At 62.2% G+C, this 57,671-nt stretch carries 45 protein-coding genes (1 of these 45 running past the window's edge); 16 read left to right on the top strand and 29 right to left on the bottom strand.

All coding sequences use genetic code 11. The annotated features are described in order from the left end of the window. The 6 genes in view from treY to ACIQ2A_RS07735 are tightly spaced (at most 11 nt apart) and all read right to left on the bottom strand, a layout consistent with a single transcriptional unit that may run on beyond the window. A protein-coding gene (gene treY / locus ACIQ2A_RS07760) for a malto-oligosyltrehalose synthase (protein ID WP_398477546.1) crosses the window boundary here: on the bottom strand, positions 1–2,129 show its 5' portion. The gene continues 634 nt to the left of window position 1, outside the view; the window shows 2,129 of its 2,763 coding nt (coding positions 1–2,129); the start codon lies at positions 2,127–2,129; the stop codon falls past the left edge of the window. 1 nt (position 2,130) lies between these two features. Beyond that, positions 2,131–3,882: a malto-oligosyltrehalose trehalohydrolase gene (gene treZ / locus ACIQ2A_RS07755; RefSeq protein ID WP_398477544.1), complete on the bottom strand. Its 1,752-nt coding sequence runs from the start codon at positions 3,880–3,882 to the stop codon at positions 2,131–2,133. Further along, on the bottom strand, positions 3,879–5,957 hold the full coding sequence (gene glgX, locus ACIQ2A_RS07750; RefSeq protein ID WP_398477541.1) for a glycogen debranching protein GlgX: 2,079 nt from the start codon (positions 5,955–5,957) through the stop codon (positions 3,879–3,881). The genes treZ and glgX overlap by 4 nt, the downstream gene beginning before the upstream one ends. Positions 5,958–5,960: 3 nt before the next feature. Continuing rightward, entirely contained in the window at positions 5,961–8,102 is a 2,142-nt protein-coding gene (gene glgB, locus ACIQ2A_RS07745; RefSeq protein ID WP_398477539.1) for a 1,4-alpha-glucan branching protein GlgB, read from the bottom strand. After that, on the bottom strand, positions 8,099–11,407 hold the full coding sequence (gene treS / locus ACIQ2A_RS07740; RefSeq protein WP_398477537.1) for a maltose alpha-D-glucosyltransferase: 3,309 nt from the start codon (positions 11,405–11,407) through the stop codon (positions 8,099–8,101). Before treS ends, glgB begins: the two co-directional genes overlap by 4 nt. 11 nt (positions 11,408–11,418) lie before the next feature. Then, positions 11,419–13,335, bottom strand: coding sequence for an alpha-1,4-glucan--maltose-1-phosphate maltosyltransferase (locus ACIQ2A_RS07735; protein WP_398477583.1), 1,917 nt, complete (start codon positions 13,333–13,335; stop codon positions 11,419–11,421). Between the two features lie 247 nt (positions 13,336–13,582). Between ACIQ2A_RS07735 and malQ the strand changes: the two genes are divergently transcribed. Beyond that, entirely contained in the window at positions 13,583–15,529 is a 1,947-nt protein-coding gene (gene malQ, locus ACIQ2A_RS07730; RefSeq protein WP_398477535.1) for a 4-alpha-glucanotransferase, read from the top strand. Positions 15,530–15,552: 23 nt separating this feature from the next. After that, complete coding sequence (locus ACIQ2A_RS07725; RefSeq protein ID WP_398477533.1) at positions 15,553–17,352, top strand: glycoside hydrolase family 15 protein; 1,800 nt, start codon at positions 15,553–15,555, stop codon at positions 17,350–17,352. A 237-nt stretch (positions 17,353–17,589) separates the two neighbouring features. Here the strand turns inward: ACIQ2A_RS07725 and ACIQ2A_RS07720 are convergent, their stop codons facing one another. The 16 genes from ACIQ2A_RS07720 to pqqA all read right to left on the bottom strand — a co-directional run bounded on the left by ACIQ2A_RS07720 (position 17,590) and on the right by pqqA (position 33,857). Continuing rightward, entirely contained in the window at positions 17,590–18,402 is an 813-nt protein-coding gene (locus ACIQ2A_RS07720; protein WP_398477531.1) for an HAD family hydrolase, read from the bottom strand. A gap of 11 nt (positions 18,403–18,413) precedes the next feature. Then, positions 18,414–18,893, bottom strand: coding sequence for a gluconokinase (locus ACIQ2A_RS07715; protein ID WP_398477581.1), 480 nt, complete (start codon positions 18,891–18,893; stop codon positions 18,414–18,416). Between the two features lie 25 nt (positions 18,894–18,918). After that, positions 18,919–19,656: a 6-phosphogluconolactonase gene (gene pgl / locus ACIQ2A_RS07710; RefSeq protein WP_398477529.1), complete on the bottom strand. Its 738-nt coding sequence runs from the start codon at positions 19,654–19,656 to the stop codon at positions 18,919–18,921. Next, complete coding sequence (gene zwf, locus ACIQ2A_RS07705; protein WP_398477579.1) at positions 19,656–21,167, bottom strand: glucose-6-phosphate dehydrogenase; 1,512 nt, start codon at positions 21,165–21,167, stop codon at positions 19,656–19,658. The genes pgl and zwf overlap by 1 nt, the downstream gene beginning before the upstream one ends. A gap of 18 nt (positions 21,168–21,185) precedes the next feature. Then, positions 21,186–22,205, bottom strand: a complete 1,020-nt coding sequence (gene gnd / locus ACIQ2A_RS07700) for a phosphogluconate dehydrogenase (NAD(+)-dependent, decarboxylating) (protein WP_398477526.1) — start codon at positions 22,203–22,205, stop codon at positions 21,186–21,188. Between the two features lie 237 nt (positions 22,206–22,442). Further along, positions 22,443–25,295: a bifunctional transaldolase/phosoglucose isomerase gene (locus ACIQ2A_RS07695; RefSeq protein WP_398477524.1), complete on the bottom strand. Its 2,853-nt coding sequence runs from the start codon at positions 25,293–25,295 to the stop codon at positions 22,443–22,445. Positions 25,296–25,469: 174 nt separating this feature from the next. Further along, the gene (locus ACIQ2A_RS07690; protein WP_398477522.1) at positions 25,470–25,916 is read right to left on the bottom strand and encodes a hypothetical protein; all 447 of its coding nucleotides are present in this window, start codon (positions 25,914–25,916) and stop codon (positions 25,470–25,472) included. Positions 25,917–25,938: 22 nt separating this feature from the next. After that, positions 25,939–26,574, bottom strand: a complete 636-nt coding sequence (locus ACIQ2A_RS07685; protein WP_398477520.1) for a hypothetical protein — start codon at positions 26,572–26,574, stop codon at positions 25,939–25,941. A 92-nt stretch (positions 26,575–26,666) separates the two neighbouring features. After that, complete coding sequence (locus ACIQ2A_RS07680) at positions 26,667–28,649, bottom strand: cache domain-containing protein (RefSeq protein WP_398477518.1); 1,983 nt, start codon at positions 28,647–28,649, stop codon at positions 26,667–26,669. Positions 28,650–28,812: 163 nt separating this feature from the next. Continuing rightward, positions 28,813–29,481, bottom strand: coding sequence for a hypothetical protein (locus ACIQ2A_RS07675; RefSeq protein ID WP_398477516.1), 669 nt, complete (start codon positions 29,479–29,481; stop codon positions 28,813–28,815). 9 nt (positions 29,482–29,490) lie between these two features. After that, positions 29,491–30,468 (bottom strand): prolyl aminopeptidase, encoded by a 978-nt coding sequence (gene pip / locus ACIQ2A_RS07670; protein WP_398477514.1) that lies wholly within the window; start codon positions 30,466–30,468, stop codon positions 29,491–29,493. Beyond that, positions 30,458–31,660 (bottom strand): pyrroloquinoline quinone biosynthesis protein PqqE, encoded by a 1,203-nt coding sequence (gene pqqE / locus ACIQ2A_RS07665; RefSeq protein ID WP_398477512.1) that lies wholly within the window; start codon positions 31,658–31,660, stop codon positions 30,458–30,460. The genes pip and pqqE overlap by 11 nt, the downstream gene beginning before the upstream one ends. Continuing rightward, positions 31,657–31,977 carry a pyrroloquinoline quinone biosynthesis peptide chaperone PqqD gene (gene pqqD / locus ACIQ2A_RS07660; protein WP_398477510.1) on the bottom strand — a complete coding sequence of 107 codons (321 nt, stop codon included), beginning with the start codon at positions 31,975–31,977 and terminating at the stop codon, positions 31,657–31,659. The genes pqqE and pqqD overlap by 4 nt, the downstream gene beginning before the upstream one ends. 9 nt (positions 31,978–31,986) lie before the next feature. Beyond that, on the bottom strand, positions 31,987–32,748 hold the full coding sequence (pqqC, locus tag ACIQ2A_RS07655; protein WP_398477508.1) for a pyrroloquinoline-quinone synthase PqqC: 762 nt from the start codon (positions 32,746–32,748) through the stop codon (positions 31,987–31,989). Next, the gene (gene pqqB / locus ACIQ2A_RS07650; protein ID WP_398477506.1) at positions 32,745–33,674 is read right to left on the bottom strand and encodes a pyrroloquinoline quinone biosynthesis protein PqqB; all 930 of its coding nucleotides are present in this window, start codon (positions 33,672–33,674) and stop codon (positions 32,745–32,747) included. The genes pqqC and pqqB overlap by 4 nt, the downstream gene beginning before the upstream one ends. 102 nt (positions 33,675–33,776) lie before the next feature. Then, the gene (pqqA, locus tag ACIQ2A_RS07645; protein ID WP_089267584.1) at positions 33,777–33,857 is read right to left on the bottom strand and encodes a pyrroloquinoline quinone precursor peptide PqqA; all 81 of its coding nucleotides are present in this window, start codon (positions 33,855–33,857) and stop codon (positions 33,777–33,779) included. A 262-nt stretch (positions 33,858–34,119) separates the two neighbouring features. Between pqqA and ACIQ2A_RS07640 the strand changes: the two genes are divergently transcribed. The 9 genes from ACIQ2A_RS07640 to ACIQ2A_RS07600 all read left to right on the top strand — a co-directional run bounded on the left by ACIQ2A_RS07640 (position 34,120) and on the right by ACIQ2A_RS07600 (position 42,066). Continuing rightward, positions 34,120–34,374, top strand: coding sequence for a DUF6894 family protein (locus ACIQ2A_RS07640; RefSeq protein ID WP_398477504.1), 255 nt, complete (start codon positions 34,120–34,122; stop codon positions 34,372–34,374). 140 nt (positions 34,375–34,514) lie between these two features. Then, positions 34,515–35,834, top strand: a complete 1,320-nt coding sequence (locus tag ACIQ2A_RS07635) for a PQQ-dependent sugar dehydrogenase (protein ID WP_398477502.1) — start codon at positions 34,515–34,517, stop codon at positions 35,832–35,834. Between the two features lie 222 nt (positions 35,835–36,056). Continuing rightward, the gene (locus ACIQ2A_RS07630; RefSeq protein WP_398477500.1) at positions 36,057–36,623 is read left to right on the top strand and encodes a c-type cytochrome; all 567 of its coding nucleotides are present in this window, start codon (positions 36,057–36,059) and stop codon (positions 36,621–36,623) included. 700 nt (positions 36,624–37,323) lie between these two features. Continuing rightward, positions 37,324–38,727, top strand: a complete 1,404-nt coding sequence (locus ACIQ2A_RS07625) for an amidase family protein (RefSeq protein WP_398477498.1) — start codon at positions 37,324–37,326, stop codon at positions 38,725–38,727. A gap of 6 nt (positions 38,728–38,733) precedes the next feature. Then, positions 38,734–39,210: a glutathione peroxidase gene (locus ACIQ2A_RS07620; RefSeq protein WP_398477496.1), complete on the top strand. Its 477-nt coding sequence runs from the start codon at positions 38,734–38,736 to the stop codon at positions 39,208–39,210. Then, the gene (locus ACIQ2A_RS07615) at positions 39,207–39,455 is read left to right on the top strand and encodes a DUF3297 family protein (RefSeq protein WP_398477493.1); all 249 of its coding nucleotides are present in this window, start codon (positions 39,207–39,209) and stop codon (positions 39,453–39,455) included. Before ACIQ2A_RS07620 ends, ACIQ2A_RS07615 begins: the two co-directional genes overlap by 4 nt. A 220-nt stretch (positions 39,456–39,675) precedes the next feature. Continuing rightward, positions 39,676–40,512, top strand: coding sequence for an ABC transporter ATP-binding protein (locus ACIQ2A_RS07610; RefSeq protein WP_398477491.1), 837 nt, complete (start codon positions 39,676–39,678; stop codon positions 40,510–40,512). Continuing rightward, positions 40,512–41,294: an ABC transporter permease gene (locus ACIQ2A_RS07605; RefSeq protein ID WP_398477489.1), complete on the top strand. Its 783-nt coding sequence runs from the start codon at positions 40,512–40,514 to the stop codon at positions 41,292–41,294. The genes ACIQ2A_RS07610 and ACIQ2A_RS07605 overlap by 1 nt, the downstream gene beginning before the upstream one ends. Before the next feature lie 10 nt (positions 41,295–41,304). Further along, on the top strand, positions 41,305–42,066 hold the full coding sequence (locus ACIQ2A_RS07600; protein ID WP_398477487.1) for an ABC transporter permease: 762 nt from the start codon (positions 41,305–41,307) through the stop codon (positions 42,064–42,066). 124 nt (positions 42,067–42,190) lie between these two features. On the opposite strand, the gene ACIQ2A_RS07595 is transcribed toward ACIQ2A_RS07600, so the two are convergent. From ACIQ2A_RS07595 to ACIQ2A_RS07575, 5 genes are all read right to left on the bottom strand, one after another. After that, a complete protein-coding gene (locus ACIQ2A_RS07595; RefSeq protein ID WP_398477485.1) occupies positions 42,191–43,174 on the bottom strand; it encodes a 3-hydroxybutyryl-CoA dehydrogenase in 984 nt (327 codons plus the stop codon). Further along, complete coding sequence (locus ACIQ2A_RS07590) at positions 43,171–44,265, bottom strand: NAD/NADP octopine/nopaline dehydrogenase family protein (RefSeq protein ID WP_398477483.1); 1,095 nt, start codon at positions 44,263–44,265, stop codon at positions 43,171–43,173. Before ACIQ2A_RS07590 ends, ACIQ2A_RS07595 begins: the two co-directional genes overlap by 4 nt. Positions 44,266–44,432: 167 nt before the next feature. Next, the gene (locus tag ACIQ2A_RS07585; RefSeq protein WP_398477480.1) at positions 44,433–45,953 is read right to left on the bottom strand and encodes a class I adenylate-forming enzyme family protein; all 1,521 of its coding nucleotides are present in this window, start codon (positions 45,951–45,953) and stop codon (positions 44,433–44,435) included. A 109-nt stretch (positions 45,954–46,062) separates the two neighbouring features. After that, positions 46,063–47,340, bottom strand: a complete 1,278-nt coding sequence (locus tag ACIQ2A_RS07580) for an acyl-CoA dehydrogenase family protein (RefSeq protein WP_398477478.1) — start codon at positions 47,338–47,340, stop codon at positions 46,063–46,065. Beyond that, positions 47,337–48,164 (bottom strand): alpha/beta fold hydrolase, encoded by an 828-nt coding sequence (locus tag ACIQ2A_RS07575; RefSeq protein WP_398477476.1) that lies wholly within the window; start codon positions 48,162–48,164, stop codon positions 47,337–47,339. Before ACIQ2A_RS07575 ends, ACIQ2A_RS07580 begins: the two co-directional genes overlap by 4 nt. Positions 48,165–48,432: 268 nt before the next feature. On the opposite strand from ACIQ2A_RS07575, the gene ACIQ2A_RS07570 reads away from it, so the two are divergent. Continuing rightward, entirely contained in the window at positions 48,433–49,608 is a 1,176-nt protein-coding gene (locus ACIQ2A_RS07570; RefSeq protein WP_398477474.1) for an acyl-CoA dehydrogenase family protein, read from the top strand. Positions 49,609–49,749: 141 nt separating this feature from the next. Here ACIQ2A_RS07570 and ACIQ2A_RS07565 read toward each other — a convergent pair whose 3' ends face one another. Beyond that, entirely contained in the window at positions 49,750–51,282 is a 1,533-nt protein-coding gene (locus ACIQ2A_RS07565; RefSeq protein WP_398477472.1) for a flavin-containing monooxygenase, read from the bottom strand. A gap of 191 nt (positions 51,283–51,473) precedes the next feature. Further along, complete coding sequence (locus tag ACIQ2A_RS07560) at positions 51,474–51,923, bottom strand: cupin domain-containing protein (RefSeq protein ID WP_398477470.1); 450 nt, start codon at positions 51,921–51,923, stop codon at positions 51,474–51,476. 259 nt (positions 51,924–52,182) lie between these two features. Between ACIQ2A_RS07560 and ACIQ2A_RS07555 the strand changes: the two genes are divergently transcribed. From ACIQ2A_RS07555 to ACIQ2A_RS07540, 4 genes are all read left to right on the top strand, one after another. Beyond that, on the top strand, positions 52,183–53,184 hold the full coding sequence (locus tag ACIQ2A_RS07555; RefSeq protein ID WP_398477468.1) for an AraC family transcriptional regulator: 1,002 nt from the start codon (positions 52,183–52,185) through the stop codon (positions 53,182–53,184). A 183-nt stretch (positions 53,185–53,367) separates the two neighbouring features. Then, positions 53,368–54,126 (top strand): SDR family NAD(P)-dependent oxidoreductase, encoded by a 759-nt coding sequence (locus ACIQ2A_RS07550; RefSeq protein ID WP_398477466.1) that lies wholly within the window; start codon positions 53,368–53,370, stop codon positions 54,124–54,126. Positions 54,127–54,161: 35 nt separating this feature from the next. Further along, positions 54,162–55,013, top strand: coding sequence for an enoyl-CoA hydratase family protein (locus ACIQ2A_RS07545; protein WP_398477464.1), 852 nt, complete (start codon positions 54,162–54,164; stop codon positions 55,011–55,013). A gap of 225 nt (positions 55,014–55,238) precedes the next feature. Continuing rightward, complete coding sequence (locus tag ACIQ2A_RS07540; protein ID WP_398477461.1) at positions 55,239–57,590, top strand: bifunctional salicylyl-CoA 5-hydroxylase/oxidoreductase; 2,352 nt, start codon at positions 55,239–55,241, stop codon at positions 57,588–57,590. Positions 57,591–57,671 lie beyond the last annotated feature (81 nt).

The following is a 57,671-nucleotide window of genomic DNA, read 5'->3' as shown; positions in this document are numbered from 1 at the left end:
CGGGCAAGAAACTCTTTCAGGCCATTTTCATAAGCTTCATGCGGATTGAGCCAGCTGGTCTCTTCCTTGCCCTCGCGCGCAGCCTTCAATGCATAAGCCTGCATCCGTTCGAGGAACGTCTCGTCGCGGGTATCGAGCTCCCATGCGCCGACAAGTGCCTGATACAGCATATATTCGAATGATGCGGAGGGAGAACGCATGTCACCCTCGGTGATCACATGCGGCGCGTTCAGCATCTTCCAGCGGCTCACTGCCGTCGCCCATTCGCCTGGCAGCTCCGCCAAAGCGAGCAGGCGCGTGCGGGCGTCCTCGCCACGTTTGGTGTCATGCGTGGCCGTGGACGTCATCCCATGGCGATATTCGCTGGCACGCTGGATCATCAAGTCGTGAAAGCGTTTGACAGGCATCGCCTCGGCAGCGGGTTCGCCGCCGACTTCGTTGAGCGCGAGCAGCTTGTGATAGCGATAGAAGGCGGTGTCCTCGAGCGACTTCGCCATGGTCGGGCCGGTGAATTGCTGCACCTTGAAGGCGAAGCGACGCACGCGTGGCTTGCTGTGGGCCGGGCGGCCTGGCTTGAGCAGATCAAGGGTCAGCGCGTCGCGCAGAAAGTCGAACAATCCCTCATCGGTGCCGAACCATTCGGCGCGCGCCTTTTCGATGGTCTCCGAGATCAGCTGGCGGTCGAGCGCGGACGGGCCGGCGGCGGTGAGATAGGTGCGATAGACAGGGAAATGCAGCACATAGAGCTCGAAAGCCTGGCGCAGCGTATCGGCGGAGAAATCGCGGGTGGAATAATGGCCATTGGCGATGCGCGCGAGCAGGCGCGTCAGCACGGTGAATTCGGACAGCAATAGCGTGTCGAGGACGCGGCGTTTGGCGTCTTTTAACAGCGGCGCGAACTTTGGCGAGGTGTTGCTGACCTGCCGCCAGGTTTCGCCGAGCGGCTCAAGGCCCTTTTCCTCGACCAGCATCTGGGTGATCGCATTGAGCCATTCATAGCCGGTGGTGCCATGTACGCCGGCAAACGGCACCAGCTTCTCGTCTTCGCCGAGGATTTTCTCGACGACGACATAGAACGGCTTGGCGTTGCCCTGCGCTTCGCGGATCAGGCGGCGCAGGCGCTGGAAATATTGCGAGGGATCACGCAGGCCGTCGATGTGATCGAGCCGAAGGCCCTGCAGCTTGTCCTCGGCGATCAGCCGTTTCACCTGCGTGTGGATGGCCTCGAAGGTGCCGCTGTCCTCGACCCGCAAACCGGCCAGCGTGTTGACGTCGAAGAAGCGGCGATAATTGATCTCGCTGGAGGCGAGGCGCCACTGGCCGAGCTTGTAGTGCTGGCGCTCCAAAAGCATATGCAACGTCTGGATCTGCGTCGGACGCTCAGGTCCCGCGCGATAGGCGTCGAGGCCACGGGTGATGACATCGGCTGCACCCGCGATACCGGCGAGTTGCTGCTTGAACGCAGGCGCCTCGCTGCGGTTGGGGTGGCGTAGACCCTTGTGCTTGCCGGCCAGTGTCAGGATCGCGCGGCCGGCCGCGGTGTCGCCGGCATCGGCTTCCTTGACGATGCTGCGCAGCATCTCGCTATAGCGCTCCGGCGCGATCGGCAGGCGATGCTCGTAATACCAGGCCGAGAAGCTGCCTTCCTTCGGATCATATTTGAGTTCGATCTCGCCATTCTCAAGCGCCTGGCCATAGCTGGAACCGATAATCGGCAGCAGCAATCCGCCGCGGGCGCGATAGGGCAGGGTCTCCCAGTCGATGTCGAACGAGACCGCATGCGGCGAGGCCTGGCCCCATTCCAGCACATCCAGCCACCACGGATTGTCGGCATAGTGCACGCCCACATGATTGGGCACGAAATCGAGGATCAGGCCGAGATCGTTCTTCTTCAGCGCCGCACTCATGCGCTCGAAGCCGGCATCGCCGCCGAGTTCGGGATTGAGCTTGGTGTGATCGACGATGTCGTAGCCATGGGTCGAGCCCGCACGCGCCTTCGTGAAAGGCGAGGCATAGACATGGCTGATGCCGAGCGCCTTGAGATAAGGAGCGATCAGGGCTGCGGCATCGAAATCAAAATCCTTGGTCAGTTGCAGGCGGTAGGTGGCGGTCGGGATGGCCGGCGGCATTCTACTTGTCTCCAATCCACCACTGGATCGCCCATGGCGCCAGCGCGTCGCCCTGCCGGCCCCAGATCAATGTGCCGCTGGCCGCGGGTGCGGTCACCGCTTTGTCAGATAGATTGGCGCGCAGCACCAACAGGCTGTCGTCACTCATCGTCCAGTTCGCAATCAGCAATCCGTCGGCGTGCTCGACTTTGCCGAAGCGGGCGCCAATGCTGCGCGGCACGATGTGCTGCTTCCGCATCCGCAGCAGGTCGCGCACCATGGCCCAGCGTCGCTTGCCGGCGCCGTCGCGCATCTCCCAGTCGATCTTGGCATTGTCGAAGGTCGCGGCATCCAGCGGATCGGGAATGTCGTCGCCATATTTTTCATAGGCGCTGGCGAATTCCTTCTTCCGGCCATTACGCACGGCATCCGCGAGATCACCCTGGAAATCGCAGAAGAACGGGAACGGCACTTTCGAACCCCATTCCTCGCCCTGGAACAGCATCGGCACCATCGGCGCCAGCAGCGTGATGGCCAACGCCGCCTCGACTGCCAAGGGATCGGCGATCGCCTCGAGTCGATCACCGAGGGCGCGGTTGCCGATCTGGTCGTGGTTCTGCAAAAAATTGACGAAAGCCGATGGCGGCAACGCGCCGCTGGGCTCGCCACGTTCCTCGCCGCCGCGATGCGCGGAAGGCTGGCCCTGATAAGCGAAGCCGGAGCCGAGCGCCTGCACGACGTGATCTATCGGGCGGGGCGCGTAATCGGCGTAATAGCCCTTGTCCTCGCCGCTGAGCAGCACATGCCAGGCGTGGTGATAATCGTCATTCCACTGCGCACGATACTTGCCACGCGCCGGATTGGTGACGGGATCGAGCAAGCCGGCACGGTTATCGTCGTTTTCCAGCACGAGATGGATCTGCCGGCCGGTGTCGGCCGCGAGCTTACCCACTTCGCGCGAGAGTTCATGCAGCATCGGCACGTCGCCGGGCTCGGTGATGGCGTGCACGGCGTCGAGGCGAAGGCCGTCGAAGCGATAGTCGCGCAGCCACATCAGTGCATTCTCGATCGCATAGGCACGAACTGCCGGCTGGCGGTAGTCGATCGCCGAGCCCCAGGGCGTCTGCGCGTCGCAGAAGAAGGTCGGCGCATAGGCGCCGATGTAATTCCCTTCCGGGCCGAAATGGTTATAGACCACGTCGAGAAACACGCTGATCCCGCGCAGATGCGCTTCGTCGATCAGCGCCTTGAGATCATCGGGGCGGCCATAGACATGGTCCGGCGCGTAGAGCAGCACGCCGTCATAGCCCCAGTTGCGGGAGCCGGCGAAATCGGCGAGCGGCATCAGCTCAAGCGCGGTGAAACCGGTTTTGACGAGATGATCGAGCTTGTCGATCATGGCGCGATAGGTGCCATCCTGCGTAAACGTGCCGACATGGGTCTCCAGCAGCACGGTCTCGTCCCATGGCCGTCCACGCCAGTCAGCGGCGAGCCACTGATAGGCGCTGTGATCGATGATCTCGCTGGGGCCGTTGACATCCTCGGGTTGAAATGACGAGCCGGGATCGGGCACTTCTGTCTTGCCGTCGATGCGGAAGCGATAGGTGGCGCCGGCCGTGACGCCCGGCACATCGACGCTGTACCAGCCATCCTCCTCTGCCGTCATTGCCACCGGCTGATCCAGCATGACCTCGACGCGGCCGGCAGCTGGCGCCCAGAGGCGAAAGGTGGCGCCCTTGTCGGTCAGGCGTGGTCCAAAACTACGCGCGCTCATGCAGGTGTCCCCGCGAATGCGAGAACGGAGCGCGGCGGCGCGTCCACATCGGCGCCGGGGGGCAGGATGGCGATGGAGAGATTGTCGTCGGCAGTGTTCAGCACTTGGCGCCAGCTCTTGAATTCGGTGAGTTTTGGCAGCTTGAAGGGAATGCCCTCAGGCGCCGCGTTCAGGACGATGAACAACGGATTGCCGCCCTTTTCGTTCGAACTCAGCACGTAAGAAAGGAACCGGCCGTCCGGAAATGCCCAGTCGGCCTCGGTCATCTCGTCGGCAGACGGTGTCAGCCACAGCACGCCATAGCTGCCATCGGCGCGGCGACCGTCGAGCCATTTTTGCGCGGTGATCTGCGGGAAGCGTTTGCGCATCTGCGCCATGTGGCCGATGAAGTCGGTGAGGTCGTCGTCTCTGTTGCCGAGGCCGCTCCAGTCCACCCAGCCGATCTCGTTGTCCTGGCAATAGGCATTGTTGTTGCCGCCCTGGCTGTTGCCGACCTCGTCGCCGGCGAGCAGCAGCGGCACGCCCTGGGCGAGATACAGGCAGGCGAGCTGGTTCTTCCTCAGTTGCCGGCGCAGGGCGTTGATCGCGGGATCGTCGGTCGGTCCCTCGACGCCGAAATTATTGCTGTGATTGTCGGTGGAGCCGTCGCGATTGTCCTCGCCATTGGCCTCGTTATGTTTCTCGTTATAGGCAAACAGGTCGGCCAGCGGGAATCCGTCATGCACGGTGACATGATTGATGCCGGCGCGCTGCTTGCGGCCGTCATGGTTGAACGTGTCCGACGAGCCGGTCATGCGGCGCGACACGTCGCCGATCAGCGAGCCTTCGCCGGCCCAGTAGCGGCGCATGGCGCTGCGATATTTGTCGTTCCATTCCGACCATTGCGACGGATAGGCGCCGACCTGATAGCCGCCCATGCCGAGATCCCACGGCTCGGCGATCATTTTGGCATTGGCCAGCACCGGGTCCTGCCGGATCGCGGTGAGGAAGCCGCTATTGCGGTCAAAGCCGTTCGGGCCGCGCGCCAGTTCGGTGGCGAGATCGAAGCGGAAGCCATCGACATGGCAGACCTCAACCCAGTAGCGCAGCGAATCCATCACCATCTGCAGCACGCGCGGATGGGTGAGGTTGAGCGACGATCCGCAACCGGTGAAGTCGTCATAGTAACGCGCATTGTCCGGCATCAGCCAGTAATAGGAGGCGTTGTCGATGCCGCGGAATGACAGTGTCGGACCGAGATGGTTGCCCTCGGCCGTGTGGTTGTAGACGACGTCGAGGATCACCTCGATGCCGGCATCGTGCAGCCGGGCGACAGTGGTGCGGAACGCATCGAGCGGATTGTCGGCGCCGTAGCGCGCTTCTGGCGCGAAGAAGCTGAGCGTGTTGTAGCCCCAGTAGTTGACCAGCTTCATCTCGACGAGGCGCCGGTCATCCACAAAGGCGTGCACGGGCAACAGCTCGACGGACGTGACGCCGAGCCGCTTGAGGTGATCGATCATCGAAGGTGCTGCGAGGCCGCGATAGGTGCCGCGCAATCCTGCCGGCACATCCTTGCGGCCCATGGTGAGGCCCTTGACATGTGCCTCATAGAAAATCGTGTCTTCCCAGGAAATGTTTGGCGGCGCTTCGCGGCGACCCCAATTGAAGGTTTCATCGACGACCACGGCCTTGGGCATGCCGCGGGCATTGTCGCGGCGGTCGAAGGAGAGGTCTTCGCGCGATGAACCGGTGCGATAGCCGAAATGCGCGTCGCTCCAGACAAGGCGCCCGGCGAGCTTCTTCGCATAGGGATCGAGCAGCAGCTTGTGCGCGTTGAAGCGGTGGCCGTGCTCGGGCTCATACGGCCCATGCACCCGGTAGCCGTAGAGCTGGCCCGGCGAGATGTCGTTGAGATAGCCGTGAAAAACGTGCTCGTTATATTCCGGCAGTTCGATGCGTTCGAGTTCGCGGCGGCCCTGACCGTCGAACAGGCACAGTTCGACCTTGGTGGCGTTGGCGGAGAACAACGCAAAATTCGTCCCCCGCCCGTCCCAGCTTGCGCCGAGGCGGGAGGGCGTTCCGGCTGACAGGCGCATCGATTAAGCTTCCGGTCGTAGAAAAATAGCTGCGAGGGGCGGCAATGTCAGGCTGAGTTCAGGCACAAGTCCGACAGCGGTCACTTCGCCGGAATTGCCGACATTGCTACCGCCATAAATTCCGGCGTCGGAATTCAACACTTCGCGCCACTTGCCGGTGAACGGCACGCGGACGCGATAGTCGCGATAGACGTTAGGTGAGAAATTCACGACGATAAGGCACTGTTCGCGCGGCGCGTTACCCTTGCGCAGCCAGGCGAAGACATTGTTGCCGGCGTCGTCGGTCACCATCCACTCGAAGCCTGCAGGATCGCAATCGAGTTCGTGCAGCGCCGGGGTGTCGCGATACAGCGTGTTGAGATCGCGGATCAGCGAATGGATGCCGGCATGCTTGTCCTGCTCGAGCAGGTGCCAGTCCAGCGAATGATCGTGATTCCACTCACGTTCCTGGGCGAATTCGCAGCCCATGAACATCAGCTTCTTGCCGGGATGGCCGAACATGAAGGCGTAGTAGGCGCGCAGGTTCGCAAAACGCTGCCAGTCGTCGCCGGGCATGCGGCCAAGCAGCGAGCGCTTGCCGTGCACGACCTCGTCATGGGACAGCGGCAGGATGAAGTTTTCCGAGAACGCATATTGCAGCCCGAACAGGATGTCGTTGTGCTGGTATTTGCGATAGATCGGATCCTTGCTGATGTAATTCAGCGTGTCGTGCATCCAGCCCATATTCCACTTGTAGCCGAAGCCAAGCCCGCCGAATTCGACCGGACGCGACACCTGCGGCCATGAGGTGGATTCTTCCGCGGCCGTGGTGGCATTGGGGAATTTGCCGAATACTTCGCGATTGAAACGGCGCAGGAATTCGATCGCCTCGATATTCTCGCGGCCACCATATTTGTTCGGAATCCAGGCACCTTCCGCGCGGCTGTAATCGAGATAGAGCATCGACGCCACGGCATCGACGCGTAACCCGTCGATATTGTAGCGGTCCATCCAGAACAGCGCGTTGGAGACCAGGAAGTTCACCACTTCCGTGCGCCCGTAATTATAGATCAGCGTGCCCCAGTCCATATGCCGGCCCTGTAGCGGGTTGGCATGTTCATAGAGGGCGGTGCCATCGAACTGGCCAAGGCCATGCGGATCGTCAGGGAAGTGGCCGGGCACCCAGTCGAGCAGCACGGCCAGCCCTTCGGCGTGGCAGGCGTCGATCAGCGCTGCAAAATCCTCGGGCGAGCCGAAGCGGCTTGTCGGCGCATACATGCCGGTGGGCTGATAGCCCCACGAGCCGTCAAAGGGATGCTCGTTGACGGGCAGGAATTCGATATGGGTGAAGCCGAGATCCTTGGCATATTGCGGCAGTGTTTCGGCCAGATCGCGATAGCTCAGCCACTCATTGTCGCCCTTGCGGCGCCACGAGCCGAGATGCACCTCATAGATCGACATCGGCTTGCCCAGCGCATTGATGCCTTCGGGCGCCGGGCGCGGCAACGGGACCTTTGTCTCGTCCAGCACGATGGACGCCGTCGATGGACGGACTTCCGCGGAAAACGCAAACGGATCGGACTTCAGCGGCACCTGGCCGTGCGGGCCGATGATGTCGAATTTATAGTGATTGCCGGCCGTGGCGCCGGGCACGAACAGCTCCCAATAGCCCGCGCCGCGCACCCGCATCGGATGCCGGCGCGAGTCCCAGAAGTTGAAATCGCCGACCACGCTGACGCGCTTGGCATTGGGGGCGAGCACCACGAACGCCACGCCGGCAATGCCGTCGATCACCCGCTGATGGGCGCCGAGCTTGTCATAGATGCGCTGGTCGGTGCCTTCGCCGAGCAGATAGAGATCGAAGTCGGTCAGCAGTGGCGGAAAGCGATAGGGGTCTTCGAGATCGACCACGCTGTCGCCGAATTTGGCGCGGAGCTGATATTTTGTCGACCCATTGGCCAGCGGGCCGACGAACAGGCCTGAATCGTGCACCCGCTCCAGCGGGGTGGTGGCGCCGTGATCGTCGATGGCATCCACCTTGACGGCGTCCGGCAGGAAAGCGCGCACCACCGTGCGGTCGTTCTCCTTGTGCGGCCCGAGATAATGGAACGGGTCCGAGTGACGTCCCTCGATGATGGCATAGGCTTCGGCGGGAAGATTGGTCATACGGATTCCTTCGGCTCACCGTTCAAGATACGCAACAAACCGGCGAGCGGTACGCGCAGCCAATCGGGGCGATGTGCGAGTTCGTATTCGATCTCGTAGAACGCTTTCTCGATCAGGAAGAATTTGAGCATGTCATCGGCCGCTTTGGCGTCCGCCGGCCACAGCCGCTTGTCGGTCATGGCCTCGCGATAGGCCTCGACGAACGCGTCGATGGCCCGGTCGCGCCAGGAGGTGAGGGCGATGGCGAGCTTGCCGTTCTCGTCCGGTGCGACCTTCTCTGCGCGTTCCAGCGCGGCGGTGGCGGAATAATCGATCGAGCGGATCAGGCCGGCGACATCGCGCGCGGCCGGTGCCTTGCGGCGACGATCGGCGATGGCGCGGCGTGGCTCGCCCTCGAAATCGATGATGAAGATGTCGTCCTTGACGATCAGCATCTGGCCGAGATGGAAGTCGCCATGATGGCGGATCTTCAATCCATCGATTTTGGCAGGCAGCAGGCTGTTCAACGTGTCACGAAGATCGTTGCGCAGGGCCAGAACCGCATCGATCAGGCCGCGGTCCTGTTCACGCGCGCCATTGCGACGCTGCGCAAGCAGGCTGAACACCGGCTCTGCGCGGGTGACGATCTCGTCGGTCCAGAGCCCGATATCTGCATCGCTCGTCGGTTCCGGCTTGAAGTCGGCGATATCATCGCGGCTTGCCAGCGCGATCTGCATTTCGGCGACGCGCAGGCCCGTCTGCGTCATATAACGGAGATAGGCGTTCTGGTCCTCGCTCATCTCATGACCGTCATCCACGGCGAGCAGCCGCTCGCGCTCGACGAAACGGTCGAGATAACCGGATGAGACGGTCCAGGCATCGCCCTGATTCTGCACGAAGGCATGCACGATGGAGACGGCGCTGCGCTCGTCACCTTCGATCAGCTCGATGCTGCCGAGCAATGCCGGTGTATTGGCGAATCCGGCAATCTCGGTGAGGAAGTGACCGACCTCGATCTCCGGGTTGATACCGGTCTGCAGCTTGCGATAGATTTTCACCACATAGTCGCTATCGACCAGAGCGGTCGAATTCGACTGTTCGGTTTCCACGGCCCGGATATTCTCGAGCTTGTGCTGTGGCTTGTCGGTGAGCTTCTTGGTCGGGCGGAATTCGAGCTTGATGCCTTCGACTTCCTCCACCGTCACCGAATTGCGCAGATTGTACAGCAATAGCGAGATGAAGATCTCGTCGGTGGCGACGTCCAGCAGCGTGCCCTCGCGCGCGCCCTGGCGCACGGCAGCGAACGCCTTCGGGTTGTAACGGTCGCGATCGAAGCGCACCCAGTCGATCTGCATGGGCAACACATAGCGGGATTTGGTGCCGCGCTGGGTGGTCTCGAAGAACACCAGCCATGGCCGGTTGTCGCCGATCAGCGCGAACGGTGTTGCCGAAGTCAGCGTCGGCTGGATCGCCTTGGCATTGCGTTCGGGATACCAGCGCGAGCGTGACAGGAAGCCCGGCAACACGTCGTGCTCGAATACGCCGCGCGTGCGCGCCAGCGTCATCCAGGTCGAGCCGAGCGGCACCACCAGAGTTTCGAATTCCGGCACAACAGCCGGCTGCGAGTGTTCGGAAACATCGCGCTTCTCGAGCTGGAACCAGTAGAAGCCATACGGCGCCAGCGTGACCATATAGGGCAGCTCGCCGATGGGCGGGAATTTGGTGCGGCCGAGCATTTCCAGCGGCACGCGTTCCTTCCACGGCGACAGATCGAGTTCGGTCGCTTGCGCAGCGCGCGACAGATTGGCGACGCAGAGGATCACCTCGTCACCATACTGCCGCACATAGCACAGCACCGAGCGGTTTTCCGGCCGGATGAAGGTCATGGTGCCGCGGCCAAAGGCCAGCGTCGACTTCCTCACGGCAATGAGACGCTTCGTTGCCGACAACAGTGACGACAGGCTGCGCGATTGCGCTTCCACATTCACGGATTCGTAGCCGTAGATCGGGTCCATGATCGGCGGCGCATACAGACGTGCGGGGTCGGCGCGGGAGAATCCGCCATTGCGGTCGGGCGCCCATTGCATCGGCGTGCGGACGCCGTTGCGGTCGCCGAGATAGATGTTGTCGCCCATGCCGATTTCATCGCCATAATAGATGATCGGCGTGCCTGGGAACGACAGCAGCAGCGAGTCCAGCAATTCGATCTTGCGGCGGTCGTTGTCCATCAGCGGCGCGAGGCGGCGACGGATGCCGACATTGATGCGCGCACGCGGATCATTGGCGTAAGTCGACCACAGATAATCGCGCTCGACATCGGTGACCATTTCCAGGGTCAGCTCGTCGTGATTGCGCAGGAACATGGCCCACTGGCAGTTGTCCGGAATGTCCGGCGTCTGCCGCATGATGTCGGTGATCGGGAAACGATCTTCCTGCGCCAGCGCCATATAGATGCGCGGCATCAGCGGGAAGTGATAGGCCATATGGCATTCGTCGGAATTGCCAAAGTATTCCTGCACGTCCTCCGGCCATTGATTGGCCTCGGCCAGCAGCAGGCGCCCCGGCGCATAGGCGTCGAGCTCGGCGCGCAGATGCTTGATGACCTTGTGGGTCTCCGGCAGGTTCTCGTTATTGGTGCCGTCGCGTTCGATCAGATACGGGATGGCGTCGAGACGGAATCCATCGACGCCGGCATCGAGCCAGCGCTTCATCACCTGCACCACAGCGGAGACGACGCGCGGATTATCGAAGTTCAGGTCCGGCTGATGCGAGAAGAAACGGTGCCAGTAATAGGCCTTGGCTTCCGGATCCCACGTCCAGTTGGATTTCTCCGTATCGGTGAAGATGATCCGGGTGCCGTCATATTTCTTGTCACTGTCGCTCCACACATACCAGTCGCGTGCGGATGATCCTGCCGGACTGCGACGGGCGCGCTTGAACCAGTCGTGCTGGTCCGACGTGTGATTGATCACGAGCTCGGTGATGACGCGCAGGCCACGGCGCTTCGCTTCATGGATGAAGCGCTTGAAGTCCTTCATCGTGCCGAAGTCGGGATGGATCGTGCCGTAATCGGCGATATCATAGCCGTCATCGCGGCCGGGCGACGGATAGAACGGCATCAGCCACAGTGTGGTGACGCCGAGCTCCTGCAGGTAATCCAGCTTCTCGGTCAGGCCCGCGAAATCGCCGATGCCGTCATTGTTGCTGTCAGCGAAAGTTTTCACATGCAGCTGGTAGATGATCGCGTCCTTGTACCAGAGCGGATCGATCGCATTGTTCGGCGGCGCCACGTCGGTCTTCGGCTTGATGTCGGTCATCACATTCATTACGGGCGCTTTCAGGCGAGGCAGCGGAACAGGGCGGCGGGATCGCGTTGCGGATCGATGCGCAGGCGGATGCCGCCCCATTCGACGCCGTGGCGCTCACCGGTGATGATGTTTTCGACGGCAGCGACATTGCGCGTCTCGCCATCGACGAGGATCTGGGTGTCGATGGGCAGCCAGAACTCATAGGCCTCGCGCGAGATCGCGATGGCACCGGCCACCGTGTTGGTGCCATCTACCGAGGTCTTCACAAAGCCGATGATGTTGTCGTTCTCCACCGGCATGAAGCGCAGGTTGGAGATCTGCTGCAGCGCCGGATTGGCGCGGCGGGCGAAATTCAACGCGGTGATGTATGGGATGATGTTGCCCGGCTTGTGCCAGTCGCGCGTCTTGATCTCATATTTCTCGGAGTCGAGATATTCTTCCTTGCCCGGAATGGCCTCGTGTTCGAGCAGCTCGAAGCCGTTATAGACGCCGTAGACCGAGGACAGAACAGCAGCCAGCGCCACGCGCGACTTGAACATCCACTGCTCACCCGATTGCAGGTGATAGGGCAGGATGTCCGGCGTGTTGACGAAGAAGTTCGGCCGATAATATTCGCGCTCGGGATAGCGGCACAGCTCGTTGAGATACTGCTCGATCTCCCACTTCGCCGTGCGCCAGGTGAAATAGGTGTAGCTCTGAGAGAAACCGAGCTTCGCCAGGCCCTTCATCAGCTTCGGTCGCGTGAACGCTTCAGCGAGGAACAGCGCATCCGGATGCTTCAGCTGCACCTCATGGATCGCCCATTCCCAGAACCGCAGGGGTTTGGTGTGCGGATTGTCGATGCGGAAAATCTTGACGCCCTGATCGCACCAATAGAGCAGCATGTCGCGCAGCGCATTCCACAGCGAGCCGGCATCGTCGCAGGTGAAGTCGGGATTGTGGATGTCCTGATATTTTTTCGGCGGATTCTCGGCATATTTCATCGAGCCGTCCGGCCGGCGCTTGAACCAGTCCGGATGCTGCTTGACCCATGGATGGTCCGGCGAGCACTGCACGGCGACGTCGATCGCGACTTCCATGTCGTGCTGCTTGCAGGCCGCGATCACCGCATGGAAATCCTCCAGCGTGCCGAGATCGGGGTGGATCGCGTCATGGCCGCCTTCCTTGCCGCCGATGGCATAGGGGCTGCCGACATCGCCGGGCTCGGCGGTCAGCGAATTGTTCTTGCCCTTGCGGTTGGTCTCGCCGATCGGGTGGATCGGCGTGAAATACAGCACGTCGAATCCCATCGCGGCGATCTCGGGCAGGCGTTCGATGCAATCGCGGAACGTGCCATGCTGGCCGGGCAGCTTGCTCTGGCTGCGCGGGATCATCTCGTACCAGGCGCCGTTGCGGGCGCGCTCGCGGTCGATCATCAGCGGCAGCAGCGCAGAGCGGGTGAGATCCGGGCGCGGTTGCGCTTCAGCCATGGCTTCGCGCAGTTTTGGCGAGCGCAGCGGCTCGGTTTCGCCGGTCTGCAGATAGGCCTCGCATTGCTTGACGATGAAAGCCGACGCCTCTTCGCCGCCGGACTGCGCCTTGGTCATCATCCCCGCGCCTTCCAGCGCGTCGAGCGTGACATCCTGGCCGGCCTTCAGCTTCAGGTCGAAGCCGTGGCGCCAGGTGGCGAATTCGTCCGTCCAGGCCTCGATGGCATAGACATAGCGGCCGATGGCCGTGGGTGTGAAGGTGCCGTGCCAGCGGTCGTTGACGTCCATCGTCATCGGCGCCCGCTGCCAGTCGCGATCCTGCTCGCGGCGCCAGACGATGGCGGCGTCGATGATCTCGTGACCGTCGCGATAGATATCCGCCCAGACCTCGATGGCTTCGCCCGCAATGCGTTTGACCGGAAAGCGACCGCCATCGATGATGGGGTAGATATCCTCGATATGGAACGCGCCGCCCATGGCGGTGCTTGCAGTGGTCTGAGATGTTCTGTTCACGGTGATGCCATCAACAAGAGGGATGTCTGCGCCCGTGTGGAGACAAGACGCTGCAATTGTATAAGAAGCCTCGTGACAGGGGTTTGGTTCCCCATGGAACCGAGCTTAGGACATTGCGTTGAAAACTGGCTATCCTCTTCGTTAACCTCCTGAAATCTCGCAGCAACTTGGAATTGTTCCGCAGTTGTTTGCCCTGCAAAGTGCGTGCCGAATGGACCTTGACGCCAAAGCCGCCGAACTCGGCATCCAGACCGGTTTTCACGACGGACAGGGACAGTGGCACACCACTGACGCCGCCGCGCTGAAGATCATTCTCGACGCGCTGCCGGTGCGCGCCCCGCGCCGTTTTCTCGATCATGTGGTGGCGCTGCCGGCGGGCGAGGGTGGCCGGACGCAGCTGACCGAGGCTGTGACAGGGCCGCTGAAATGGGAGGTGTGGGACGGCGATCGGCTCGTGGCCGAGGGCTCGGCCAATGGCCGAGAGATCGCCTGGCCGGCCGATCTGCCCATCGGCGTGCACCGCCTGCGGCTGGCCGACGCCTCGCTCTATTCGGAAGAGGCCGCCCTCGTGGTGGCGCCAGGCAAGGCCTATGCCGGCACATTCGAGCGCAGCTGGATCGTGGCCGTGCAACTCTACGGCCTGCGCTCGGAGCGCAATTGGGGCATTGGTGACTTCACCGATCTGCAGAGTCTGATCCGCGCCGGGGCCCGCCTCGGTGCCGGTGGCGTGGGTCTGAACCCGCTGCATGCGCTGTTCGACGATCGCCCATCCGAATGCAGCCCGTATTCGCCGAACAGCCGGCTGTTTCTCAATCCGCTCTATATCGATGTCGAGGCGCTGCCGGAATTCACCGGGGCCGCCGATAGCGAACTGGCGCCGCTCCGGCGCTCGACGCTGGTGGATTATCCGGCCGTCGCGACCGCCAAATGGAAAGCCCTGCGCGCCGCCTTCGAGGTATTTCAGGCCGATTCAAAATCACCGCGTCAGGCCGCCCTCGCTGCATTCCGCAACGAGCGTCCGCTGCTGACGCGTTTCGCCTGTTTCGAGGTGCTGCGCCATCGCTACCAGAAAGCCTGGTGGGATTGGCCGACCGAATGGCAGCATCCCGACGACGCCAGATGCGCCGAGCTTCGCGCTGGCCCTGATGGCGCCGAAGTCGCCTTCATCGAATATGTGCAATGGAATGCCGACCTTCAGCTCAAGGCCTGTTTCGATCTCACCATCGAACTGAAAATGCCGGTCGGCCTCTACCTCGATGTCGCCGTCGGCGTGCAGGCGGGCGGATTCGATGCCTGGAATGAGCAGGTCGCGATCTCGCGGCATCTCTCCGTCGGTGCGCCGCCCGATGCGCTGCAGCCCGCCGGCCAGAACTGGGGTCTCGCCGGCTTCAACGCGGCCGGCCTGGAGTCCAAGGGCTTTGCGCCGTTCAAGGAGATGCTGCGCGCCTCCATGCGTTACGCCGGCGCCATCCGGCTCGATCATGTGCTCGGCCTCAACCGCCTCTATGTCGTGCCGCATGGCTATCGTCCGAACAACGGTGCCTATGTCAAAATGCCGCTGGAAGCGCTGCTCGCCGTCACCGCGCAGGAAAGTGTCGACAACAATTGCGTCGTCATCGGTGAAGATCTCGGCACCGTCCCCGACGGTTTCCGCGATCATATGGCCGCATGGGGTATCTGGTCGTATCTCGTCATGATGTTCGAGCGCGACGAGCGCTATGCGTTCCGCGGCATCGATTATTACCAACCGAATGCACTGGTGACCTTCAACACCCATGATCTGCCGACCTATAGCGGCTGGCGCAGCTATCACGACCTGCAGCTCAAGCGCTCCATCGGCATCGATCCCGGCGAGAGCGACGATGCGCGCCGCTATGCCCTGCAGATGCTGGACGAGGTGCTGCGACAGAATGGCATCGACCGCACCGATTTCTACGGCGTCGCTCACTTTCTCGCGCGCACGCGGACCCGTCTCGAAGCCATCGCGTTGGAAGATCTGCTTGGCGTCACCGATCAGCCGAATATTCCCGGCACCATCGACGAGCATCCCAACTGGCGGCAGCGTCTGCCCGCCACGGTGGAGCATCTGGTGGACAGCATCGATCGCGACGCCCTGAAGATTGCGACTGCGGAGAGGAGTTCGTCCGCAGTGACCTAACCCTTATCAGCGGCGGAGATATCTTGTTCAGCAATATCGAAGACTACGCTCTGATCGGCGATTGTGAGACCGCCGCGCTCGTTAATCGCAACGGCTCCATCGACTGGCTGTGCTGGCCGGCGTTTGATTCCGATGCCTGTTTCACCGCATTGCTTGGCACCAAGGATCACGGTCGCTGGCTGATTGCTCCCGCCGCGCCGATCAAGACCTGCAAGCGGCGCTATCGCGGCGACTCGCTGATCCTGGAAACGACGCTGGAGACCGACGACGGCGCCGTCACGCTGATCGATTTCATGCCGCCGCGTGGGGCCGCCTCCGACATCGTCCGCATCGTGCGCGGCGAGCGTGGCACCGTAAAAATGCGGATGGAAATGATCATCCGCTTCGGTTTCGGTACCGCCATTCCATGGGTGAAGCGCGACGACGATGGCGCGCTGCTGGCGATCTGCGGGCCGGATATGGCGGTGCTGCACACGCCGGTGGAGACCCATGGCGAGAACCTCACCACCGTCGCCGAATTCGAGATCAAGCAGGGCGACAGCGTGCCATTCGTGCTCACTTATGGGCCCTCGCATCTCAAGGTGCCCGCCGCGATCAATGTCGATCACGCGCTGAAGGACACCGAGGAATTCTGGAAGGAATGGAGCGGTCGCTGCACCTATAAAGGCGAGCATCGCGATCTGGTGATGCGCTCGCTGATCACGCTGAAGGCGCTGATCTATGCGCCATCCGGCGGCATCGTGGCTGCGCCAACCACATCGCTGCCCGAGAAGCTCGGCGGCAGCAGAAACTGGGACTACCGCTTCTGCTGGCTGCGCGACGCGACCTTCACCCTGCTGGTGCTGATGAACAGCGGCTACACCGACGAAGCGCGCGCCTGGCATCATTGGCTGCTGCGCGCCGTGGCCGGCTCGCCGTCCGAGATGCAGATCATGTATGGCATCATGGGCCAGCGCCGCCTGCTGGAATGGGAGGCCGATTGGTTGCCCGGTTATGGCGGCGCGCTGCCGGTGCGCATCGGCAACGCCGCCCATGCGCAATTGCAGCTCGATGTCTATGGTGAGCTGATCGACAGCTTCCATCAGAGCCGCGTGGCCAAGCTCGATCTCGACGACGGCACCTGGGCGGTGGAAGGCGAGATTCTCGAACATCTGGCTTCGGTGTGGAGCCGCCCGGATCACGGCATCTGGGAGCGCCGCGGCAACGGCAAGCATTATGTGCTGTCGAAAGTGATGTGCTGGGTCGCCTTCGATCGGGCCATCAAGAGCGCGGAAATGTTCGATCTCGAAGCGCCGCTGGACAGATGGAAAGCGCTGCGCGACGAGATCCACCGCGACGTCTGCGAGAAGGGCTTTGATCCCCGCGAAAACACCTTCGTTGAGTCCTATGGGTCGGACACATTGGACGGCGCCATCCTGTTGCTGCCCGCCGTCGGCTTCCTGCCGATCGACGATCCCCGCGTGACGGGGACTATTGCAGCGACCGAAAAATATCTGATGCGTGATGGTTTTGTGTTGCGCCACGATCCGCGCGAGGTCACCGGCGAAATCCAGCCGGCGGAAGGCGCGTTTCTCGCCTGCTCATTATGGCTGGCCGAGGCCTATATCCAGATGGGCGAGATCGCGAAGGCGGAAGAACTGTTCGACCGCGTCGTCGGCGTCGCCAATGATGTCGGGCTTCTCGCGGAAGAATATGATAGCGGCGCCAAGCGCCAGACGGGCAATTTTCCGCAGGCGCTCACGCATATCGCGTTGATCGCGGTGGCCCATAATCTGGCGGGGGCGAAGCGGCCGCAGGAGAAAAAGAAGGAAAGGGCGAAGTGAAGCGAGCGACACCCCGACCTCTGTCCTCATGGTGAGGAGGCGCGTGACGCCGTCTCGAACCATGAGTTGGCCGGGTTCAGAGCCTGCGGCCATCCTTCGAGACGCCGCTGCGCGGCTCCTCAGGATGAGGGACGGAGAAGCGAGTTGGGATTAATGTCCTGAGCAAGTCGAGCCAAAAATACCCCATCGCTTTATGAGACAGACTCTCAGGATGAGGCTATGTTTGAGGTATCGACGCTACGAAACAGCGTTCCTCTTCAAGATAATCTCCACGGCCCCCGCAAATCCCTCATCCTCATTCGACGTCGTGACATCCGTCGCCTGCGCTTTCACGGCGTCACTCGCATTCCCCATCGCCACCGACATCCCGGACACGGCGAACATCGGCAGATCATTCCGCATATCGCCCACCGTCGCGATCGCCTCCAGCGAGATGCCGAGTCGTTCCGCCATCGCCTTCACGAACGTCCCCTTGCTCTGGTTCGGCGGCGTCACGTCGAGATAATAATTCTGCGACCGCACGGCGACCGCGCTGTCGCCCAGCACCTGCTGCATCTCGGTCTCGCAGCGCTCCAGCAGCGGGAAGTCCGAACTTGCGCCGACGATCTTGCAGGCCTTGGCGTAATACGGGCCGAAATCCTCCACCATCAATGGCGCATGCTGGATGGTGTCGCGCTCATGCGGCACATATTTGCCGTCGTCGCGCTTGATGACCCAGTCGTCATTGGTGAAGATCCAGACATCGACGCCATATTTGTCGAGGATCTCGATGCTCTTGCGTGCCGCCGCCTCGCCGATCAGATGCTGCACCATCGGCTTGAGATCACCATCCACCATCGATGAGCCATTGAACGGCCCGATCGGCAGCGTGATGCCGAGCGGCTCGATGAGGAAGCGCATGCCCACCGGGGGACGGCTCGACGTAATGGTGAAGCCGATGCCGTTGTCTTCCAGTTTCTTGACCGCGGCCTTGGCCTTGTCGGTCAGTCGCTTGTCATGGGTCACCAGCGTGCCGTCCACATCGGAAACGACGAGAGCGATCTTGGTCATGGTGCGATCCTTCAGGTCGGCAGTTGCTTCATGATGGCATCCACGATGCCGTCAATCTCGTCGTCGATGGACACCGTGATCACGCGCTCATCGGGACCGGGCACTTCCAGCGTCTTGAACTGGCTGTCCAGCAACGACGGCGGCATGAAGTGATTCTTGCGCGCCGCCATGCGTTTGCCGATCAGCTCCTTCGATCCATCGAGATAGACGATGCGAATATCGTGCCGGCCATGAACCAGCAGATTGCGATAGACCCGCTTCAGCGCCGAACAAGCCACGACCAGCCTGCCGCCTTCGGCAGTGATGCGGTCGATCTCGTCGGCAATGCTCTGCAACCAGGGCCAGCGATCTTCGTCGGTGAGCGGCTGGCCGGCGCGCTGTTTTTCGACATTCGCGGGTGGATGAAAGTCGTCACCGTCCGCAAACCGCCAGCCGAGCCGGTCGGCCAAAGCCTTCCCGATCGAGCTCTTGCCCGAGCTCGACACGCCCATCACGATGAGTGCCTTCGGCGCCGGATCAGACACTGTCGCCCTCCGGGAGGGCCGCGCGATCGCAAAGCCAAATCGTTTCGCCATGCGAGCGCGCACGATTGGCGGGCAGATCCTCGCCCGCCAACACACGGCCGAGAATGGCACGCTTGTCCTCGCCGCTCATGAGAAACAGCATCTCGTGGCAGGAGGCGAGGGGCGGCAGCGTCAGGCTGACACGTGGCACGAACGGCTTCACATGCGCCTCGGGCACGCCGACCACCCAGCGATCCTTGACCTCGATGCCGGGATAGCCGGGGAAGAGCGACGCCACATGGCCATCCGGCCCGACGCCGAGCAGCACGAGATCGAAGAGCGGCTTGGCGGGGTCGAGCTTGTCGCTGCCGTAGAACGCCTGCAGCTCGCGCGCATAGAGCGCCGCGGCTTCATCAGGCTTGGCAGCGTCCGTGTTGATCGCATGCACATTTGCAGCCGGCGCGCAGGCATCGAGAAACGCGCCCTTGGCCATCGCCATATTATTCAGCGCATCGCTCTCGGGCACGAAGCGATCATCGCCGATGAACCAGTGCACGCGCTCCCACGGGACACGCTTGCGATAGGCATCCGTGGCCAGCAGCTCATACAGCCGCTTCGGGCTCGACCCGCCGGTGAGGCAGATCGCCGGCCGATCCGGGTTGGCATCGATCCGCTTGATCAGCCGTTCGGCGGCGGCCGCGGCAAGCGCTGCGGCATCCGAGACCTCGATGATGGTGCGGTGCTCTGCCATCAGCTCAGGATACGCCAGCTGCGGCCGTCGCGCTTGAGCAGTTCATCGGCTTCCTCCGGTCCTTCGCTGCCGGCCTTGTAGGTCTTGAGCCCATCCTTGCCGGCCTTCTTCCAGGCGTCGAGGAAGGGCTGCACCGCACGCCAGCCGGCTTCGACACTGTCGGCGCGCTGGAACAGGATATTGTCGCCGATCATGCAGTCATAGATCAGCGTCTCGTAGCCGGTGGCTGGCGAGGCATTGAAGTAGTCCTTGTAGCGGAACTTCATCTCGACGCCGTCGATATTCACGGCGGGGCCGGGCACCTTGGTGTTGAATTTCAGCGAAATGCCTTCATTCGGCTCCACCGCGATGACGAGATAGTTCTCGGCGAGCTTCTCCATCGACATGTCCCTGAACATGGCGAACGGCGCCTGCTTGAACTTGATTGCCACTTCGGTGCGCTTGACGCCCAGCGCCTTGCCGGTGCGCAGATAGAACGGCACGCCGGCCCAACGCCAATTGTCGATCATCAGTTTCAGCGCGGCATAGGTCTCGGTGGTCGAGCCCGCTTTGACGTCCTCGGTCTTGAGATAATCCCCAATGTCGTCATTACCGACATGACCGGCTGTATATTGCGCGCGCACCGAATTCGTCAGCGCCTCTTCCTCGGATTGCACAGTGACAGCGGCCAGCACTTCGGCCTTTTCCGAACGCACCGCATTGGCTTCGAAGCGCGACGGCGGCTCCATGGCGACCAGCGAGAGCAGCTGGAACAGATGGTTCGGCACCATGTCGCGCAACGCGCCGGTGGCGTCATAGAACGAGCCGCGATGGCCGACGCCGAGCTTTTCGTCCACGGTGATCTGCACGTGGTCGATATGGTTGCGATTCCAGATCGGCTCGAAGATGCCATTGGCGAAGCGCAGCACCAGGATGTTCTGCACGGTCTCCTTGCCGAGATAGTGATCGATCCGGTAGATCTGCTGCTCGTTCATCAGGCCGAGCAGCTTCTTGTTGAGTTTCTGTGCCGATTCAAGGTCGGTGCCGAACGGCTTCTCGACGACTAAGCGGCGCCACGAGCCATTTTCCTTGAGCATGCCGGTGCGGCCGAGCTGTTCGGCGATCGGTGCAAATGCGGAGGGGGGCGTCGCCAGATAGAACAGGCGATTGCCGCCGGTGCCGCGCGCCTCCTCGAGCTTGTCGAGCTGCTCTTTCATCTTGTCGAAGCTTTCCGGCTCGCTCGGATCGGCTTCGATGCAGGTGACGCAGTTCAAGAGCTTTTGCGCAATCGCATCATCGACAGGGCGCGTCGCATATTGCTTGAGGCCCTTGAGAAGGTCCTCGCGCAACGCATCGCCGGTCATGCCCTTGCGGGCGATGCCGACCACGCAGAATTTTTCCGGCAGCAGATCGGAGGCCTGCAGATTATAGAGCGCTGCAATCACGAGGCGATGGGCGAGATCGCCGGTGACGCCAAAAATGACGAAAGCACAGGGATCGGGCTTTTTGGTCTTGTCGCTGGTCTTGGCAATCACGGCGGGCTCCGTCGTTTATTTCACGATGTTAGGCGCGTCCTGCCGCTTCGGATCCGGATGCTGATCGGGCTCTTTATGGCCGCCGAAACCGGCGCGCATCGCGGATAGAATCTTTTCTGCAAATGTATGGTCCTGCCGCGAGCGGAAGCGCGCGAACAGAGCGGCCGTCAGCACTTCGGCCGGCACCGCTTCATCGATCGCCGCATTCACCGTCCAGCGACCTTCGCCTGAGTCTTCGACGAAGCCGGAATACTCTTTCAACTCGCCGCTCTTGGCCAATGCCGATGCCGTGAGGTCGAGCAGCCATGACGGAATGACGCTGCCGCGGCGCCAGACTTCGGCGATATCGGGCAAGTTGAGATCGTAGCGATGCGCTTCCGGCAGCGCCTCGATATTGGCGTTCTTGAGAATATCGAAACCTTCGGCATAGGCCTGCATCAGGCCATATTCGATGCCGTTATGGATCATCTTGACGAAATGCCCGGCGCCCACGGGCCCGGCATGGATATAGCCCTCCTCGATGCGCGGATCGCGGCCATCGCGACCGGGCGTGCGCGGGATGTCGCCGATGCCGGGCGCCAGCGTCTTGAAGATGGGATCGAGCCGATCGACCACTTCCTTTTCGCCGCCGATCATCATGCAGTAGCCGCGATCGATGCCCCACACGCCGCCGGAGGTGCCGACATCCACATAGAACAGGCCCTGCTTCTTCAGCGCCTGTCCGCGGCGCACATCGTCCTGCCAGAAGGTGTTGCCGCCATCGATGATGGTGTCGCCGGGCTCCAGCAACTTGGTGAGCGCATCAATCGTCGTTTCGGTGATATGGCCCGCAGGCAGCATCACCCAGACATGGCGCGGCTTGGCCAGCTTCTGGACGAAATCTGCGAGCGACGATCCGCCAGTGGCGCCTTCGCCGGCGAGGCCGGTGACGGCCTTGGCGTCCTTGTCATAGACCACCGCGGTGTGGCCGTTCTTCATCAGGCGGCGGACAATATTTCCGCCCATTCGGCCGAGGCCGATCATGCCGAGCTGCATTGGTGTGGTCCTAAGATGAGGGAAATTGATAGAGCTTTGGAAACTGCCGCAGACGCCGTAGATCACCTCTCCCCACCGGGGAGAGCTCGACCTGCGAAGCAGGGCGGGTGAGGGGGCGCACCGCGTGACGTCCGAATGTGTGGCTCCCCCTCACCCGGCGCTGCGCGCCGACCTCTCCCCGGTGGGGAGAGGTGAAGCGGCGGCGGCGTTCAGGGTGAGTGAGGTGCATCTCGACTCCTAGTTCAGTGCGGTTGATATCGCCTTGTCGAGCGCTTTGAGCCCTGCTTTGAGGTCGCCTTTCAGGTGCACGCGCAGAGCGCGGCGGCTGCGGTCGGTCAGCACCTCGAAATCGCCACGCGCCTGCGCCGCCTTGATGACGCCGAAGGAGGCACGGTAATCCGGGATCGCGAGATCCTTGGCATCATCCGCCGTGATCTGCAGGAACACGCCGGAGTCCGGTCCGCCCTTGTAGGCCTGCCCGGTCGAATGCAGGAAGCGTGGGCCGAATTCGGCGCAGGTCGCGACCTTCTTCTTGTCACGCACCGCCATCCGCATCCCCTGCAGCGTGTCGATATGAGCGGCATCGCGTTCGACATAAGCGAGCAAAGCGACGTAATCGCCCGGCGTGACGCGACGGAAATGCGCCTTCAACCAGGAGGCGAGATCGCCATTGGCGCCGGCCTTCTTCAGCAGTTCGGCATTGGCCGCGTCGGTATAGAGATCGGCTTCAGCAGACGACACAACAGGTGTCTCCGGCGGCAGCGAACCCGTCTTCTCGAATGCGCTCGTCAGCTCGCGCGTCTTGATCTTGGCGTCTTCCACATCGGGCTGATTGAACGGATTGATGCCGAGCACCGCACCGGCCACAGCCGTTGCGATCTCGAAACGGAAGAATTCCTGCCCGAGATGTTCGATCGACGGCAGCGTGATGCGCGTGACGATGTGGCCGGCCTTCTCCAGTGCCGCCAGCTTGTCGTCATGCGCCCTGTCGTTTTCGCCCTCGACGCGCAGGTCGATGAAGAACCGATCATCGCCATAGACGGAGGGGGCGCCCAGCTCTTCACCATCGATCGGGATCAAGCCCTTGCCATCCTTGCCTGTGGATTCGGCAATAAGTTGTTCGGCCCATGCGCCAAAGTCGGCGATCTTCTTCGAGGAGAGAATAGTGACCTTGTCGCGCCCATCGATGCCCGCATGGCCCATGGCGAGGCCGAGTTGCACGCCCGGATTTTCCACCGGCGGCACGTCTGGCCCGCAGGAGCGGACCATGGACAGAGTATGCTCCAGCAGCTTCGATAGATCGAGACCCGCAGCCGCAGCCGGCACGAGGCCGAACGGCGACAGCACGGAATAGCGGCCACCGATGCTGGGATCGCCGTGGAAGATACGCGCGAATGTCTGCTCGCCGGCCACCTTCTCCAGCGACGAGCCGGGATCGGTGACGGCGACGAAATGCGCGCCGGCCTTGTCGGCGCCGACCGCCTTGCTCACCTCGCCGAAGAAATAGTTCTTCATCACATTCGGCTCGGTGGTGCCGCCGGACTTGCTCGACACGATGAACAGCGTCTTGGCGATAGTCACCGTCTTCGCCAGCGTCGCGACCTGTGCGGGATCGGTGGAGTCCAGCACGTGCAGCTTCGGGAAGCCCGCGACATGCGGGAAGGTCACTGCCAGCACTTCCGGCCCGAGGCTCGAGCCGCCCATGCCAAGCACTACGGCATCGGTGAAACCCTCAGCCTTCACCCATTTGGCGAAATCAGCGTAGTCCGCAAGTTTTGCCTTTTCGGCAGATACGCTGTTCAGCCAGCCCAGCCACTTGGCTTCATCGCTGCCGGTCCAGACCGTCGCATCCTTGTGCCAGAGCCGGCGGATCTTTGCCGATGCGCGCCATTCCTCGGTGGATTTTTCGACCGTCTTCTTCAGCGTATCGCCAAGCGCCAGCGCCTGGGTGCCCACGGCCTTGCCAAGCGAGGTCGCCCGCTTGTGCGCCACCGCGCCGTAAAGCTTGTCGGCGGCGTCGGCAAACAGCTTGACGCCATCGGCGACGAGATCGGTGGTGATCTTGTCCAGCGAAATGCCGGTCTTGGCGAAATCCGCCAGCACCTTTGTCGCCTCGTCGATGTTCTCTTCCAGACTGTCGCGCACTTCGCCGTGGTCGCGGAAGGCGTCGAGCGTGGCCGGCGGCACGGTGTTCACCGTATCCTTGCCGATCAGCTCCTCCACATACATGGTGTCGCGATAGTCCTTGCTCTTCACGCCGGTGGAGGCCCACAGCAGCCGCTGCGGCTGCGCGCCCTTGGCCTTGAGCTTGTCCCAGCGCGGGCCGGCGAACAGTTTCAGATATTCCTGATAGGCCAGCTTGGCATTGGCGATCGCCACCTTGCCCTTCAGCGCCTTCAGGCGGTCCTTCTCGGCGGGATCATTCGCCTGGGCGATCTTCTCGTCCAGTTGCTTGTCTGCCTGCGCGTCGATGCGGCTGACGAAGAACGAGGCGACGCTGGCAACATGCGAGGGATCGCCGCCGCCCGCGATGAATTTTTCAATGCCCCTCAGATAGGCCTCGGCGACTTCGATATAGGTCTTCTGCGCGAACAGCAGCGTGACATTGATGCTGATACCTTCGCCGATCAGGTGCTCGATAGCGGGGATGCATTCCTGCGTCGCCGGCACCTTGACCATCAGGTTCGGCCGCTTGACGCTTTTCGACAGCCGTTCGGCCTCCGCGATCGTCCCCTTGGCATCGAGAGCCAGATAGGGCGACACTTCGAGGCTCACAAAGCCATCTTGTCCTTTGGTTGCGTCAAACACCGGTTTCAAGACATCGGCAGCATGCTGGATATCTTCCACCGCCAGCGCTTCGAACAGCTCGGCCGGCGATTTGTCGCCCGATTTCAATTCAGCTGCGATCGGCGCGTCATATTCGTCGGACGAGCCGATGGCCTTCTCGAAAATCGCCGGGTTCGACGTCACGCCCTTCACGGCGTCGGTGTCGATCAGCTTCTTCAGGTCGCCCTTGGCGACGAAACCGCGGGCAAGGAAGTCCAGCCAGACGGCCTGACCATGGGATTCGAGTGCTTTGACGGGATTCATGATGCTCTTCGGTTCTATTGTGTCAAAGGCGAACGGCGCGCGCGCGCAAGCCGGTTCCGATGATCGCCCCAAACCCCTACGCATGGCAAGGCGAAGGGTTCCATTTCGCCCTGATCGCAATCTCGTGTGCGGGGCAAGATGACGATTGTGTAAATTTTGAGCGACGGCAGGCGGTCACGGCCGGATATAGGCGAAGCCCTGCGCCTGCAGCTCGGCGATTCTCACCACGCCGCCTCTGTCGGCCACTGCAAATCCCGGCAGCAAGCCGTCCAGCGCCACGTCCTGCGCCTTCATGGTGTTCTTGCAGGCCGCAAAACCGACACCGGCCTTGGCCAGTTTCGCCACGCGCTGGGTGATGTCCGGATTGGCACCGTCACGATGAAAGCCGCGCAGCGCCGGGCCGAGCACGACCAGCACGATGCTGACATGCTCCGGCCCGCCCATTCCATCGAGATGGTTCTGGATATTGCCGAAGGCAAAATTCATGCGGTCGCTGTCGGCGAGGTGATAAACGACCTTCTGCCTGGCGATCGGTGCCTCAGTCGCGGCTTGCGCCCGCGTCGCGGCCCATCCTGCGCCGAGCGAGACGAGCGCGCTCCACAGCATGTTGCGTCGGTTCATGACGTCCTCCTCATCGCGACGGTCACGGCCGCTTGCTGCGCAGGGCCGCCAGCTCCTTGCGATCGGTGATCAGCGCCTCGCAGTCCTTGATATTGGTGCGATCGAGCCGGAAAATCTTGTCGTCGGCACCGGCCGAGAGCTCTTCGCCGTCGTCGTCTGGCTTGTTGTTCTGCCAGATGCGGACACGTTCGAGCCGAACGCGCGTTGCATCGGCCGTCTTGCCAAGGCCGATCTCGATGCCGCCGCCGTCGCAATCGACGCTGCAGCCGAGCCGCACTTCGCCGTCGGTCTCCTTGCTCTGGACGGTGTGGCAGGCGCCGCTGGAATCCCAGTCGCCCTTGCGGTGGCGATATTTGAAGCCGAGCCGGAACGAGTACGGCGTGCTGCTCTCTTCCGGCGGATGGCCGAAGGTCACCAGCAGCTTCATGGCAGCGACCTTCTGCTTCGGATGCCGCGCCAGATGATCGGCGTCGTAGCGGCGCGTGAAGCAGGCATAGGTCAGCCCCTTGGCAGCGGGCGGCTTGGCAAAAAGCGTGGTGTTGAAGGATGTGACCTTGGCGGGATCGATTTTCGCCGGCTCCTCGCTCGCCGTGGCAGCCGTCGTGGCCAGCATTGCGGTCGCGACGAAGGTCATGATGGCGAAGGGCACGCGGCTCATGGGCGTCTCGCAAGATGAGGCGGCCCGTCTGGGCCCGTGCGATTTGGTCGCGTCGGGCCCGGGATACGTTCAACGAGGCTGGGCAGGCGGCGTCAGGCCGCCTGTTTCTTTGCCAGCAGGTCGGCGATCATCTGCTTGATCTTCGGCGTGGTCTCGAACCAGATCAGGGTGCCGCCCTTGTCGTTGCGGGCCACGAAGCCGTTCACCCGGCTGGCGACGCCGGCAATCGTCAGCGTCACGGGATCATCGAGCTTGGCCTGATCTGCGCCTGAAATCAGCGCGGCTTCCTGGGAGAGATTGATGACCACGATATCCAGCTCCGCGCCACGCAGCTTCAGCAGGCCCTCGCTCTTGAGATCGATGCGCGGTGATTTGCGCCGGTCGGCGCCGTTGGTCGAGGTGCGGATCACCTTCACCAGCGTGGAGCGCAGGTGATCCACTTGATGGGCAATTTCCGCTGAGCCGTCGCGGATGTCCGCGGCGCGGCGCTCGGTATCGACCGCCTCGCGGGAGACCAGAGCAATCTGCTCGGCGACTTCGCGGGCCGCATTCGAGGTCTCCGCGACATTGCGCGAGATCTCGCCTGTGACAGCGCTCTGTTCCTCGATTGCCGCCGCGATCACCGACGACACCGCCTCGACATTGCGGATCGCTTCGCCGATCTGGCCGATCGAGGTCACCGAATCCTTCGTGGCCTGCTGGATTTCGGTGATCTGTTGGGCGATGTCGTTGGTGGCCTTGGCGGTCTGCTCGGCCAGCGATTTGACCTCCGACGCGACGACCGCAAAGCCGCGGCCGGCTTCGCCTGCGCGCGCCGCTTCGATCGTGGCATTGAGGGCGAGCAGGTTGGTCTGGCTGGCAATCTCGCTGATCAGGCTGGTGACGGCGCCCACCTTGCCCGCCGCGTCCGACAATTTGGCGATGGTGATCTGCGCGTGGCTCGATGCTTCCACCGCTTCCAGAGTCAGGGTGCGCGACGAATTCACCTGGGTTGCAATCTCGGCGATCGATGAGCTGAGCTGCATCGAGGCGGTCGCCACTGTCCGTGCGGTGGACAATGATTGTTCGGCGGCTGCCGCCACGCTGCTGCTGTTGTTGCCGAGCTTGACGGCGCTGTTGCTCATCAGGCCGGCATGTTCGCTCATCCGCTCGGTACCGGCGGCGACATCGCCGACCACATGATTGACCTCGCGTTCGACCGTCTCTGCCATCTCGCGCAGCGCCTTTGTGGTGGCTTCGCTCGTCGCGCGGTGGCGCTGTTCTTCCTCATGGGCCTCGGCCTCGGCCTTTTGCGCGAATTTCAGTTTGAACTGCTCGATCGAACGCGCCATGTCGCCGAGTTCATCGTGTCGCTTCAAGCCGGGCAGGGCTATGCCGAAATCGCCTTCGCCGAGCTTGGTCACGGCGGTGGTCATGGCAACAATGGCGCGCGACATGGTTCGCGCATTGCCGATGCTCGACAGGCCAAGCAGGACGATCACGGCGAGGGCGACGATGATCACCTGCCGGTTGTTGTCCCAGACCTGCGCCTTCAGATCGTCCACATAGGCGCCCGTGCCGATGACCCAGCCCCAGGGCGCAAAGCCCGTGACATAGGACGTCTTCGGCTGCGGCGCATCGACGCCCGGCTTCGGCCACTGATAGTCGTAATAGCCGCCGCCGGAGGCGCGCACGAGTGCCGCGAAGTCCACGAAGATCGACTTGCCGTCGGGATCTTTCGTGGTCGACAGATCGGTGCCGTCGAGTTCGGGGCGGGTCGGATGCATGATCATCCGCGGCGTCAGGTCGTTGATCCAGAAATAGTTGTTGTTATCGTAGCGCAGTTTTGCGATGCGCGTTGCGGCATTCTGCTTGGCCTGCGCTTCGGTGCTGCGTCCCTTTTGCGCCTGGTCGTATTCGTCCTGCGCGATGCTGCGTGCGAGATCGACGAGATGATGCAGTTCAGCCTGACGCTGCTGCTTCAGCGCATCGGCGAGCTTGGTGGCCTGGAATGTCGCGAGTCCGATCAATCCGCAAAAGCTGAGCCCGATGATGCAATAGATGCGCAGGCTGATCGAAAACCGAAGATGCTTCATGGATATGCCCCGAACAGATTCGCTCTGTGAACGAGCGGCCCGTCGTAGGTCACATTGCGGGTACTTCCATAAAGTTAATCCGCGCGTCCTCGCGCGTGCGGAAACGCCTTTATTTATAGATGATTTGATCTAGATCAATTGTCGGACGTGTGGCGTCCTGTGCTCACAAGTCTGCTTTTACAAGATCCCACATCAGCCGATAGGTCCCGCGCGAAATCGCTGTCGCGCCGGCTGTGGCGATAGCGGAATCAAACCGCCCCTCCATGATGCGCGCGATGGCATCGGCATCGGTGCCGTCGATCAGCACATACCAGTCGCGGGCCGCCGGGTTCGGCGCGGCGGGATTATCCGTCAGCGGCTTCGACAGCCGCGGATCGCTCTCCATCAGATGCATCGAGATGATGTCATGGATCATGCCGGGATCGAGCAGGGCGCGCAGCGCCTCGCGCAGGCCATCGACATCGCCTTCCGGCGGCCGGATGCGAACCAGGCCGAGCGCGGCACCGCGCCCCTGGCCGCGGCTCACGGTGATCCGTGCCACCGAGCGCAGCATGTTCTTGAAGCGGCCGATATTGGCGAGCGACCAGGCGGTCTGGTTGGCCAGTGCCGTGCGATAGGCGTCGCTGTCGAGCACATCGAATGTCGCGGTGGAATACAGGCCGAGATATTTTGGCGCGGCATTCACCGCGACATAACGGCGTGCTTCGAGAAATCCATCGATGGCAACGCGCTCGGCGAGATGCTCGCGGTCATACCATTGGTTGAACTCCTGCTCATGCACGGCGTCGATATCCATCGACGTCATCAGCATTCCCGTTCCGGCCATCGGCATGATGCAGTCCTATTTCAATTTTGATGCCACATCCGCGACCGCCTTCATGACAGCATCGCGCACGCCGGGATCATACAGGCTATGTCCGGCGCCTTCGACGATTCGCACCTCGGCATCGCTCCAGCGCGCAGCGAGGGCATGCGAATTCACGGGCGGGCAGAGCAGGTCATAACGGCCCTGCACGATGACGCTGGGGATGCCGTTCAGCTTTCCCGCGTCGTCCATCAACTGCCGCGGCCGCATGAAGGCGTCATGCAGGAAGTAATGCGCTTCCATCGCCGGTGTGGCCGGCATCGGCCCGGTCGTGCTGGTGAGTGCCGCACGATCGAGCCGCGTGCGTTTCGGCGCCACTTCGGAAAGGATCGACTCGGTGCCGCCCCAGGCGCGGATCGCCGGGATATGCACGGCCGGATCGGCATCGAGAATGCGGCGATAGAAATGCGGTAGGGGGTCCGTGCGCTCGCTCTCGGGCAGCACGCTGAGATAATCCTCGTGCAGGCCCGGATAATGCCGTGGCAGGATCACGTTGAAGACATCGTGCAGCTCGTCACGCGTGCCGAAGAACGTGGCGCGCAATACGATCCCACTGACATGCTCCGGATGCGCCTGCGCATAGGCCAGCGCCAATGTGGCGCCCCATGAGCCGCCGACCACCAGCCATTTGTCGAAGCCGAATTTGCGGCGGATCGTCTCCATATCCGCGATCAGATGCGGCAGCGTGTTGTGCTCGCGCAGTCCTTTCGGCCTGCTGCGGCCGGCGCCGCGCTGGTCGAACAGAACGGTGTGGAAGCGCTGCGGATCGAACAATCGGCGATGATCGGGCTGGCAGCCCGAGCCCGGCCCGCCATGCAGATAGACCGCAGGAATGCCGTCGCTGCGGCCGACGCTCTCCACATAGATGGAATGGCCGTCGCCGACATCGAGATGGTCGGATGTGAGCGGCGTGAATGCATCGCCGGATACGGGGGCAGGGGAGTCAGCGGCCATGCGTGTCGTCGGCTTCAAGCGTGCCGCCCTTGAAATTGCGATAGAGGAAGCGATCGGCGCCTTCGCTGGATTCGGTCTCGGCGAGCTTGAAGATCTCTTCATGCCGCGGCGACAGCGTGCAGGCGGGATCGGTGTTGCCCGCATCGCCGGTTAGCGCAAAAGCCTGGCAGCGGCAGCCGCCGAAATCCACTTCCTTGAATTCGCAGCTCTGGCACGGCTCCGGCATCCAGCCTGTGCCGCGATAGCGGTTGAAGGCTTCGGAATTCTGCCAGATCCAGGCGATGGAGTGATTGCTGCGCACGCTTTCGAAATCGAGCCCGGTGATGGTCTCGGCCGCGTGGCAGGGCAGCACCTTGCCCGCCGGCGAGATGTTGAAGAACTGCCGGCCCCAGCCGCCCATGCATTTCTTCGGCCGCAGCGCGTAATAATCCGGCACTACATAATCGATATCGAGAATGCCCTTGAGGCGGACCCGGGCGTCATCGACAATGCGGGAGGTGTCGTCGATCTGGTCGATGGTCGGCATCAGGGCAGCGCGGTTCTTCAGCGCCCAGCCGTAATATTGCACATTGGCGACTTCCAGCCGGTCGGCATCGAGATCGACGGCCATCTGGATGATGTCAGCCAGCTGATGCAGGTTCTGCCGGTGCATCACCGCATTCACGGTCAGCGGCAGGTCCAGCTCGCGCGTCCAGCGCGCCACCTCGATCTTCTTCGCATGGCCGCCGCGATAGCCGCCGACACGGTCGGCCACCACGGGCTCATTGCCCTGGAAACTGATCTGCACATGGCAGAGGCCGGCATCCGCCAGCGCTTCAAGCTTGTCGCGCGACAGCAGCACCGCCGACGTAATCAAATTCGAATACAGCCCGACATCCGTCGCATGCTGCACCAGCTCGACGATATCCTTGCGCGCCGTCGGCTCGCCGCCCGAAAAATGGATTTGCAGCACACCGATCTCGGCGAGTTCGCTGAGCACCTTCTTCCACTCGTCGGTGGTGAGTTCTGTATTGGCGCGATCGAGCTCGATCGGGTTCGAGCAATACGGGCATTGCAGCGGGCAGCGATGCGTCAGCTCGGCCAACACCGCCAGCGGAATGCCGAATGTCTCGGCCGTCGAGCGCGTGCGCTCCAGCACGGCGAGGCTGTCATTGGTCACGACCGGTGAGGCATCTGTCAGTGTCGGACTCATCCTGTCTTCTCCCGCGCTTGCGTGAGAAAGCCCTTGTCGGCGAGATCCTGCAGCATGGCGATGACGTCATTGCCGATGTCGCCGCGTGGCGCATTGTATTTGGCGGCCAGCAGATCGACGATCTCGGCGACACTGCGCACGCCATCGCACAGCTGCAAAATCTCCACCGCAATCTCGTCCGGCGCCAGCACGCGCTCGGGTGCCAGGATCACCCAGACCTGCCGCGTCTCGTCGAATTTCAGCCGGGCGTGGCGCGGCAAGATCGGCTTGCTCGCCTCGGAGACTTCCATGCGACGGCTGCGCGGCTGCTCCGTCATGATCGATCTCTAGTTGGCCGTGGGCACAAAGGCGCCCGGCGGCACATGGCCATCCACATAGGCATGATATAGCGCGTCGAGCTGCACCCACAACACATTGGTCTTGAAGATCAGCGCATTGGCCACCAGCCGGCGTTCCGCGGGCGTTGTGGCATGCTGCTTGACGTAGTCGAGCGCGAAACCGGCATCGCGCGGTGCCTGGGTCAGGCGGCGGCTGAAATAGCTCATGATGTCCGGATTGACGAAATCATAATGCTTCAGCATGCCGGAAATGCGTTCTTCATGCAGGTTCGGCGCAAACAGCTCTGTCAGCGAGGAGGCGATCGCCTCCAGCGGCGAGCGGTCGCGGACATAATGCACATAGGCCTCCACGGCGAAGCGCGTGGCGGGCAGGATGCCTTCGGTGGATTCGACATAGGCGCTGTCGAGCCCGAGACCCTCGGTCAGCTTCAGCCAGCGTTCGATGCCGCCTTCCGCGCCGACATCGCCATCGTGATCCTCGATGCGATGCCGCCATTCCAGCCGCGTGGCGCGATCGCGGAAGCGTGAGATGACCACCGCATCCTTGATGGGGATCGTGCTCTGGTAATAATAGCGGTTCAGCGCCCAGGCCTGCACCTGGCCCTTGTTGAGCTTGCCGCCATGCAGCAGCTTATGAAACGGATGCAGGCTGTGATAGCGCGTGGCGCCGATCTCGCGCAGCGCTGCTTCCAGCTGCTCGGCATTATCGAGCGGCACGCTGTTGTCGATCGAAAGCGCGGATAGTTTCACAGCGTAATCTCCATCCCGTTATGGGGGATCTGCCAGCCGGTGGTCGTCAGTGCCGCGCGCTCGGGGGAGTCGCGCAGCAAGGCTGGGTTCGAATTGTTGATGTGCAGAAAGAATTTCTGCCCGATGCCTGCATTGGCCAGCGAGGCAATCGCGCCGTCCTCGCCGGACATGGCGATATGCCCCATGCTTTGTCCGGTCTTCTGGCCAAGCCCGGCCGCGATGAGTTCATCATCGCGCCACACCGTACCATCGAAAAACACCAGCGGCGTGCCGCGGATTCGTTCGGTCAATTCCGGCGTCACGCGCGCGCAGGCGGCGATGAAGTAGAAATGCTTGCCGCTCGCGGTCTCGCTGATGCGCAGGCCCAGCGTATCGCCGTCACCATCGGCGCCAGCTGGATGCGCCTGTCCTTCGAGATACCATGCACTCTTGCCGGGTACCGTAAACGGCAGCACCTCGAGGCCCGATGCGGTGCCGTCCTGTAGGCGCGGCGCAAAACTGCGATCCACCTCGATCGCCTCGCGCTTCACGTTCGTCTCGGAAAGCACGTTGAAAATACTGTTGGCTTTGAGGATCGCCAACACGCGCTCATGCCCGTAGATGGTGAAGGGCGAGCCCTCGCGCATGGAGAGCAGCCCGGCCACCGCATCCACTTCGGCATTGGTCAGGATCACGCCTGCGATCGGCGAATGGCGCAGCGCGCCATCCTGCGGATGCAGCTGCGGCGTCTCGGTGACCTGTTGCCGCAGGTCGGGGGAGGCATTGATCAGGAACCAGTTGCGGCCATCGGCGCTGACAGCGATGGAGGCCTGGCCGCTTTGCAATTCAGGCTTGCCGCTGCGTGCGGCCCGGCACATCGGGCAGCCGCAATTCCACTGCGGAATGCCGCCGCCGGCTGCGGCTCCAAGAACGACGATACGCAACATCAGGTCGCCTCAAGCCAGCGAGATAAAAGAGAGCGGAGAGTCGAAAAGGGCGCCTTCCCGGAAAAACCGGCAAGACGCCCTGTTCGGCTCCGACGTCGGATCTTACTTGCGCGCGGCGCAAGCGTACATGTTGATTTCCATGCCGACCGCAACTTCGACGATTTTCGGTGCTTTCCAGGCCATGATGCTCTCCCGCTCTTGAATGCAGTCGATCCTGCATGGGGTAAGTGTAATCGCTGGCAAAAGGTTCGCCAACTGCTTCGTCATCAGAATGTGAGGGATGGGATGCAGCTTAGAGGATAAAAAATCACGTTTGCGTGCGCTGCACCATAATCCGCAATGCAACATTGCAAAGGCTGCCGTGTTTCTTAACCTTGTATGAGTGATTGCGGCAAAAACCATCGCCCGCTGCTCGCAGCAATATCCAGGAAGTTCGGGGATCGTCATGCCACGTTATTTCTTCAACACCCGCCTCGGTGAGGAAGTCGTCGATGATCCCGATGGCGAATTGCTGCGCAATCCCGATCACGCCTGGGAAGTTGCACGCTCCATGATCATGCAATTGCTGCGGTCAGAGGGCACGCAGCGCGATCTTTTGGCCGCAGTGCTGGAAGTCACCGACGAGCAGGGCGAGATCGTGCTGGAATTTCCTTTCAGCGAAGCGCTGCTGGATTCCGCGGATTCGACCACGCGCCATTGAGGCGTGCGTGGCAGTGGCGCGCATGGTTTTGGTTGCGCAGAGGTACTGAAATATCGGACAGTGAATCTCGGAAAGCCCCGGACTGCGCGACAAGGATTCGTGACGGTCGATAGAGGGCTTCCTTCGAAAGGGAGAGATTCATGACCATTTATGCGTCCACACGGCAGGCATTGCTCGCCGGCGTTTTCATTGGCGTCTTTGCAACCGGCGCCATTGCCCAGCAATCCGATACGACCCCCGCTGCTTCGCCGCCCGCCGCTGCGCCGGCACCCGCGGCCACACCTGCTCCGGCCGCTGCTGCCGCACCGGCTCTGCCGCCGGGCTCGCCGCTGATCGGCCGTCCCGCCGACAATGCCGCTGCCGCCAAGCTCGCGCCGGTCGCACCGCCGCCGATTCCATCCGCCGCAGACAAGCTGCCGACCGCCAAGCTGAAAGTGCCGGCCGGCTTCAATGTGGAAGTCTATGCCGCCGGCATGGCCAATGCGCGCTCCATGCGCGAAGGCGACAAGGGCACCGTGTTCGTCGGCTCGCGCCTGGTCGACAAGGTTTATGCGATCGTCAATCAGGACGGCAAGCGCCAGGTGAAAGTGCTGGCCTCGGGCCTCTATCGTCCGAACGGTTTGGCCTTCAAGGACGGCACGCTCTATATCGGCGAGCTGTCGAAAATCTCGAAGATCGAGAAGGTGGAAGACAATCTCGACAATCCGCCGAAGCCCGTGATGATTTACGACAAGCTGCCGAAGGACGAAGCCCATGGCTGGAAGTTCATCGGCATCGGCCCGGACAACAAGCTCTATGTCCCTGTCGGCCAGCCCGGCAACAGCGTGCTGCATAGCGAGGAGCACGGCCAGATCCGCCGCATGAATCTCGATGGCTCTGGCGCCGAAGTCATCTTGCGCGGCATGCGCAACACCGTCGGCTTCGACTGGAATCCCGAAACCAAGCAACTGTACTTCACCGACAATGGCCGCGACTGGATGTCGGAGACGGTGCCGGAGGACGAGCTCAACCGCGTCACCAAGGTCGGCGAGAATTTCGGCGCGCCGTTCTGCCACCAGGGCAATATCCTCGATCCCGAACTCGGTTGGGGCAAGTCCTGCGCCGACTACACCGCGCCGGTCGGCCTGCTCGGCGCACATACGGCGGCGCTCGGCATGCGCTTCTACAATGGCAAGCAATTCCCGGCCGCCTACAAGAACGCGATCTTCATCGCGCGTCATGGCTCGTGGAATAAGTCGCAGAAGCTCGGCGGCGATGTCGTTGTTGCCAAGCTGAACAAGGACGGCACGGTGAAGTCGATCGAGCCGTTCCTGACCGGCTTCATCGAGGACAACAAATATGTCGGCCGTCCCGTGGATGTGCTGCCGATGAAGGATGGTTCGCTCTTGGTCTCCGACGACTGGAACGGCGCCATCTATCGCATCAGCTACGGCAAACCGAAGGTGGCCGACAAGAAGTGACTATGGATAGTGCTCGGCCTGCATGGTTCGAGACGCCCGCTTCGCGGGCTCCTCACCATGAGGGTCTTTTACCGAGCCATACTCTTCCCTCATCCTGAGGAGCGGCCTTCTTAGGCCGCGTCTCGAAGGATGGCCGCATCCTCACCCTGACCCTCTCCCCGCAAGCGGGGAGAGGAGACACGACCGCCGTCGCTATTTCAGAATATAGAAAGTAAGTCCCCGATGCGCCCGTTCGCAGTCATCGTTGCTCTAATACTTTCCTCGTCCTCACTCTCCGCCGCCGAGCCCATCGCCGAACGCGTCGCACCGTGCCTCGCCTGTCACGGCGAGAAAGGCACGTCGGAAACCGAGATCACACCATCGCTCGGCGCGCAGCAGCCGGCCTACACGCTGATCCAGCTCTATATGTTTCGCGAGAAGCTGCGGACCTTCGAGCCGATGAACGAGATGGCGAAGGATCTCACCGACGACGATCTGCGTACATTCTCCGACTACATCGCCACGCTGCCGAAGCCGGTGGCCGTCGAGGGCGGCGATCCCGCGCGCCTGCAGGCGGCGAAGGCGCTGACCTCGCAATTCCGCTGCGACAGCTGCCACAACGCCGACTTCGCCGGCCGCGACAACATCCCGCGCATCGCGGGCCAGCGCGAGGATTATCTCGCCAAGACCATGCGCGAATACAAGGACAATTCACGGCACGGCTATGATGCGACGATGGCTGACGTGATGCAGCCGATCAGCGACGCGCAGATCGTGGAGTTGGCGTATTATCTGGCGCGGGTGAAGTGACACACGCTCGACGTCCGTAGGATGGGTTGAGCGTCGGCCGTAGGCCGTCGCGATAACCCATCGGCGGAGTTTGCCGCACCGACGGAATGACGGGTTTTCGCGGAGTTTATCATCGGGCGCGCTTCGCGCGACCCGTTGGCTCAAACCATCCTACCACCCGTCGCCTTCGTTCCGTTTTTGTTCTTGACAAAATTCCCATCGCCGCCATACTCCCTCCCGTCTTGTTCGGTGAGGGGCGCTTCATGAGGCGTCATTGAGCGGAACATGGATGCGGCGCCTGCGGGCCGGGGGAGGACGTATCCCCAGCACTCGGGTGGTCGAGGGTCACCGTCCGGGCCCAATACGGGGCCCTGCCGCTAGCGCGGCTGGACGTGGTGCGGGCGAAGGCGGAGAAATCCGTCGGATGACTCCCATTGTGGAGTGCCCAGTACCCGGAAGAACGGTCCTTCGATCAGGAAGAACGTCGCGGTGGCGCGCCGTAAGGCGTTGCGCGGCTCGGGTTTGCTGGCGATCCAGCAGGCAAGAGCAGCGTCAAGTCCACTCAAGTGCGCCTTGCGGCGTGCCACCTCCCCTCATGTCTGGAGGGGAAAACGGCTCACACCTCGGACGCTCCGGCGCCGCGAGACAGCAATGCCGTACCCGCATTTGGCATTCACGGCACATGCTGCGATAAAACCGGCCGCAAATACGGGAGCACTGCATGAATGATCTCTGGCGTCTGTCGGCCTCGGAACTCGCTGGTCTCATCAAGACGCGGCAAGTGTCCGCGAAAGAGGCGGCGCAATCTAGTCTCGACAGGCTCGATGCTGCGAATCCCGCGATCAATGCCGTGGTCGATCATCGTCCCGAAGAAGTTCTCGCGCAGGCCGAGGCCGTCGATGCTGCGCTCGCGCGTGGCTTCAATGTCGGCCCGCTCGCCGGTGTGCCCGTCACCGTGAAAGTGAATATCGACTACAAGGGCTATGCGACCTCGAACGGCGTCAAGATCCAGAACGAGATCATTGCCACGAGCAACAGCCCGGTGATCGATAATCTCATCAAGGCCGGCGCCGTCATTCTCGGCCGTACCAATTGCCCGGCTTTCTCCTATCGCTGGTTCACCACCAACCAGCTCTATGGTGACACGAAGAATCCACGTGATCCCTCGCTGACGCCCGGCGGCTCATCCGGTGGCGCCGGTGCATCGGTCGCAGCCGGCATCGGCCATATCGCTCATGGCACCGATATCGCAGGCTCCATCCGCTATCCCGCTTATGCCTGCGGTGTGCATGGATTGCGTCCCACCGTCGGCCGCATCGCTGCCTATAATCAGGCGCTGCCCGAGCGCATCATCTCCGGCCAGATCACCGCGGTGTCGGGTCCGCTCGCGCGCACCATCGCGGATATCCGCCTCGGCCTCGAAGCCATGGCGCAACCCGATCCGCGCGATCCCTGGTATGTGCCGGTGCCGCTGATCGGCGAGCCGCGTGAAAAGCGCGTCGCCATGTGTCTGCGCCCGGACGGGCTCGAAATCACCAAGGCCGTGGAAAGCGCGGTGCGCGATGCCGGCAAGCGGCTGGAGCGGGCAGGGTGGATCGTCGAGGAAGTCGAGAACACCCCGGCGCTGCGCGAAGCCGCTCTCCTGCAGACGACGATCTGGTTCGGCGATGGCTATCAGGGCATGCTGGACGCGGCCGAGCGCGAGGGCGATCCCGCAGCGCTCGTCTGCCTGCGCGGGCAGAAAGACAAGCTGAAGGACTTCGACAATGGCGGCCTGTCGCGTGCATTGGTGCGCCGCTCCACATTCGTTCGTGATTGGGAGCTGTTCCTGCAGCGTTACGCGGTCGTGCTGATGCCGATGTCCGGCGAATTGCCGTTCCCCGACAATCTCGATCTGGAGGGTGAGGAAGGTTTTGCGCGCGTCTGGGCGGCACAAATGCCGCAGATCGGCATTCCCTTCATGGGGCTACCGGCGCTGAGCGTTGCAACGGGCCTCGTTGGCCGCACGCCGACTGGCGTCCAACTCGTTGCCGGCCGCTATCGCGAGGATCTCTGCCTCGCAGCCGGCGAAGCGATCGAGGCCGGCGGCACACCGCCGATGCCTTGCGATCCCATCACTGCATGAGGCCCGATGAGCAGCATCTATGATTTCAAAGCCGACTCGCTGAAAGGCGATACGGTGTCGCTGAAAGACTTCGAAGGCCGTGTGCTGCTGGTGGTCAACACCGCCAGCGCCTGCGGTTTCACGCCGCAATATGAAGGCCTCGAAAAACTGCAGCAGGATTTTGGCGCCCGCGGCTTCACTGTGCTCGGTTTTCCCTGCAACCAGTTCGGCGGCCAGGAGCCCGGCACGGCCGAGGAAATCGCCGGATTCTGCCAGAAGACCTATGACGTCTCGTTTCCGATGTTTGCCAAGATCGACGTCAATGGCGGGCTGGCGCACCCATTGTATAATTTCCTCAAATCTGAGAAATCGGGCCTGCTGGGTTCGGCGATCAAATGGAATTTTACCAAATTCCTGGTCGACCGCTCCGGCCGGGTGGTCGATCGTTTTTCGCCGACCACCAAACCCGAATCCCTGCGCGACAAGATCGAGGCCCTGCTATGACCGAGACCACCAAGCCCGCCATCCCGGACCATCTGTCGGTGGATCCGCGCAGCCCGCATTACAACGAGGCGGTTCTGCAGTTCGATGTCGGCATCCGCTTCAAGGGCGTCGAAAAGAGCAATGTCGAGGAATACTGCATCAGCGAGGGCTGGGTGCGCGTCCCCGCGGGCGCCGCCAAGGACCGCCACGGCAATCCCTTGCTGATCAAGCTGTCGGGCGATGTCGAGGCCTATTACCGCGACTAATCCGTAGGGCGGATAAGGCGAAGCCGTCATCCGCCGCGGAGTTTCAACCATCAAATCGGCCGGCGGATGACGCGTCGCTAATCCGCCCTACGCCATCGCCGACCGCAGTGCAGCACGACTGACTAGCAAAAAGGCGCTGCCCGGCTAAATTTGAAGCTTAAAATAATCGCGGGTTCTGGTTATGCTGCCGGCATTGGGCATGACCAATGAAGGACCGGGAATGAAAGTGGCAACGCTGCGCTCGGACGCTCAGACCAGGCTGGAAGCTGTACGTCAGCCTGCGCAGGCGATGATCGAGATCGATCACGTCTCGCAGCGCTTTCAGACGTCGGGTCGCCAGAGCCATCTCGCGCTGTCGGATATCAATCTCAGCATCGAGGATGGCGCCTTCGTTTCCATCCTCGGGCCTTCGGGTTGTGGCAAGTCCACGCTGCTTTATATCGTCGGTGGCTTCGTCAAGCCGACCGAAGGCAGCGTGAAAGTCAAAGGCAAGGCGATCACGGGTCCTGGTCCTGATCGCGGTCCGGTGTTTCAGGAATTCGCGCTGTTTCCGTGGAAGAACGTCCTCGGCAATGTCATGTATGGCATGCTGCAGCAGGGCATGAAGAAGTCCGAAGCCGAGGCGCGCGGCCGCAAGCTGCTCGAAATGGTCGGCCTCAAAGGCTACGAGAAATTCTATCCGAAAGAACTCTCCGGCGGCATGAAGCAGCGCGTCGCCATCGCGCGCACGCTGGCTTACGATCCGTCCGTGCTCTTGATGGACGAACCCTTCGGCGCCCTCGATGCGCATACGCGCACGCGGCTACAGAACGACCTGCTCGATATCTGGGATACCCAGCGCAAGACGGTGCTGTTCGTCACCCATTCGGTGGAAGAGGCGGTCTATCTCTCCGACAAGGTGATCGTGATGTCGCGCTCGCCGGGTACCATCAAGGAAATCATCGACATCGATCTGCAGCGCCCGCGCAAGCGTGCTGATCTGTTGCTCGATGCCCGTTTCCAGAAATACATCGTCGATATCGAGAAGATGATCGACGACGGTCAGGAAGCGCACTGATGTCGCCGCGCCGCATCCTGAAGGCGCTGTCGCCGCTGTTCGCCTGCATCGGTCTGCTCGTGGTCTGGCAGATTGCCTCGATGCGATTGGGGACCGAAAGCTTTCCGACCGCGATCGAGACGCTGAAGGCGGTGCCGGCGATCCTCACCGACAAGGAATCGATCCGCAACATTCTCGATTCCATGCGCCGCATGGCCATCGGTCTCACGCTGGCGGTGCTGTTCGCGATCCCGCTCGGCCTGATGATGGGCCGCGTCAAGGCGGTGGCGAATTTTTTCAATCCGCTGATGATGATCATCTATCCCGTGCCGAAAGCGGCCCTGATGCCGATCATCATGCTGTGGCTCGGCGTCGGCGATGTCTCCAAGACGCTGGTGATCTTTCTCGGCGTCAGCCTGCCGATCATCTATCACTCGTTCCAGGGTGGCAAAGCCGTGGAAGAAAAGATGCTGTGGTCGGGTGCTGCGATGGGCATGTCGGCGCCGTCGCGCATGCTGCGCATCGTGCTGCCCGCTGCCCTGCCGGAAATTCTCACCGGTTGCCGCACAGGTCTGGTGCTGGCGCTGATCACGATGATTACGTCCGAGATGATCGCGCGCCAGTCGGGCGCCGGCAATATTCTCTTCAATGCGCTCGATATGGCGCAATACGACACCGTCTTCGCCATGATCCTGATTGTCGGCCTGATGGGCATCATCTTCGATGCGGTGTTCGAAAAGGTCCGCATGTCACTGGTGCGCTGGTCGCAGCCGCGCGACGACATGCCCCTGAGCTTTACGTGAGGAGCAGGGCATGAGCGAACGCATCAATTCCTTTCTCTTCGGTCTCATTCCCATCGCGCTGTTCCTGGCGCTGTGGCAGTCGCTGATTTCGTTCGGCTATGCGCCGACCAATCTGTTGCCGCCGCCTGGTGCTGTATTCGGGCGCCTCGCGACGCAATTCTTCACCGCCGATTTCATGCATGATCTCGGTGCGACCCTGATCCGCCTGTTCGCCGGCTTCGGCATCGCCGTGGTGCTCGGGGTGTTGATCGGCCTCGCGGCTGCCGTGAATCCGGCGATCAATGCCGTGGTGAAGCCGCTGGTGCGCGTGCTCGCACCGATCCCGAAAGTCGCGCTCTATCCGGCGCTGCTCTTGATCCTCGGCTTCGATCACGCCTCGAAGATTACGCTGGTCACCGCCGATGCACTGTTTCCGATCCTGCTCTCGACCTATTACGGCGCGTCCATGGTCGAGCAGAAGCTGATCTGGTCGGCGCAGGCGGCGGGCACGCCGCGCTGGCAGATTTTGTTCAAGGTGGTGTTGCCGGCTGCGATGCCGTCGATCCTCACCGGCTGCCGCATCGGTTTGGTGATCTCCTGCATCGTGGTGTTCCTGGCCGAGATGATCACCTCATCCGATGGCCTCGGCCACATGCTGGTGCAGGCCGCGCGCACGTTCCAGACCGTGGACATGTTTGTGCCCCTTATCATGATCTCGCTGCTGGGCCTGATCCTGAACAGCCTGCTGCACACGTTGCGCGGCTATCTGCTGCGCGGTTTTCCGGAAGTCTAACTCCGATCTCTCATGGTGAGGAGGCGCGAAGCGCCGTCTCGAACCATGAGATGCGGCGCTCCGTCGCCATCCTTCGAGACGCCGCTGCGCGGCTCCTCAGGATGAGGGCAAAGTGTGAGGCGCCTTACAGCACCGGCGGCTTCTGCAACTGGAAATGCTTCAGCAGATCCACGAATGCCGACAGTCGACCCTCGCGATAGGCATCCACATCGAGGCCTTCGTAATTCAAAAAGCCTTCACCCGTCCGCAGGCCGATCTTTCCTTCAGCCATGTTGCGCCCGATGATCTCCGGCGCGGCGTAGCGATCATTGTTCAACGCGCCGGTCATATATTTGCTGGCGTAATACAGAATATCGCCGCCGCCCCAATCGATGAATTCGAGCAGTCCCAGCACGGCAAAGCGAAAGCCGAAACCGTATTTGATCGCCTTGTCGAGGTCTTCCGGCGAGGCGACGCCTTCCTCGACCATGCGCGCGGCTTCGTTCATCGCCAGCGCCTGGATGCGCGGCACGATATAGCCGGGCGAGGCCGCGCAGACGACCGGCACCTTGCCGATGCCTTCGAGCAGCTCTTTCACCTTCGCCGTGATCGCCGGATCGGTCTTCGCCCCCGGCGAGACTTCGACCAGCGGCACGAGATAAGCGGGGTTCAGCCAATGCGCATTGAGGAAGCGCTCCGGCTTTTCGATCGCGCTGGAGAGATCATCGACGAGAATGGTCGACGTGGTGGAGGCGATGATCGGCTCGGGGCCAGCCAGCTGCGATGCGCGCGCCAGTGCCTCGCGCTTCTGGTCCAGCACTTCAGGTACGCCCTCGAAGATGATCGCCGAGCCGCTGAGCGCCGCACCGGCATCGGCTTCCGGCACGACGCGGACGCGCGACACCAGTGTCTCGATGTCGCTGTCTTTCAGCAGGCCGAAGCGCGCCATGCTCGCAAAGGTCTTGCGGACTTCAGCGATCGCCTCAACCTCGAGCGCCCTGAACTTGTCGGTATCACGCGGCTTGAAATCGACGATGGCGACCTCGTGGCCCGCATAGGCAAAGGCCACGGCAATGCCGCGGCCCATGCGACCTGCGCCAAGGCAGGCGATCAACGGACGGGCGCTCATGCGGCATAGCCTTCGCGCAACAGCTTCTGCAGCGCATCGCGCGAGAGATCGCCGAAGCCGAGCGAGGCCAGCGTGCGTCCACCTTGCAGGAAGTCTTCGCCGCAGATGGCGCCGCCGATCGCGAGGAACGCCTTCACCAGCGGTGTCTCGACGCCCGCGAGCTGCGCGCAGGACAGGAAGAAGGAGAGGCCGGTGCGCAGATCCTCGCGCATATAGCGATGCTCCAGCAGCACGATATTCTCGCGCCAGTCGCCGCTGTCGGTGAGGCGATCATGCGAGCCGCGGCCATACATCCACTCTTCGCCTTCGCGATTGTAGTGATGCACCAGCGGGAAATGCGGGCCGTGATAGCCGAGTGCCTCGCGGATCGCGATGCGTTCGCCATCGAGCTGGTCGGTGACCCGGCGGATCGCGGCTTGCGTGCCTTCCTTGTGGATGTCCCAAGTCGGGAAATGTTCGAGCGGGCCGGCATTCATCACGATCAGCGGCGGATGGATGATGGGCCCCGCATTCATCAGCGCGCCCGACAGCGCATCGCCGCAGGGCTCGATGACGCCCGGGAATGCCTTGTCGATGACCTTGCAGGCGTAATCAGAGAGCGACAGCGGAAACACACCGGTCGGCAGCCGCTTGGCGCGGATGGTGATGGCGACCTCGAATGGCCCGTGCTTGCGTGCCAGCCATGGCAGCGTGCCGGTTTCCGCAAAGGCGACCTTGGCCTTGTTGCCGGCATCATGCGCGGCCTTGGCAAAAATCATCGCGCCAAACGTCGCGGGCGGCAGATAGACGACCTGGCCATCGGTCAGGTGTGGTGCGATCTGCCTGGCAATATCCGGCTGGGCGAAGGCCGGCGCGGGGCAGAGGATCAGCTCGACACCGTCGATGGCCGCCGCGATGTCGGTGGTCACGAGCGTGAGCTGCGTGTCATGCGTGCCCTGCGCATTCTTCACGGTGATGCGCGAGCCGGCCGCCTTGTGCGCGGCGACAGCCTCGGCGTCACGACGCCACAGGCGAACATCATGGCCCTGCAGCGCAAAATCACCTGCGGCCGCGAAAGAGCCGTTGCCGCCGCCGAGTACTGCGATCTTCATTCTCTCAAGCTCCCAATCAATACGGCGCCAGCACACTCAGTCCTCATCCTGAGGAGCGCGCAATTGCGCGCGTCTCGAAGGATGGCCGCAAGCGCCGGTGCCCTGCAGCTCATGGTTCGAGACGGCGCTCACGCGCCTCCTCACCATGAGGGATCGAGTGTATGGCCTCATGTCGAGGCCTTTGTCTCTTGCTTCAATTTGAAATGCTGCACCTTGCCGAGCGCGGTGCGCGGCAGGTCGGTGACGAAAATGATGTCGCGTGGATGCTTGAAGCGGGCCAGCTGTGTCGCCACATGCGCTTTCAGGATCTCGGCGGTGCAATCACAGCCGGCCCGCAGCACCACATAGGCGACCGGCACTTCCTGCCATTTCGGGTCGGCCATCCCGATCACGCCCACATCGGCGACGTCGGGATGTTCGAGCAGCACGCGCTCGATCTCGGCGGGATACACGTTCTCGCCGCCGGAAATGATCATGTTCTTCTTGCGGTCATGCACGAAGAAATAGCCATCGGCATCGCGCGTGCCGATATCGCCGGTGCGATACCAGCCGTCATGCAGCGCGTCGCGCGTTGCAGTCTCGTTGCCCCAATATTCGTAGAACACGTTCGGCCCGCGCACGATGATCTCGCCGGCCGTGTTTGCGGGGCGCTCAAGACCGTTATCGTCCACCACCATGGCTTCGCAGCACAGGCCGGGCAGTCCTGTCGAGCCGATCCGCGAATAATCTCCGCCCAGTCGCGTATAGACGGCAATCGGGCATGTTTCCGTCGAACCATAAACCTGCAGCACCGGAATGCCGCGATCCGCGAAGCGCGCGATCAGATGCGGAGGCACGATGCTGGAGCCGGTGGAGACGGCGCGCAGGCAAGACAGGTCCGTGGTTTTCCAGGCCGGATGCTCGCTGACGGCCTGAATTGTGGCAGGCACCAGCACGGTCAGCGTCGGTCGCTCATGGGCAATGGTCGCGAGCGTCGAGTCTGGCGTAAAGCGCGCGTGGATGGTCACGGTGGCGCCGTGATGCAGCGCCGGCGTGGTCTGGATGTTGAGGCCGCCCACATGGAAGAACGGCAGCACGGTGAGGACATGGTCGTCCGAGGTGAGGCCATGCATGTGCTGGCTCATCACCCCGTTCCAGAGCAGCGCCTCCTGGCGCAGCACCGCGCCTTTCGGGCGACCGGTTGTGCCTGATGTGTAGACGATGAGCAGCGGGCAGGCGAGATCGGTATGCGGATTGTGGCCGTCGCCGGACGCCTTGGCGAGCAGAGCCTCGAATGTCTGGGCTGGCGCAGGCGGCGTGAAATCCAGCGCGATGACGCGAGTGTCGGGCAGGTCGGTCGCAAGCTGCGGCAGGATGGCTGCAAAGCCTTCTTCCAGAACCAGCACTTTCACCGAGGCATCGGACAGGATGAACAGTTGCTCGGCGACTGCGAGCCGCCAGTTCAGTGGCACGAGGATCGCGCCGAGTCTGGCGCAGGCATAGAGCAGGACGAGATAGTCGGGACGGTTGAGACTGAGGATCGCGACGCGATCGCCTCGCCCGACGCCGCATTCTGCTTTCAGTGCCTTCGCCGTCGCCTCGATGCGTGTGTTGAACGCGGCATAGGAAAGCGTCGTGCCCTCGAAATGAATCGCAGGCTTATCCGGCGTGAAAGCCGCGTTGCGGGCGATGAGGCTGGAGAGATCCACGATCCATATCCGTTGTAGTCGTCATTGCGAGCGAAGCGAAGCAATCCAGACTTTGCGAGAAGCGAAGGCTGGATTGCTTCGTCGCTCCGCTCCTCGCAATGACGGCGTGTTACTCGTCCTCCTCGCCGGGCTCATACAGCGCTTCGCGCCCAATGCGGTCCAGACACAGTTCTGCCGTCCACGGCAGCATCAGCGCGCCGCAGCGGCTGTCGCGATAGATGCGCTCCAGCGGCAGTGTCTTCAGCATCGATTGGCCGCCGCAGGTGCGGATCGCCAGCGCCGCGAGTTCGTTGGCGCCTTCCATCACGGTGAACTGCGCGGCGTAGGCACGCAGCACCTGCTCCTTGGTCGGGTTGGCGCAGGCCTCGGTGACAGCCTGGAACCAGATGCCCTTGATCTGCTCCAGCTTCACCTGCATCTGCGCCACTGCGATCTGCTTGGTCGGATACATGCGGCGCTTCACCGGCGGCATGCCGGGCACTTCGCCGCGCAGATATTTGACGGTGAAATCATACGACGCCTGGGCAAGGCCCATATAGGTCGGCGACAATGTCATGAACATATGCGGCCAGCGCATCGCGGCCTGGAAATACACGCCGCGCGGCATCAGCGCGGAATCGGCGGGGACGAACACGTCCTTGAAGATCAGCGTGCGCGACACCGTGCCGCGCATGCCGAGCGGATCCCAGTCGCCGACCACGGAGACGCCGTCGGATTTGGCGTCGATCGCCAGATACAGCGTGTTGCGGCGGGACGCCTTCTCGCCCTCGACGGTTTCGGTACAGAGCACGCCGTAGAAATCGGCGGAGCCGGAGAGTGATGCAAAGATCTTCTTGCCGTTGACGATCCAGCCGCCATCGACAGGTTTGGCTTCGGTGCCGAACGCCACGCCGCCGGCAGCTGCTGCGCCACCTTCGGAGAACGGCTGCGCATAGATCGCGCCGTCTTCGAGGATACGCTTGTAATGCACCGCGCGGCGACGCTCGTGATCGGCACGGGTCTGCGCATCCATGTCGAGGTCATCGGCCAGCGGGCCGGACCACAGCGTCGAACAGACATGCATGTTCCAGGTCAGCGCAGTGGCGCCGCAATAGCGGCCGATTTCGGCGGCGGCGAGCGAATAGGTCTGGTAGTCCGCGCCCGAACCACCATTGGCCTTGGGCACCGAGATGCCGAGCAGGCCGGCTTTGTGCATGTCCCGATAGTTCTCCATCGGGAAGATCGCCTCGCGATCCCATTTCGATGCGCGCGGCGCGAAATTGGTCTGCGCCAGTTCGCGGGCTTTGGTGATCAGTGCAGCCTGCTCGTCATTGAGACGATAGGCCTTCGGATCGAACATCGGTTTATCGAGCACGATGCCATCGAGCTTGGAGGCGGGCACGTTCATGAGGAAGATCCCGAGAGGTTGTGAGTGGTCTTGAGGAAGTCGGCAATCACGTCGTTGAATTCATTCGGGCGTTCGAAACTGGCGAGATGTCCGACGCCTTCGAGTTCGACATAGGTCGCGCCGGGCACCATGCTGGCCATCTTTGCCATGGTCTTGGCTGGCGCATTGTTGTCCTTGGAGCCTGACAGCAGCAGCGTCGGCACTTTGATGTTTGCAATTTCGTTGCGGAGATTGAAGCCGATCATCGATTTCATCGAGGCGCGATAGGTGTCGGGCTTGACGGACGCCATGCAATCGCGCGCGAGGTCGAGGCCCTTCGGATCGGCATCGTCGCCGATCAGGCCGGCCACGAGATTGGGGGCCATCGACACCATGGTCTCGCCGCGGTCCAGCGGTCCGAGGCGGGCATCGATAAAGTTCTTCTGCCATTCGCCATCGGAGCTGCCGAACACGGATGTGGTCTGCGCCAGCACGGCGGCGCCGGCGAGATCGGGATAGTCATGCAGGAAGCGCTGCACGATCATGCCGCCGATGGAATGACCGACCAGCACCGGCTTCCTGGCGCCGATCTCTGCGAGAAAGTCTTTCAGCGCAGCTGCAAAATTTGGAATGCTCGGCTCGTCGAGCTGCTGCGATCCGCCGTAGCCGGGCGCGTCCCAGCCGATGGTGAAGTAGCGATCGCCGAATGTATCGATCTGGGGACGCCAGCCACGGCCGGCACCGCCGATCCCGTGAAGAAACACCAGCGGCGTCATCGACGCATCGCCTTTGGCTTCGTAGCCGAAGCGGCCGTCCTTGGTTGTCAGGGCTTGCGAGTGCGGCACGTGATGGCCTCCTGTACGAGCGGACGTGATAATCCTAGCACGACCGAGATATATGAAAAGCGATAGTTTTAGACTTAAAGGGTCTAGAACTGCCTAGTGCGCGTGCAATGCAGCACCAATTTTCAGCGGTTTGATGTCGGGCGTTCTTAGTCCCTCTCCCGCGGGCGGGAGAGGGGACATGACATGCAGAGCGCAACAACAATCGCCCTTGCCGGAAATTTCTTTAGGTTTAAAACAATTGCGGATCGCGCGAGACAAGGAAGCCTCCATGCCCGACACCACATTTCTCACCTGGCCGTTTTTCGAAGACCATCATCGCAAGCTGGCCACGGATCTGTCGCGCTGGGCTGCGGACAATGTCGCAGGCCTCGTCGATCACCACGACACCGATGGCTCCTGCCGCAAGCTGGTGAAGGCGATGGGCGAATCGGGCTGGCTGCGCGCTGCGGTGCCGGCAGCCTATGGCGGGCTGTATGACAAATTCGACGTCCGCGCGTTGTGCCTGATCCGCGAGACGCTGGCCTATCAGAACGGCCTCGCCGATTTCGCCTTCGCGATGCAGGGGCTCGGCACCGGGCCGATTACGCTTTATGGCTCGGAAGAGATCAAGCAGCGCTATCTGCCGCGCGTCGCCAAAGGCGAGGCGATCGCTGCCTTCGCATTGTCGGAGCCCGATGCCGGCTCGGACGTCGCCGCAATGAGCACGACCGCGGTGCCCGATGGTCCCGATCATGTGCGCATCAACGGTCTTAAGACCTGGATCTCGAACGGCGGCATCGCCGATCAATATGTCGTCTTCGTGCGCACGGGCGAGGCCGGCGCGCGCGGTATCAGTGCATTCGTTGTCGATGCCGATACGCCCGGCTTCACCATCGGCGAGCGCATCGACGTCATCGCGCCGCATCCGCTGGCGACGCTGCATTTCAACGATTGCCGCGTGCCGGTGAAGAACCGCATCGGCGGGGAGGGCGAAGGTTTCAAGGTCGCCATGGCGACGCTCGATGTTTTCCGCTCCACCGTTGGCGCCGCAGCGCTCGGCCTCGGCCGCCGCGCGCTCGACGAAGGCCTGCACCGCTCGGTGACGCGAAAAATGTTTGGCGATACGCTGGGCGATCTGCAGCTCACGCAAGCCGGCCTTGCCGAGATGGCGACGTCCATCGATGCCTCGGCATTGCTGGTCTATCGCGCCGCCTGGACCAAGGATCAGGGCGTGCCGCGCGTGACGCGCGAAGCCGCCATGGCCAAGATGTATGCCACCGAAGCCGCGCAGAGCGTGATCGATCGCGCGGTGCAGATCTTTGGCGGCCTCGGCGTGCAGTCGGGCGTCAAGGTGGAGGAGCTCTATCGCGAGATCCGCGCGCTGCGCATTTACGAAGGCGCCACGGAAGTGCAGAAAGTCGTGATCGGACGTGATCTGATCAAGTCGGCGCAGGCTGGCCTCTAACTGTCTTTGGACCACGCTCCAACTGCCATCCCCGCGAAAGCGGGGATCCAGTAGACACTCACTGGAGTGCGACACGCGACCGTCGCCGTTTACTGGATCGCCCGCTTTCGCGGGCGATGACAACTCGAGTGCAAGGCGAGGTCAGACGAGCGCAGCTTGGTCCTTGGCGACGGGCGCGAGTTTGGGCTCCGCCCGATACTCCGGCGTCGACGCCAGAAACCTTGCATAGGCATCCGCATCCGGCGGCGAAAACTTTTCCGCCAGCGCGCCGCGCCGTTTCACGGTCGCGCCCATATCGTCGAGCAATTCGTCAAAATGCTTGAAGTGATACGGCGCCACGCAGAGCCCGCCATAGACACCGGCCGCGGGACGTTCCTTGCGCTTGAAACGTAGCATCATGTCCATATTCGCCTGCATCTCATCAGCCGTCGGCTGTTTCGCCAGTTGGCCATCGGCGTAACGCACCAGCCAGTTCGCGGCCATCTCTGCCGTCAGCACCGAGCAAAAGCTCGAATTGAAGCCGACAAATCCCATCTCCGGCAGATCGGGATTGGCGATCACGCGATACAGCCGATACTGCCCGTCAGGCTGAACGAGCTTGTCGCGATAGGCTTGCGGCAGGAACGGTACGTCGAGCTTGAAGCCGATCGCGAGAATGGCCATGTCGGCCTCCACGCGCTGGCCGCCGGCCATCACGATGGTCTTGCCGTCATAGTGATCGAAGGTGCCGCGGATCGCGGTGATGCGGCCATCGGCCACCATCGGAAAGAAGCCGGGCGTGGCGATAGGCACTGAACAGTTCACGCCATCCTCGAAGCGCGTTTCTGGCACCATGTCGCATTTGCCGAGCTTGAGCTGGACCTTGAGCAGGCTTTCCAGCCCACGCCAGTGCGCCCAGACGAACGGCTTTGCGATCGCATGCTTGATACGTGAGAGTGTGCTGAGGCCCCAGCCGGGGAACATCTCTTCCTGCGCGCGAATATAGAGGATGCGTTTGAAGTTGATCAGCCCGCCGACGAAATAGGGAATGCGCCACACCGGTTCGCGATAGACGAAGGTGACGGCGCTGGCGCCAGCTTTTACCGAATGCACGGCGATATCCGTGGCCGATTTCGAGCCGCCGAGCACCACGACCTTCTTGCCTTTGACGCGCGAGGGATCGGTGTGCTCTGCCGAATGCAGGATCACGCCGCCGGCGGCCTTGAAGCCGTCCTCGCCATAGTGATGCAGCTCCTTGCGTTCGTTGAACTGGCCGGTACAGACGGCGACGAAATCATAATCGGTGATCGCATCGCGCCCGGCATGATCGCGTGTCGCCACCGCCCAGCCGGGCTGCCCGTCGCCGCGGCGTTCGACGGCACTGACTGTGGTGTTGAAGTGCATCAGCGGCAGCAGGCCATGTCTGCCCGCGTAGTCCGCAAGATAGGCATGCACCTGCGGCCCCTTCGGCCATTCCGGATAGCTCTCTGGCATTGGCTTGTCGGTAAAGCGATAGAGCTCTTTCGGGCTCTGGGTCTGCACCTCGGGATATGAGCGTGCCGGTTCCCAGACGCCGCCGAGATCGCCGCTGCGTTCCAGGATGGTGACGCGGTGGCCATGGCCCTTGAAAGCCTTGGCCGCCGCGAGCCCTGCAATGCCGGCACCGATGACGCAGACATTCTTTTGCATGACCATGACCGTGTCTCCTGTTGTCTTGCAAGAATTTGGGACGCAGATCTCCGGGCGCACAGGCGAGGGCCTGCGCGGTGGGATTTGCGGGGTGAATGAGAGGCCGTCATTGCCAGCGGAGCGAAGCAATCCAGTTCTTCGCTTGCGTCTGTCTGGATTGCTTCGTCGCTGACGCTTCTCGCAATGACGATGGACGGCTAGTCGTTCGCTTCCGGCGGCAGGAAATCGACGTCGTGCTCGGCGGAAATCCGCACGATCTCGGCGACGTCGCTCAGATTATCCAGCTTCTTGAACAGCGCTTCGAGCTTCGCCGCCGGCGATACCCAGAACAGGGCCCGCGCCGGTTTGTCCGATTTGTTGAAATAGCCATGCGGAATCCCCCGCGGCAGCCGCACGAGATCGCCGGCATGGGCGCGCACCCATTTGCCATCGAGTTTGAGATCGAGCGTGCCTTCCTGCACCAGGATGAATTCTTCCTGGGTGGGATGGATATGCACGGGCACGAACTGGCCGGGCTCGCTGTTGGTTTCGAAAGCGAAGGTCGAGTCGGTCACGGCCTTCGGGAAATAGACCTGGCCGAGAATATTCCAGGTCGTGCCGCCATATCCCGTGCCGTTTTCGGTGATGCCTTTTTCGAGTTCAGCCATGTCTTGCTCCTCCGTTATCTGATCGTGAGATGCTGCGTCGGTTCAAACCCGCCCGCTAGCCGCTGAACGAAATCGCTGTCCGGTGGACGAAATAATTCGAGCCGTTGCAGCCGGCCTATTGCGACGCACATGCGCATTCGTTGTGCAGAGCGGCAAAATTTCCGGCGTCCGGGCGTCTTGTTCGGCCCGGGATCCGTTGATTAGTATCAATCCCGACAAAGCGAGCAGTCGAACCATGGCGATGGGTGGAGCGGTCTCAATGAGCGACGGCGCGGTGCCTGCACGGCTCGCCGCCTTTGCCCGTGTCTGCACCACGGACGTGGACGAGGCTGCCGACGAGATCGGCCGCATCTTCTGTCCGCACGGGCTGGCGCCGACAGGGCGCAGCGGCCCGCATTTCCATGCGCATCACAACAGCGCCGATTTCGGCGGCTTCTCGATCAATTACGTGTCTTACGGCGGCTCGGTCAGCATCGATCCCGGCTGCCTCGATCGCTTCTTCCTGCTGCAGGTGCCGTTGCGCGGCCATGCCCGCGTCAGTACCGGCGGACGGATGGTGAGTGCGAGCGCTGGACGCACCGCGTCGCTGCTGTCGCCGACATTGCCGACGCGGATGGTCTGGCAGGACGACTGCGCCCAGTTGATCCTGCTGATGGAGAGACGCGTGGTCGAGCAACGGGCCGCGGCGCTGGCCGAGCGCGCCGATGGCGTGATCGAATTCGATCCGGATGTCGATCTGACCACGCCATGCGGCCGCGCCTTGCGCGCGCAGCTCGATTATCTCGTCGATCTCGCCGAACATGCCGGTCCGGATCAGGCATTCTCCGCGACGCTGACGGCCATGCTGCGCGAGGCGGCACTCAGCCTGCTGCTCACCGGGCAGCACCACAGCTTTACCGATGCCATCGCACAGATGGATCATCGCCCGGCGCCATTGCCCGGCGTGATCAGAAAGGCCCGGCACTATCTCGAGGCCCATGCCACAGAGCCGCTGGATCTGGAGCGCATGGCGCGCGCGGCCGGCATCGGCATCCGTTCGTTGCAGCTCGGCTTCCAGCGGCACTTCGGCACCTCCATCTCGCAGATGTTGCAGGATATCCGGCTGACGCATCTGCATGCGCGGCTGCACGCCGCCAAGCCCTGCGAGCGGGTGATCGATATCGCCTTCGATCTCGGTTTCACCCATCCGAGCCGCATGGCCAGCGCCTATCGCGTGCGGTTCGGCGAAAGCCCCTCGGACACGCTGCGCCGCGGCGGCTGAGTGAAGATCAATCTCCCTTGTCGTCGCCCGGCCTGACCGGGCGATCCTGTAAACTCAGCTCTTTTGGTGTGTACTGGGTCACCCGGTCGAGCCGGGTGACGACAAGATGAGCAGGTGGCTTTCTTGCAAAAGCTTGAAGTTTAAAATATATCCGGCAGGCGCATCCAAGCTGGAAGGCCTGCCATGTCCTTGTCCCGTTCCTCCCACGCTCTGGTCACCGGCGGCGGCCGCGGCATCGGCCGCGCCATCGCGGCCTCATTGGTGAAGGCGGGTGCGACCGTCACCATCATGGGCCGTAATCTCAAAGTGCTGGACGAAGTCGTTGCGGCCGGCGATGCACATCATGCGTTGTCTGCTGATGTCTCCGATCAGGCTGCGATGCAAGCGGCGATCGCTGAAGCCGCGAAGCGCCAGCCCATCGATATTCTCGTCGCCAATGCAGGCGCTGCGGAATCCGCGCCATTCCTGAAATCCGATGCCGCGCTGTTCCAGCGCATGATGGATGTGAATTTCATGGGTGTCGTGCATGCGGTTCACGCTGTGTTGCCCGACATGGTCGCGCGCAAACAGGGCCGCATCATCGCTGTCGCATCGACCGCTGGCCTCAAGGGCTACGGCTATGTCAGCGCCTATGTCGCGGCGAAACATGCCGTTGTCGGCCTCGTGCGCTCGCTGGCGCTGGAAGTTGCCACCAAGAATGTCACCGTGAATGCGGTGTGCCCAGGCTTCACCGAGACCGATCTGCTCGAAGGCTCCATCGACAACATCATGAGCAAGACCGGCCGGACGCGCGAGCAGGCCATTGCCGAGCTTGCGAAACACAATCCGCAGGGCCGTCTCGTGAAACCCGAAGAAGTCGCCGACGCCGTGCTCTGGCTGGCAGGCGCGGGCGCAGGTTCCATCACAGGGCAAAGCATCGCCGTCGCCGGCGGTGAAGTGTAAGCTTCAATCCAAGAATACGATCTCAGGGAAACGTCATGACTGCACTCGTCAAGAACAAGGTTGCCAATCCCGTCACGCTTCCGCTGGCCGATTACAAGCCCGAGCATTTCCTGCTCAAGGTCGATGGTCGCATCGCCACGGTGACGTTGAACCGGCCCGAGAAGAAAAATCCGCTGACGTTCCAGAGCTATCGCGAACTCACCGATTTCTTCCGTGCCTGCGCGTTCGACGATCAGGTCACCACCATCGTCGTCACTGGCGCCGGTGGCAATTTCTCGTCGGGCGGCGATGTGTTCGAGATCATCGGCCCGCTGATCGAGATGAACACCCGCGATCTCACGGCCTTCACGCGCATGACCGGCGATCTCGTCAAGGCGATGCGCGCCTGTCCGCAGCCCATCATCGCCGCTGTCGAAGGCATCTGCGCCGGCGCCGGCGCGATCATGGCGATGGCGTCGGATATGCGCCTGGCTGCCACCGGCGCCAAGGTCGGCTTCCTGTTCAACAAGGTCGGCCTTGCCGGCTGCGACATGGGCGCCTGTGCAATCCTGCCGCGCATCATCGGCCAGGCCCGCGCCTCGGAGTTGCTCTATACCGGCCGCTTCATGAGCGCGGAGGAGGGCGAGCGCTGGGGCTTCTTCAGCCGCATCGTGGCACCGGAGGCGGTGCTGTCGGACGCACAGACGCTGGCCAGGCAGATCTCCGAAGGCCCCACTTACGCCAACACCATGACCAAGCGCATGCTGGCCATGGAATGGGCGATGTCGGTGGACGAAGCCATCGAAGCGGAGGCTGTGGCGCAGGCGCTATGCATGACCACGGAAGATTTTTCGCGCGCCTATCATGCGTTTGCCAACAAGCAGAAGCCGGTATTCGAGGGGGATTGAGGTCACCATCGTCATTGCGAGGAGCGCAGCGACGAAGCAATCCAGGTCTTTCTTCGTGCGGCGCTGGATTGCTTCGCTGTGCTCGCAATGCCGGCGGTTGGGCCCCAGGCCATGGCCACTGACCTTTTGATGTGCATCAAAGCCAGCAGCATGCCGATTGATCAGGCTTGCCAGAAATTGCTTTAGGTTTAAAATATATCCCATTCAGGCACTGCGGAGGCTGACATGAAGATCGCGATTATCGGTGGCGGGCCGGCGGGCCTCTATTCTGCGATCCTGCTGAAGAAACAGCGGCCTCAGGCGCAGATCACCGTCTATGAGCGCAATCGGCCGGACGACACTTTCGGCTTCGGCGTCGTGTTTTCCGACACCACGCTCGACACATTCGAGAAATACGATCTCCCGAGCTATCAGCGCATCACCCAGGAATTCGCCTACTGGGACGACATCGCGATCCATTTTCGCGGCACGCAGCATCGAGTCGGTGGCAATGGTTTCTGCGGCTGCTCGCGCCGCACGCTGCTGCTGATCCTGCAGGACCGCGCCCGCGAACTCGGCGTGCATCTGATTTTCGAGGCCGATATCACCGATGAGTCGCGCTTCGCCGATTGCGATCTGGTGCTGCTGGCGGACGGCATCAACAGCCACTTCCGCAACAAATATATCGAGCACTTTTCGCCCGAGATCGATCTGCGGACCAACAAGTTCACCTGGATGGGCTCGACCAAGCCGCTCGACGCCTTCACTTTCCTGTTCCAGGAAACCGAGTGGGGCCCGTTCATCGCGCATGCCTATCAGTATGAAGCGGGCCGCTCGACCTGGATCTTCGAGACCGATGCCGAGACGTTCAAGCGTGCCGGCCTCGAAGGCCTCGGCGAGCAGGAGTCGGCCGATCGCATGCATGCGATCTTCAAGGACTTCCTCGGTGACCACAAGCTGCTGATCAACCGTTCGATGTGGCGCAACTTCCCGATGATGCGCAACAAGCGCTGGGTGAAGGACAATATGGTCCTGCTCGGCGACGCCAAGGCAACCGCGCATTACTCCATCGGCTCCGGCACCAAGCTCGCGATGGAAGACGCCATCGCGCTGTATGAAGCGATGGGCAAGGCGCCGACCGTCGAAGCGGCGCTGCATGCCTACGAGACCGGCCGCCGCGAGGAGACCGAGAAGATCCAGCATTCCGCCGACGTGTCGCTGGTCTGGTTCGAACATCTCGAACGCTTCTGGGATTTCGACCCCGTGCAATTCGCCTTCGGCCTGATGACGCGTTCCAAGGCGATTACCTACGATAACCTCGCATTGCGTGCGCCGGATTTCGTCAAGCAGGTCGACAAGGTGTTCGCGAAGCAGGTGAAGGCGCAAGGATTCGACGTCGATCTCGACAAGCCCGAAGTGCCGATGTTCCAGCCGTTCAGGCTGCGCGACATGGTGCTGGCCAATCGCGCCGTGGTCTCACCCATGTGCATGTATTCGGCGAAAGACGGCGTGCCGAACGATTTCCATCTCGTGCATTACGGCGCACGCGCCATGGGCGGCGCCGGCCTCGTCTTCACCGAGATGGTCTGTATCAGCAAGGATGCGCGCATCACTCCCGGCTGCGCGGGTCTGTGGACCGATGAGCAGGAAGCGCAGTGGACGCGTATCGTCGATTTCGTGCACGGCCAGTCGGCAGCCAAGATCTGCCTGCAGCTCGGCCATGCCGGCCGCAAGGGCGCCAGCAAGCTGATGTGGGAGGGCATGGACCGTCCGCTCTCGGAAGGTGCCTGGGACATCGTCTCGGCATCGCCGCTGCCCTATTATCCGGATAGCCAGGTGCCCGCCGAACTCGACCGTGCCGGCATGGACAAGGTGAAGGCCGATTTCGTTGCCGCGACGTTGCGCGCCGATCGCTGTGGCTTCGACATGCTGGAGATGCACACCGCACATGGCTATCTGCTGGCAAGCTTCCTGTCGCCGCTCACCAATAGCCGCACCGATGAATATGGTGGCTCCGTCGAGAACTGCCTGCGCTTCCCGCTCGAAGTGTTCGCCGCGATGCGCGCGGCATGGCCGAAGCACAAGCCGATGTCGGTGCGCCTGTCGGCCACCGACTGGGCCGAAGGCGGCAACACCGGCGATGACGCGGTGCTGTTCGCGCGTGCCTTCGCCGAAGCCGGCGTCGATCTCGCCGATATCTCTACCGGCCAGACAGTGAAGGAATCCCGACCGATCTATGGCCGCATGTTCCAGACCCCGTATTCCGATCAGGTCCGCAACGAAGCGAATGTCGCGACCATGTGCGTCGGCAACATCACCACGGCAGATCAGGTCAATACGATCATCGCCGCGGGCCGCGCCGATCTGGTCGCGCTTGGCCGTCCGCATCTGATCGATCCGTCGTTCACCATCAAGGCCGCGGCCTGGTATGGTGCAAAGGAGGCCTATTGCCCGCCGCAATATATGCCCGGCAAGGATCAGATCTACCGCAACAGCGTGCGCGAGAAGCAGGATTTCGACGACCTGAAAATTAAGGCTAAGCCGAAAACCCGCGCTGAAATGCGCGCGGAAGCGGCAAAGTCACTTGCAGCTGAATAGTTGAGCATGCGACGTTTTCCCCTCGCCCCGCTTGCGGGGAGAGGGTGGCCGCGCGAAGCGCGGTCGGGTGAGGGGGAGCCT

It is taken from the genome of Tardiphaga sp. (assembly GCF_044336785.1).
Classification (GTDB): Bacteria; Pseudomonadota; Alphaproteobacteria; order Rhizobiales; family Xanthobacteraceae; genus Tardiphaga.
The sequence above is the reverse complement of the archived record's forward strand: the minus strand, read 5'-3'. Positions and strand labels throughout refer to the sequence as shown.

Bases quoted from the DNA above. Each gene is read 5' to 3' on its own strand.
- treZ (WP_398477544.1), bottom strand. From the start codon at position 3,882: ATGAGCGCGCGTAGTTTTGGACCACGCCTGACCGACAAGGGCGCCACC.
- glgX (WP_398477541.1), bottom strand. From the start codon at position 5,957: ATGCGCCTGTCAGCCGGAACGCCCTCCCGCCTCGGCGCAAGCTGGGAC.
- glgB (WP_398477539.1), bottom strand. From the start codon at position 8,102: ATGACCAATCTTCCCGCCGAAGCCTATGCCATCATCGAGGGACGTCAC.
- treS (WP_398477537.1), bottom strand. From the start codon at position 11,407: ATGAATGTGATGACCGACATCAAGCCGAAGACCGACGTGGCGCCGCCG.
- ACIQ2A_RS07735 (WP_398477583.1), bottom strand. From the start codon at position 13,335: ATGGGCGGCGCGTTCCATATCGAGGATATCTACCCCATCATCGATGGC.
- malQ (WP_398477535.1), top strand. From the start codon at position 13,583: ATGGACCTTGACGCCAAAGCCGCCGAACTCGGCATCCAGACCGGTTTT.
- ACIQ2A_RS07720 (WP_398477531.1), bottom strand. From the start codon at position 18,402: ATGACCAAGATCGCTCTCGTCGTTTCCGATGTGGACGGCACGCTGGTG.
- ACIQ2A_RS07715 (WP_398477581.1), bottom strand. From the start codon at position 18,893: ATGGGCGTGTCGAGCTCGGGCAAGAGCTCGATCGGGAAGGCTTTGGCC.
- pgl (WP_398477529.1), bottom strand. From the start codon at position 19,656: ATGGCAGAGCACCGCACCATCATCGAGGTCTCGGATGCCGCAGCGCTT.
- gnd (WP_398477526.1), bottom strand. From the start codon at position 22,205: ATGCAGCTCGGCATGATCGGCCTCGGCCGAATGGGCGGAAATATTGTC.
- ACIQ2A_RS07695 (WP_398477524.1), bottom strand. From the start codon at position 25,295: ATGAATCCCGTCAAAGCACTCGAATCCCATGGTCAGGCCGTCTGGCTG.
- ACIQ2A_RS07690 (WP_398477522.1), bottom strand. From the start codon at position 25,916: ATGAACCGACGCAACATGCTGTGGAGCGCGCTCGTCTCGCTCGGCGCA.
- ACIQ2A_RS07685 (WP_398477520.1), bottom strand. From the start codon at position 26,574: ATGAGCCGCGTGCCCTTCGCCATCATGACCTTCGTCGCGACCGCAATG.
- ACIQ2A_RS07680 (WP_398477518.1), bottom strand. From the start codon at position 28,649: ATGAAGCATCTTCGGTTTTCGATCAGCCTGCGCATCTATTGCATCATC.
- ACIQ2A_RS07675 (WP_398477516.1), bottom strand. From the start codon at position 29,481: ATGCCGATGGCCGGAACGGGAATGCTGATGACGTCGATGGATATCGAC.
- pip (WP_398477514.1), bottom strand. From the start codon at position 30,468: ATGGCCGCTGACTCCCCTGCCCCCGTATCCGGCGATGCATTCACGCCG.
- pqqE (WP_398477512.1), bottom strand. From the start codon at position 31,660: ATGAGTCCGACACTGACAGATGCCTCACCGGTCGTGACCAATGACAGC.
- pqqD (WP_398477510.1), bottom strand. From the start codon at position 31,977: ATGACGGAGCAGCCGCGCAGCCGTCGCATGGAAGTCTCCGAGGCGAGC.
- pqqB (WP_398477506.1), bottom strand. From the start codon at position 33,674: ATGTTGCGTATCGTCGTTCTTGGAGCCGCAGCCGGCGGCGGCATTCCG.
- pqqA (WP_089267584.1), bottom strand. From the start codon at position 33,857: ATGGCCTGGAAAGCACCGAAAATCGTCGAAGTTGCGGTCGGCATGGAA.
- ACIQ2A_RS07640 (WP_398477504.1), top strand. From the start codon at position 34,120: ATGCCACGTTATTTCTTCAACACCCGCCTCGGTGAGGAAGTCGTCGAT.
- ACIQ2A_RS07635 (WP_398477502.1), top strand. From the start codon at position 34,515: ATGACCATTTATGCGTCCACACGGCAGGCATTGCTCGCCGGCGTTTTC.
- ACIQ2A_RS07630 (WP_398477500.1), top strand. From the start codon at position 36,057: ATGCGCCCGTTCGCAGTCATCGTTGCTCTAATACTTTCCTCGTCCTCA.
- ACIQ2A_RS07625 (WP_398477498.1), top strand. From the start codon at position 37,324: ATGAATGATCTCTGGCGTCTGTCGGCCTCGGAACTCGCTGGTCTCATC.
- ACIQ2A_RS07620 (WP_398477496.1), top strand. From the start codon at position 38,734: ATGAGCAGCATCTATGATTTCAAAGCCGACTCGCTGAAAGGCGATACG.
- ACIQ2A_RS07615 (WP_398477493.1), top strand. From the start codon at position 39,207: ATGACCGAGACCACCAAGCCCGCCATCCCGGACCATCTGTCGGTGGAT.
- ACIQ2A_RS07610 (WP_398477491.1), top strand. From the start codon at position 39,676: ATGAAAGTGGCAACGCTGCGCTCGGACGCTCAGACCAGGCTGGAAGCT.
- ACIQ2A_RS07605 (WP_398477489.1), top strand. From the start codon at position 40,512: ATGTCGCCGCGCCGCATCCTGAAGGCGCTGTCGCCGCTGTTCGCCTGC.
- ACIQ2A_RS07600 (WP_398477487.1), top strand. From the start codon at position 41,305: ATGAGCGAACGCATCAATTCCTTTCTCTTCGGTCTCATTCCCATCGCG.
- ACIQ2A_RS07595 (WP_398477485.1), bottom strand. From the start codon at position 43,174: ATGAGCGCCCGTCCGTTGATCGCCTGCCTTGGCGCAGGTCGCATGGGC.
- ACIQ2A_RS07590 (WP_398477483.1), bottom strand. From the start codon at position 44,265: ATGAAGATCGCAGTACTCGGCGGCGGCAACGGCTCTTTCGCGGCCGCA.
- ACIQ2A_RS07580 (WP_398477478.1), bottom strand. From the start codon at position 47,340: ATGAACGTGCCCGCCTCCAAGCTCGATGGCATCGTGCTCGATAAACCG.
- ACIQ2A_RS07570 (WP_398477474.1), top strand. From the start codon at position 48,433: ATGCCCGACACCACATTTCTCACCTGGCCGTTTTTCGAAGACCATCAT.
- ACIQ2A_RS07565 (WP_398477472.1), bottom strand. From the start codon at position 51,282: ATGGTCATGCAAAAGAATGTCTGCGTCATCGGTGCCGGCATTGCAGGG.
- ACIQ2A_RS07560 (WP_398477470.1), bottom strand. From the start codon at position 51,923: ATGGCTGAACTCGAAAAAGGCATCACCGAAAACGGCACGGGATATGGC.
- ACIQ2A_RS07555 (WP_398477468.1), top strand. From the start codon at position 52,183: ATGAGCGACGGCGCGGTGCCTGCACGGCTCGCCGCCTTTGCCCGTGTC.
- ACIQ2A_RS07550 (WP_398477466.1), top strand. From the start codon at position 53,368: ATGTCCTTGTCCCGTTCCTCCCACGCTCTGGTCACCGGCGGCGGCCGC.
- ACIQ2A_RS07545 (WP_398477464.1), top strand. From the start codon at position 54,162: ATGACTGCACTCGTCAAGAACAAGGTTGCCAATCCCGTCACGCTTCCG.
- ACIQ2A_RS07540 (WP_398477461.1), top strand. From the start codon at position 55,239: ATGAAGATCGCGATTATCGGTGGCGGGCCGGCGGGCCTCTATTCTGCG.